Origin of the sequence: Geodermatophilus sp. CPCC 206100, assembly GCF_048569675.1 — a bacterium.
Taxonomy (GTDB): Bacteria; Actinomycetota; Actinomycetes; order Mycobacteriales; family Geodermatophilaceae; genus Geodermatophilus.
In genome coordinates this window covers 1-57671 of record NZ_JAQISV010000019.1, presented here as the reverse complement: position 1 = coordinate 57671, position 57671 = coordinate 1, and the positions used below count along the sequence as shown (strand labels likewise).

Below are 57671 nucleotides of genomic sequence, written 5' to 3'. Positions count from 1 at the left end.
CAACTACCCCGGTCTGTACGTGCTGGACGCGACGCTGGCCCACCTCGAGCAGGTCGGCTGGCCGCGGGTGTACCGGCGGGTCGACGCCCTCGCCCAGCGCGTCCTCGACGCGGTCACCGCGATGGGCCGCGCGCCGGCCACGCCCGCCACCGCCCGCGCGGGGATCGTCAGCTTCCGCACCGACGACGCGCCGGCGGTCGTCGGGCAGCTGCTGGAGCGCGGGGTGCACGTCGTCGAGAAGAAGGGGTACGTGCGGGTGTCGCCGCACTTCTACAACAGCACCGACGACGTCGACCGCTTCGCCGAGGAGCTGCGGGCTGTCCTGCAGGGTCGGTGAGCGCCGCCGGTCAGCCCGCGCCGCGGAAGTCCGGCTGCCGCTTCTCGACGAACGCCCGCACGCCCTCACGGCCCTCCGGGTCGGCGGCGGACTCGGCGATCATCCGCGCCTCGTCGTCCAGCTGCTGGTCCAGCGTGTGGACGGCGGCCTGCCGCACCAGGGCGCGGGTGCGCACCATCGCGCGCACCGGGCCGGCCGCCACCGCGTGCGCCAGGGAGATCGCCGCCTGGTGCACCTCCTCGTCCTCCACGAGGCGGGCGACCAGGCCGAACATGTGCGCCTCGGCGGCGGTGAGCGCGCCGTTGGTGAGCATCAGCTCCAGGGCCCGGGGAGCGCCGAGGGCGCGGGTGAGCGCCCACGAGCTGCCGCCGTCCGGCGAGTAGCCGATGGCCCCGTACGCGGGCCGGATCTTCGTGGACCGGGCGCACACGACGATGTCGCAGGCCCCCATGAGCCCGACGCCCGCGCCGGCGACCGCGCCCTGCACGCCGGCGACCACGGGCACGGGCGTGTACAGCAGCGTCCGGATCACCTGGTGCCAGTCCCGCGCGAGCTGCCCGACGTAGCCGCCGGGGTCCTCGACGGAGGCGAAGGCCCGCACGTCCCCGCCCACGCAGAACCGGTCGCCGTTGCCGAGCAGCAGGACGGTGCGGGTCGATGCGGGGCGATCACGCAACGCCGCGGCGAGCTCCTCGGCCATGAGCGGGTCGAGGGCGTTGCCCGTCTCCGGCCGGTCCAGGGTGATCCGCCAGACGTCGCCGTCCACCTCGGTCAGCACCCGCGGTCGCTCGTGTGTGCTGGTCATCGCCGTCCCTCCCGTACCGGTGCAGTCACCGTAGGGGGCGCGACGCCGTCAGGCGCGGGCGGACAGCAGGGTCGGGCACCCCCGCGCCGGGGGCGCCGGGAGGTCCGGCGTCAGAACCAGGAGGGGAACCACATCCGGTCCAGCCACTCGGCGTGCGACAGCGGCTGCCCGGTCAGCACGGGGAAGAAGTAGGCGAACGTCGCCGCGACCACCCCCACGTAGAGCGCGACGACCGCCAACCCCGTCTGGCGGCGCCACGGCTCCGCGCCGGGCCGGCCCAGCACGTCCTGCAGCACGAGCACCACGGCGAGCACGAGGAAGGGCACGAGCGGGGCGGTGTAGAACACGAACATCGTCCGCTCGGGGCTGAGGAACCACGTCCCCCAGCCCGCGGCGATCGCGGTGGCCGTCACCAGCGCGGCGGGGTCGCGACGGGCGACCAGCCGCCAGGCCAGCCAGACCAGCGCCGGCGCGAACGCGAACCAGAGGGTCGGCGTCCCCACCATGAGGATGTACCGGACCACCTGGTCACCGGCTGAGTCGGTGAGCCCCTGCGGGTTCCACAGCAGGATGGGCCGGCCGTTCACCAGCCACGTCCACGGCCCCGACTCCCACGGGTGCGGCGTCGACAGGCCGCTGTGGAACCGCAGCCACTCCGCGTGCTGGTGCCACAGCGAGCGCAGCGCGTCCGGGACCCACGGCACGGCGGTGTCCGGGTTCTGCTGCGCCCACGCCTTGCCCTGCGAGGTCTCGCCGAGGAACCAGCCGGTGAAGCTGGCCAGGTAGGTCAGCACCGGGACCGCGGCCAGCGCCCACAGCGCCCCCGGCAGCCCGCGCCGGGCGGCGGTCCACGTGGGACGGCGGGCACCGGCCTCGCGCCAGGCGGCGCGGTCCCAGAACAGCGACAGGACGGCGAACAGCGCGAGGAAGTACACGCCGCTCCACTTGACCGCGCAGGCGCAGCCGAAGAGGAACCCGGCCGCCAGCCGCCAGCCGCGGGGGCCCAGCGCGAACCCGGCGCCGGCCCGCTCGCCCGCTGCCCGGACCCGCGCCCGCACGTGGTCCCGGTCGACCACCAGGCAGGCGACCGCCGAGACGACGAACGCCTGCAGGAACACGTCGAGCAGGCCGATGCGCGACAGCGTGAAGGCGATCCCGTCGAGCGCGAGCAGGACCCCGGCGACCAGGCCGAGGAACGTCGACCCGGTGAGCCGGCGGGTCAGCCGGGTGAGGACGACGACCGTGACCGTGCCGGCGACCACCGACGGGATCCGCCAGCCCTGCGAGTCGTAGCCGAACAGGTGGATGCCGCTCGCGATGAGCCACTTGCCCAGCGGCGGGTGGACGATGAACGTGTAGCCGCGGTTGTACTCGTGGCCCCACTCGAGCAGCTCCCGCGCCTCGGGCGGGTAGTAGGCCTCGTCGAACAGCAGGTCGCCGGGATAGCTCAGGTGCCACAACCGGCTGAGCACCGTGGCCAGGGCGAGCACCGCGGTGAGCGCCCACGACAGCCACCGGTCCGGGGGCAGCGGCGGGGTCCCGTCGCGGCGCGGGCGGGGCAGCGGCCAGCGGCGCACCGTCGTCGGGCGGGCCCCGCCGTGTCCCGCGCCCGCGCGCTCGGGAGCCAGCACCGCCATGGGGTCAGGGTAGTGACAGGGCCTGCCCGCCCCCGGTCCTCGCGAGCTCGCGCCGGGCCCCTGCAGGCAGGCCCACGGCGATCGGCGTGACAGGCTCGGCCGCGTGACCGGACGTCTGGTGCTGGGTGGGGCGCCGCTGGGGCAGCCCGGGGACGTCGGCCCGCGGCTGCGGTCGGCGCTGGCGACGGCCGACGTCCTGGCCGTCGAGGACACCCGCCGCCTGCACCGGCTGGCCGCCGACCTCGAGGTGACGGTGACCGGGCGGGTGGTCACCTTCCACGAGTCGGTGGAGCGCGCCCGGCTCCCGGGGCTGCTGGACGCGCTGACCTCCGGTGCGACAGTGCTGCTGCTCACCGACGCCGGGATGCCGTCGGTCTCCGACCCCGGCTACACGCTGGTGCGGGCGGCGATCGACGCGGGGGTGCCGGTCACCTCGGTCCCCGGGCCCTCGGCGGTGACGACGGCGCTCGCGGTGTCGGGTCTGCCGGTCGACCGGTTCTGCTTCGAGGGGTTCCTCCCGCGCAAGGGCGGGGAGCGGCGGTCGCGTCTGACCGGGCTGGCCGACGAGCGCCGCACGATGGTCTTCTTCGAGTCCCCGCACCGGCTGGGCGACGCGCTGGCCGACGCGGTCGAGGCGCTGGGTCCCGATCGCCCGGCGGCCGTCTGCCGGGAGCTGACCAAGACCCACGAGGAGGTCCGCCGGGGCACCCTCGCGGAGCTCGCCGCCTGGGCCGTGGACGGCGTGCGCGGGGAGATCACCCTGGTCGTCGGTGGCGCGCCGGCCGGCCCGGTGGCGCTCTCGCCGGCCGAGCTGGCCGCCGAGGTCGCCGCGGAGGAGGCGGCGGGCGCCACGCGCAAGGACGCCATCCGCGCCGTCGTCGTCCGGACCGGGCTGCCCCGGCGCACCGTCTACGACGCCGTCGTCGCCGCCAAGTCCCCCTGACCCCCTGCCCGCCGCCCGCGCCCGCACCGTGTGCACACAGCGTGATCCGGCGGGCGCCCGAACCGCGAGATGTGCACACGACGCTCCCTGTGGACGGCCGGGAGAGGCTCGCCAGCCTGATCGGCGAGCCTGCGCGCATGCCGACGGCGACCCGCCTGCCCGACCCGCTGCGGAACCGGGTGTTCCGGGGGACCGACGTGGTCCGGCGGGGGCTGCTCACCCCTGCCCAGCTGCGCGGTCCCTGCTGCCGTCGGGTCTACCGGGACGTCTACGTCGACGCCCGGGTGCCGGACACGCACCGGCTGCGCGCGCGGGCAGCGGCACGGCTGCTCCTCCCGGGCGCCGTCGTCTCGGGGCTCAGCGCCGCGGTGCTGTGGGGTGTCGACCTCGCCGACGAGCGGGACGACGTCGAGGTGGTCCTCCCGCCGGGATCGCACCCGCGACGGATCCCCGGCGTCCGGGTGCGCCGCATGCCCCTCGACCCGGCCGACGTCCGGCTGCTGGACCGCGTGCGGGTGGTGTCCCCGGTGGCGGCGACGGTCCGCGCGGCGGCGCTCCTCGAGCCGGATGACGCGGTCGTGGCGATCGACCGGCTGGTCACCGCGGGCGTCGTCGACCTGGCGGCGGTCCGCTCCCGGGTCGCCGCGCCGGGAGCTGCGTCGGCGCGGGTGCGACGAGCCTGTCGTCGTGCGGACGGCCTCGCCGAGTCGCCCCAGGAGACGCGGCTGCGGCTGCTGATGGCGGACGGCGGGTTGCCGGTCCCCGTCGCGCAGTACCGCGTCCGGCACGAGGGCCGGGAGGTGGCCCGGGTGGACTTCGCCTGGCCCGACCTGCGGGTCGCCGTCGAGTACGACGGGGCGTGGCACGCTGAGCCGGGCCAGTTCGCGAGGGACCGGAGGCGCCTCAACCGCCTCCAGGCCGCCGGCTGGACCGTCGTCTTCGTCACGGCCGCCGACCTGCACCGGCCCGCGGAGGTGCTGGCCACCCTGCGGGCGGCGGTCCGGCGATGACGGGATGTGCACGCAGCGCGGTTCCGGTGCCCGCCCGTTCGCGGTGTGTGCACACGGCGCGCGGAGTCGCCGCCGGGGTCAGAGCCAGCCGTTGCGCTTGAAGCCCCGGTAGAGGGCGACGCACACCGACAGGATCACCAGCAGCACCATGAAGTAGCCGTAGCGCCACTTCAGTTCGGGCATGAACTCGAAGTTCATCCCGTAGATCCCGGCGATCGCCGTGGGGACGGCGATGATGCCGGCCCACGCCGAGATCTTCCGCATGTCCTCGTTGTCGGCCTGCGACGTCCGGGCCAGCGACGCCTGCAGGATGGACGTCAGCAGCTCGTCGAGCCCCGACACCTGGTCGCGCACGCGGATGGCGTGGTCCTCGACGTCGCGGAAGTAGGACCGCATGGCCTCGGGGACGACGTCGATCTGCCGCTCGGACAGCTTCTGCAGCGGCACCTCCAGCGGGGACACCGCCCGGCGCAGCGACATCAGCTCCCGCTTGAGCTGGTACAGCCGCCCGATGTCGTCGGAGCGCCGGTCGCTGAACACCGCCGCCTCCAGCTCGTCGACGTCCTCCTCCACCGCGCTGGCGACGTCGACGAAGGCGTCGACCACGTGGTCGGCGACCGCGTACAGCACCGCCGCGGGCCCGAGGCACAGCAGGTCGGGCTGGCTCTCCATGGTGTGCCGGAGGTCGGTCAGACCGCCGTGCTCCCCGTGCCGGACGGTGATCACGTAGTTCGAGCCGAGGAAGACCATGACCTCGCCGGTGTCGACCACCTCGCTGGTCGCGGTCAGCTGGTCGTGCTCCACGTAGGTCGCGGTCTTGAGCACCATGAACAGCCCGTCGTCGTAGCGCTCGAGCTTGGGTCGCTGGTGGGCGTAGACCGCGTCCTCGACGGCGAGGGGGTGCAGGCCGTACCGCTCGGCGATCGCGCCGAGCTCGACCTCGGTCGGCGCGTACAGCCCCAGCCACACGAAGCCGCCGCGGGCGGTGGCCTCGGCGAGGGCGTCGTGCGGGTGGCTCGCCTCCTCGCGCCGGCCGGCGACGTAGATGCCGCAGTCGACGACCGGGCCCACGCCCTCGGCCCGGGGCGGCGTCGTCCGTGGCGGACCGGCCGGGCGGGGGCCGGCGGGGCGCGGGCGCAGCGCCGGTGTGTCCGCCGACCACTCCTCCGCCGCGCCGCGCGGGGTCTCCGTGCCGGTCATCCGCGCTCCTCTCCCGGTCGGCCTGGGCTGCCAGCGTAGGCATGCGCCCCGGCCCGGACCGTGCGACGCTGCCCGCGTCGAGCCGTGCCGGCCTCCGCCGGCCCGCCGGGAGGGGACGTCGTGGCCGCCAACACGCGCCGGGTCAAGTCCGTCGAGGACTCCATCCGGGACACCGACGAACCGGAACACCGGCTCAAGAAGCACCTCTCCGGGCTGGACCTCACGGTCTTCGGCGTCGGCGTGATCATCGGGACGGGCATCTTCGTGCTCACCGGCCTGGTGGCGCGCGACCAGGCCGGCCCCGCGGTGGCGATCAGCTTCGTGATCGCCGGCGTGGTCTGCGGGCTGGCCGCCCTCTGCTACGCCGAGTTCGCCTCGACCGTCCCGGTGGCCGGGTCGGCGTACACGTTCTCCTACGCGACCTTCGGCGAGTTCGTCGCCTGGATCATCGGCTGGGACCTCGTCCTCGAGCTCGCCCTCGGCGCCGCGACGGTGTCGGTCGGCTGGTCGGGTTACCTCAACCAGCTGCTCGACGACATCGGGATCGCGCTGCCGTCGGCGATCGCGGGCGAGACGGCGACCTTCAACATCCCGGCCATCCTGATCGCCCTCGCGATGACCGGGGTGCTCGTCCTCGGGATCAAGCTCTCGTCGCGGGTCACCGCTGTGATCGTCGCGATCAAGCTGGCCGTCGTCCTGCTGGTCATCGTGGTCGGGCTCTTCTACCTGAACGCCGACAACTACTCGCCGTTCGTCCCGCCGTCCGAGCCCGCCGGCGAGGGGGAGGGCGGGCTGCACACGCCGCTCATCCAGCTGCTCGGCTTCACGCAGGCCAGCTTCGGGTGGAGCGGCGTCCTGGCCGGTGCCGCGATCGTCTTCTTCGCCTTCATCGGCTTCGACATCGTGGCGACGGCGGCCGAGGAGACCCGCAACCCCGCCAGGGACCTCCCGCGCGGGATCATCGGGTCGCTGGCGATCTGCACCCTGCTCTACGTGGCGGTGTCCCTGGTCGTCGTGGGCATGCAGAACTACACCGAGCTCAGCGCGAGCGCGCCGCTGGCCGGGGCGTTCGCGGCCAACGGCCTGACGTTCTTCTCCAGCGTCATCTCGCTGGGCGCGCTGGCGGGGCTGACGTCGGTGGTCATGATCCTGATGCTCGGCCAGTCGCGGGTGCTGTTCGCGATGAGCCGCGACCACCTGCTGCCGCCCGGCCTGGCCCGCGTGCACCCCCGCTACGGGACGCCGTACCGCATCACCATCGCGACCGGCGTGGTCGTGGCGGTCCTGGCGGGGCTGGTGCCGCTGTCGGCCCTGGCCGAGCTGGTCAACATCGGCACCCTGTTCGCCTTCCTGCTGGTCTCGATCGGGGTGTGGTGGCTGCGGCGCACCCGGCCCGACCTCGAGCGGTCGTTCCGCGTGCCGTTCATCCAGGTGCTGCCGTGGGTCTCCGCCGCCGCCTGCCTCTGGCTGATGGCCAACCTGCCGGTCGACACCTGGCTGCGGTTCCTCGTCTGGATGGCGATCGGCGTGGGCGTCTACTTCCTCTACGGCCGCCGGCGCAGCCGGATGGCCACGGGCGAGCGCCGTCCGGCCTCCACCGGCAGCGGCGGCGGCGGCGGCAAGGACGTCTCGCGCGCCTGAGCCCCCCTGAGGGGTGAGGCACCCCGCCGCGGCCGTACAGCGAGCGCCTCCGCAGGCCGACCCGACCGGTGACAGTCGTCCCCGGCCAGGGAGAGCAGCACCGTGGCGAGCACCGTCGTCGACCCCCGGACCACCGGCGTGCCGCCGTCCACCGCCCGGCGGCAACCGCCGGTGGCGGTGCTGGCGGCCGGCGGCATCGCGGGCCTGGAGGCGGTCGCCCTGGTCGCGGGCGCGCTGACCGGCCTGGACGGACTGCTGCTGTCGCCACTGCGGCCCTCGGGCGCGGTCGTCGCGCTCGTCCTCGTCGCGCTGGCCGCCTGGGTCGTGCTGTGCGCCGGATCCGGGGCGCTGCTGGTCGACGGGTCCGGACGGCGGCTCTACACCGGGGTCGCCACCGGCGAGCTGGTGCTCGTCGGCGGCCTGCTGCTCCTGGCCCTCGCCGGTGGACTCCCCGCCCCGACCGCGCTGCCGCTGCCGGCGCTGGTCCTGCTCCTGCTCGGCGTCCCGGTGGGGAAGCTGCTGCTCGCCGGCGCGCCGACGGTGCTGGCCTGGGTGGCCGCCGGTCCCCGGGCCCCGTCCACCCGCCCCGAGCCGGCCTGCGCGCGGCCGGCACTGCAGGCCGCCACGCTGGTCACGATCGGGCTGGTCCTGTGCGCCCTCGCGCTCACCACGCCCCTGGACGGCGGCGGGACCGACGTGCCGGCGACGGTGGGCAGCAGCCAGCCCTGAACCGCTGGACGGCGCTCCGTACGCTCGTGCCGTGACTGATCGGCACATCCTGACCGCCGTGGCCTGGCCCTATGCCAACGGCCCGCGGCACATCGGACACGTCTCCGGCTTCGGCGTCCCCTCGGACGTCTTCAGCCGCTACCACCGCATGGTGGGGGACAGGGTGCTGATGGTCAGCGGCACCGACGAGCACGGGACGCCGATCACCGTCGCCGCCGACGCCGAGGGCGTGTCCCCGCAGGAGATCGCCGACCGCAACAACCGGATCATCGTCGGCGACCTGCAGTCGCTGGGCCTCTCCTACGACCTGTTCACCCGGACGACGACGGTCAACCACGCGCAGATCAGCCAGGAGATCTTCCTGGGGCTGCTGAAGAACGGCTACGTCTTCCCGCAGACGACGCTGGGCGCGATCAGCCCGTCGACCGGGCGCACGCTGCCCGACCGCTACATCGAGGGCACCTGCCCGATCTGCGGCTACGACGGCGCCCGCGGCGACCAGTGCGACAACTGCGGCAACCAGCTGGACCCGGTCGACCTCATCAACCCGCGGAGCCGGATCAACGGCGAGACGCCGAAGTTCGTCGAGGAGGAGCACTACTTCCTCGACCTGCCGGCGTTCACCCGGGCGCTGGGCGACTGGCTGGACAGCCGCCGGGGCTGGCGGCCCAACGTGCTGAACTTCGCCAAGAACCTGCTGACCGACCTCAAGCCGCGCAGCTACACCCGCGACATCGACTGGGGCGTCGCCGTGCCGCTGGAGGGCTGGCGGGACCGGCCGGACAAGCGCATCTACGTGTGGTTCGACGCCGTCGTCGGCTACCTGTCGGCGTCGATCGAGTGGGCCCGCCGGTCGGGGGACGACGACGCGTGGCGCCAGTGGTGGCAGACGCCGGACGCCGACGCCTACTACTTCATGGGCAAGGACAACATCGTCTTCCACGCCGAGATCTGGCCCGCCCAGCTGCTCGGGTACGACGGCGAGGGCGACAAGGGGGGCACCCCGGGCTCGCTCGGCCGGCTCAACCTGCCCACCGAGGTGGTCTCCAGCGAGTTCCTGACGATGGAGGGGCGCAAGTTCTCCTCCTCGCGCCAGGTCGTGATCTACGTGCGCGACTTCCTGGCCCGCTACGACGCCGACGCGCTGCGCTACTTCATCGCCGCCGCCGGCCCGGAGTCCCAGGACACCGACTTCACCTGGTCGGAGTTCCGCCGGCGCAACAACGACGAGCTGGTCGCCGGCTGGGGCAACCTGGTCAACCGCTCGGTGTCGATGGCCGCGAAGAACGTCGGCGCCGTCCCCACCCCCGGCGAGCTCACCGAGGCCGACCAGGCCCTGCTGGCGACGACGAAGGCGGCCTTCGGCCCGATCGGCGACCTGCTGGCCCGCAACCGGCAGAAGGCGGCCGCGGCCGAGGCGATGCGGGTCGTCGGCGAGGCGAACAAGTACCTGTCCGACCAGGCGCCGTGGAAGCTCAAGGAGGACCCGCCCCGCCGGGACACCGTCCTGCACACCGCGCTGCAGGCGATCAGCGACTGCAACGCGCTGCTCACGCCGTTCCTCCCGCACTCCGCGCAGAAGATCCACGAGCTGCTCGGCGGCACCGGCGTGTGGTCGCCGGCGCCGCGGATCGACGAGGTCACCGACCTCGACGACGGGTCGCCCTATCCGGTCATCACCGGCGACTACGAGTCGGCGCAGGCGGTTTGGGCGTCCCGGCCGCTGCAGCCGGGCATCCCGCTGGCCCCGCCCACGCCGGTGTTCCAGAAGCTCGACGAGTCGATCGTCGAGGAGGAGCTGCGGCGCCTGGAGGGCGAGTGACGGCCTCCGTGGCCACGCAGGCCGCCGGGGGTGGCGCGTGAGCCGGTCGGCCGCGTCGCGGGCGAACCGGCGGGGTGAGCCGCCGCCCTCCCCGGAGCCCCTCCCGTCGCCGGCGGTCGACAGCCACACCCACCTCGACATCGCCCTGGACAGCGACCGGCTGCCCGACGAGGCGGCGGTGGACGCCGAGATCGCCGCCGCCGCGGCGGTCGGCGTTCCGCGGCTGGTGCAGGTCGGGGTGGACGTCGGCTCCTCGCGGTGGTCGGCCGAGCTGGCCGCGCGGCACCCGAACGTGCTCGCCGCCGTGGCCGTCCACCCGAACGAGGCCGGCGCCGGCGCCGCCACCGAGGAGGCCCTGGCCGAGATCGATCGCCTCGCCGCGCTGCCGCGGGTGCGCGCGGTGGGGGAGACCGGCCTGGACCGCTTCCGGACCGGGTCCGGGGGCTGGGCGGCGCAGGAGGCGTCGTTCCGGGCACACATCCGGATCGCCAAGGACCGGGGGGTCGCGCTGGTCATCCACGACCGCGACGCGCACGAGGAGATCCTGCGCGTGCTCGACGACGAGGGCGCGCCCGAGCACACGGTCTTCCACTGCTTCTCCGGCGACGCCGCGTTCGCCACGGCCTGCGTCGAGCGCGGCGCCGTGCTCTCCTTCGCCGGCACCCTGACGTTCGGCAACGCCGCGTACCTGCGCGAGGCCGCGGCGCGCACCCCGCTCGACCAGCTGCTGGTGGAGACCGACTCGCCGTTCCTCACGCCGATGCCGCACCGGGGCCGACCCAACGCCTCCCGCCTGGTGCCCCTGACGGTGCGGGCGCTGGCCGGGGTCACCGGGGTGGCGCTGGACGAGCTGTGCGCAGCGCTCACGGCCACCGCCGAGCGGGTGTTCGGCCGCTGGGACGAGGAGCTGCCCGCCGGGCGGTGACGGGTCTGCTCCCGCTCCCCGCCGAAGCGTGGACACTGTGGTCGTGGGTCGCCTCATCGCCGTCGTGCTGTTCATCGCCGTCCTGGTGCCGGGTGTCCTGCTGGCGCGGGCCTGGGCCCTCGCGGCCGGCCGCCGGGCCGTCGCCGCGGCCGCCGTCGAGTTCGCCGTCCCCACCCCGGAGGGGGCGGCCACGCTGCGGCGCCAGGCGCTGCACGGCCGCCGGGTGCGCCGGCTCGGGTTCCTGCTGGGCGTCGTCGGCATCGTCGTCAGCGTGGTGCTGTTCGCCGAGGCCTCGGTGTTCCTCTGGGCGCCCGCGCTGGCCATCGGGCTCCTGACCGGCGTCGTGCTGGCCGAGGCGACCCGGCCCCGCCCCCGGTGGCGCGCCGGAACCCCGCCCCGCCGGCCCCGGCGCTCCGAGCAGATCTCGCTGCTGCTCCTGTGGTCGATGCGGGTGGTCGTGCTCGCCGAGCTGCTGACCGCCGTCCTCATGTGGCAGCGGGGCAACCTGCCCGACTCCGTGGGCTGGGTGGCGCTGGTCGTGCCCGTCCTCGCCTGGCTGCTGGCCGAGGTGGCGCTGCTGCGCGCCGTGACCCGGCCGCTGCCGGCCGAGGGGGCCGACGTGCCGGTCGACGAGGCGCTGCGGACGTGGACGGCGCACCTGGTGGCCGCGGCCGTGAGCGTCCTGGCGCTGCTGCCGCTCGGCGCGCTGCTGCTGGCCGCCGGCATCGACCTCGGCGACCGGGTGACCGAGGGCGTCGACCTGGTGCCCGTGGCGCTCGTCGCGGGCGGGTTCGCCTCGCTCGCCGCCGGCCTGGCGGTGGCCGCCTTCCTGCTCACCTGGCTGCGCCCGGTGCGGTCGAACGACCGCGCGCTGGCCGGCTGAGCCGCCCGCCGCTGCCCCTGGGAGGCGGCCGCCACACTGTGGCCTTGCTCACCGCGCCGATCTCACGCTGCGCATCCGCCCCGCCCGTCCCACCCGGCACGTCGTTCACGCAGCGTGTCGGCGCGTCCACAAGTCGACACCTCGGCCCTCTGGTTCACTCGCTGCGCACCGTTGCCAGGTGCGTCGTGTTCGTTATCGTGTCGTGACCAGCCGGGGTGGGGACCGACCCGGACGGCACCGCGACCGGGAGCGCCAGCTCCCGGTCGACTGCCGTTCGGAGCGGGAACGCGCTCGGGACCCGCCCGCCGGTGGGTCCTCCGTGCGCGCTCACCTCTGCCCGGCTCCCGTGACCCCGTGGATGTGTCGTGCACCGATCGCTGAAGCTCGCCCTCTTCGCCCTCGTCCTGCTCGGACTGGTGGGCGGCTCCCTGGCCTACTTCGCCGCCCAGAAGTCGCTGACGCTGACCGTCGACGGGCAGGCGCGCGAGGTCAGCACCTACGCCGGCACCGTCGGTGAGGTGCTCGAGGAGGAGGGTCTCCAGACGCAGTCGCACGACGTCGTGCTCCCCGACTCCGGCGCGACCGTCGCCGACGGGGACACCGTCGTCGTCAACCGGGCGCGGCCGCTCCGGCTCACCGTGGACGGCGTGGAGAGCGAGGTCTACGTGACCGCCCTGTCCGTCGACGAGGCGCTCGAGCAGCTCGGCTACCGCGCCGAGGACCTCGTGGTCTCCGCCAGCCGCAGCGAGCGCCTCCCGCTCGACGGCATGACGCTGTCGATCAGCACGCCCAAGAGCGTCACCCTCGTCGTCGACGGCCGGCAGGACGTCGTGACCACCACCGCGGCCACCGCGGGCGACCTCCTCGCCGAGCACGGCGTCACCCTCGGCCAGACCGACCGGACGAGCATCTACCCGACGCAGGCCCTGATGAACGGCATGCGGCTGCAGGTCTTCCGGGTGCGGGTGGACGAGGTCACCGTCGCCACCCCGATCCCGCACGAGACCGTCGAGACCCAGGACCCGAACGCCTTCGAGGGTGAGGAGAAGGTGACCCGGCCCGGCGTCGAGGGCGAGCAGAGCACCACCTTCCGGGTCACCGTGGTGGACGGCGTGGAGACCGGCCGCGAGCAGCTGCGCACCGCCGTCACCCGCGAGCCGGTCGCCGAGCAGGTCACCGTCGGCACCAAGGAGCGCCCCGCGGCCTCCAGCGGCAACGCGCCGTCCGCGGACGGCCTCAACTGGGGCGCGCTGGCGCAGTGCGAGTCCGGCGGCCGCCCCAACGCGGTGAGCTCCACGGGCAAGTACCACGGCCTCTACCAGTTCTCGCAGCAGACGTGGAACGCCGTGGGCGGCACCGGCAGCCCCTCGGCGGCCTCGGCCGACGAGCAGACGTTCCGCGCGCAGCAGCTCTACCAGCGCTCCGGAGCCGGCCAGTGGCCGCACTGCGGTTCCCGGCTGTTCGGCTGATCGGCTCGCTCTGACTCCGCCGCCCGAGCACACCGACGGGCTGCTGGGCCCGGCCGCGATCCGCGAGCTGGCCCAGCAGCTCGACCTGCGTCCGACCAAGTCCCTCGGGCAGAACTTCCTGCACGACGCCAACACCATCCGGCGGATCGTCCGGACCGCCGAGCTCACCCCCGAGGACGTCGTCCTGGAGGTCGGTCCCGGGCTCGGCTCGCTCACCCTCGGGCTGCTGCCGGCCGCCGCGCGCGTGACCGCGGTCGAGATCGACCCCCGCCTCGCCGCCCTGCTGCCGCAGACGGTCGGCGAGCGGTCGCCGGCCCTGGCCGACCGGCTGACCGTCGTCGAGGCCGACGCGCTGCGGATCGCCGACCTCCCCGGGCCGCCGCCCACGGCGCTGGTGGCCAACCTGCCGTACAACGTGGCGGTGCCCGTCCTTCTGCACCTGCTGGAGCTGTTCCCGACGCTGCGCCGCGCCCTCGTCCTCGTGCAGGCCGAGGTCGCCGAGCGGCTGGCCGCCGCGCCGGGCGGCGCCGCCTACGGCATCCCGTCGGTGAAGGCCGCCTGGTACGGGGAGGTGCGCCGGGCGGGCAACGTCGGGCGCCGGGTCTTCTGGCCCGAGCCCAACGTCGACTCCGGGCTGGTGTCCCTGGTGCGCCGGCCCCCGCCGCCGGGGGACCGCGCGGCGACCTTCGCCGTCGTCGACGCCGCCTTCGCGACGCGCCGCAAGGGCCTGCGCGCCGCGCTGGCCCGCTGGGCGGGCAGCCCGGCGGCGGCCGAGCAGCGGCTGCGGGCCGCCGGGATCGACCCCGCGACCCGCGGCGAGCAGCTGTCGGTCACCGACTTCGCGCGGCTGGCCGCGACGGTGCCGTCGTGAGTTGGTCGTCCCCGGGCGGCCCCGGACGGCTGACGGGGGACGGCGCCGTCGTGGCCCGCGCGCCGGCCAAGGTCAACGTGCACCTCGCGGTGGGGCCGCTGCGCCCCGACGGCTTCCACGAGCTGCGCACCGTCTACCTGGCCGTCTCCCTGTTCGACACCGTCACCGTGCGCCGGGGCGAGGGGCTGGCGCTCACCGTCACCGGCGAGGGGACGACGGGTAGCGGCCCGGACGCCGTCCCCGCCGACCGCCGCAACCTCGTGTGGCGCGCCGCCGAGCTGCTCGCCGAGCGGGCCGGGGTGCCGGCCGAGGCGACGATCGGCATCGACAAGTCGATCCCGGCCGCCGCGGGCCTGGCCGGGGGCAGCGCCGACGCCGCCGCCGCGCTGGTCGCCCTCGACGCGCTGTGGGGCACACACGCCACCCGGGGGGAGCTCGTGGCGCTGGCCGCGGAGCTCGGCAGCGACGTCCCGTTCAGCCTCCAGGGCGGGATCGCGCTGGGCTCCGGGCGCGGCGAGCAGCTCTCGCCGGTGCTGGCCCGCCGCCGCTGGGACTGGGTCCTCGGGATCGCCGGCGAGGGGCTGTCCACCCCGGCGGTGTACGCGGAGCTGGACCGGCTCCGGGCGGAGGGGCGGGTCCCCGGCGGCGCGGAGCCGGCGCCGCCGGAGCCGGTCATCGCCGCGCTGCGCAGCGGGCCGGTGCCGGCCCTGGCCGCCGCGCTGGCCAACGACCTGCAGGCCCCGGCGATCTCCCTGCGGCCGGCCCTGCGCCGGGCGCTGCGCGCGGCCACCGGTGCCGGCGCCCCGGCGGCGATCGTCAGCGGCTCGGGGCCCACGGTGGCGGCCCTGGCCGAGGACGAGGAGGCCGCGGTGCGGCTGACCGCCCAGCTGGCCGGCGAGGGCGTCTTCCGCACGGTGCGGGCGGTGCACGGCCCGGTGCCCGGTGCGCGGCTGGTCGGCTGAGGCCACCGGGAGCCCGTCGGCCGACGCCGGCTACCGGCGGTCGTCGTCGGCGAGGACGGGGTCGCGCTGCAGGTGGGCCAGCCCGTTGTAGGCGAGGTCCACCAGGCGCGCGGCCACCTCCCGCTTCGCCGGTGCGCGGATCTCCAGCCACCACTGGCCGACCAGCCCCACCATGCCCACCAGCGCCTGGCTGTAGAGCCCGGCCAGCCCGGGGTCGTACCCGCGGACGGCGAACTGCGCGGCGAGGATGTGCTCCACCCGCGCGGCCAGCTCGCCGAGCAGCGAGGGGTGCGGGCCGTGCGCCGTCGTCCCGGGGGAGTCGCGGGACAGGACCCGGAAGCCGTCGGTGTCCTCCTCGACGTAGTCGAGGAGGACCAGCGCCGCCCGCTCCAGCAGCGCCCGCGGGGAGCCGCCGGCGGCGAGGGCCGAGGTGAACCGGTCGAGCAGCTGCTGCATCTCCCGGTCGACGACGACGGCGTAGAGCGCGTCCTTGCCGCCGAAGTGCTCGTAGACGACCGGCTTGCTGACCTCCGCCCGGGCGGCCAGCTCCTCGATCGACGCCGCCTCGTACCCGCGCTGGGCGAACAGCTCGCGGCCGACGTCGAGCAGCTGCCGGCGCCGCTGCGCGCCGGTCATCCGCACCCGGGGGCGGGGAGCGCCCCCGGGGCCGCCGGTCAGGAGGTGGCCGTCGCCGCGGCCTGGCGCTTGGCGGCCAGCCGCACCGGGTCCGGCCACTTGACGTCGCGTGCCCAGCCGAGCTTCTCGAACAGCCAGATGACGCGGGCGCTGATGTCGACCTGCCCGCGCAGCACGCCGTGCCGGGCGCAGGTCGGGTCGGCGTGGTGCAGGTTGTGCCAGGACTCCCCGGCGCTGAGGACGGCCAGCGGCCAGAAGTTGGTCGCCCGGTCGCGGGAGGCGAACGGCCGGCTGCCGACGACGTGGCACACCGAGTTGATCGACCAGGTCACGTGGTGCAGCAGCGCGACCCGGACCAGGCCGGCCCAGAAGAACGCCGACCAGGCCCCGGCCCAGGTGCCGGTGACCAGCCCGCCGACGACGGCCGGCAGGGCCAGGCTGAGGAACGCCCACACCACGAACAGCCGGCTCGCGCGGCGCAGCGCCGTGTCCTTGAGCAGGTCGGGCGCGTAGCGCTCGGGGTTGGTCTGCCGGCGGTCGAACAGCCAGCCCAGGTGCGCGTGCCACATGCCCTTGAGCAGCGCCCTCGTGTCGGTGCCGTAGCGCCACGGTGAGTGCGGGTCGCCCTCCCGGTCGGAGAAGGCGTGGTGCCGGCGGTGGTCGGCGACCCACTGGACGACCGGGCCCTGGATCGCCATGCACCCGACGACGGCCAGTGCGATGCGCAGCGGCCGGCGCGCCTTGAACGAGCCGTGGGTGAAGTGCCGGTGGTAGCCGACGGTCACGCCCAGCAGCGTCAGGAAGTAGAAGCCCACGGCCAGCCCGACGTCGAGCCACGACAGCCCCCAGCCCCACACGGCGGGGACGACGGCGGCCAGCGCCAGGAACGGCACGACGACGAACACGTAGAGCGTGATCTGCTCGACCGCGCCCTTCTCCTTGCCGAGCGCGTTCGCCGGCAGGCCGGCGTCCGGGTCGGCGGTGGGGCGCACCGGAGCGGTGGGCCGGGTGGGGGCAGGGGCGGACAAGCGGCCTCCAGGGCGGTGTCGAGCCGGTCCGGCGACGGTCTCGCGCATACGGAGCCGGGTGCGAGGCCGTAACCTACGGCACCGTAGGTCCGGCCGCCTGTCGGGCTCCTGGGTGACATCCGGGAGTGGTCGGTGCCCCCGTCCGGTCGGCGACCTAGTCTCCAGGGGGACGCCGCCCGGCGTCCGCGCCGCCGGCCGTCGGCGACGCCCGCCAGTGGGGGATGGGGTAATCGGCAGCCCGCCGGCCTTTGGAGCCGGGAAGTCTCGGTTCGAGTCCGAGTCCCCCAGCCACGCCGTCCCAGCCCCAGGCACCGCCGTCCCAGGCACGAGGAGACCCGTGACCGTTCCCACCCGCCCGACCGTCGCCGCCGTCGTCGTCCTCGCCGCCGGGCAGGGCACGCGGATGCGGTCGGCCCGGCCCAAGGTGCTGCACGACCTGTGCGGCCGCAGCATGCTCGGCCACGTACTGGCCGCGGCGGAGCCGCTCGGCGCGGAGCACACGCTGGTGGTGGTGGGGTCCGGCCGGGAGCTGGTCGAGGAGCACCTGGCCGCGATCGCGCCCGGCGCGCGGCCGGTGGTGCAGGAGGAGCAGCGCGGGTCGGGGCACGCTGCCGCCGTGGCGCTGGCCGCCGTCCCGGACCTGGAGGGGCCGGTCCTGGTCGTCAACGGCGACGCCCCGCTGCTGCGGCAGGAGACCCTCGCCGCGCTCGTCGAGGGCCACTCCGCGGCGGGCAGCGTGTTCAGCGTGCTCACCGCCGAGGTCGACGACCCCACCGGGCTGGGCCGGATCATCCGCGACGGGGACGGCGCCCCCCGGGCGATCGTCGAGGAGAGCGACGCCACCGACGCGCAGCGGGCCGTCCGCGAGGTGAACGCGGGCGTGTACGTGGCGAACGCCGCCACCCTGCGCCGGGTGCTCGCGGGCCTGGCCACCGACAACGCGCAGGGCGAGCAGTACCTGACCGACGCGCTCGCCCCGCTGGTCGAGGGCGGGGCGCCGGTCGCCGCCGTCCGCGCCGAGGACCCGGCCGACGTCCTCGGCTGCAACGACCGCCGCGAGCTCGCCGCCCGCCGCCGCACGCTCAACGACCGCGTGCTCGACGAGCTCATGCGCGCCGGGGTCACCGTCGTCGACCCGGCCACCACCTGGGTCGACGTCGACGTCACCGTGGCGGCCGACGCGCTGCTCGAGCCCGGCGTGCAGCTCCGGGGGACGACGTCGGTGGCGGCCGGCGCGGTCGTCGGCCCGGACACCACCCTGGTCGACAGCACCGTGGAGGAGGGTGCCACCGTGGTGCGCTCGCACGTCCTCGGGGCGGTCATCGGCCCGGACGCGACCGTCGGCCCGTTCAGCTACCTGCGGCCGGGCACCCGGCTGGCCGGGCGGTCCAAGGTCGGGGCGTTCGTCGAGACCAAGAACGTCTCGGTGGGCGAGGACTCCAAGGTGCCGCACCTGTCCTACGTCGGCGACGCGACCATCGGGCGCGGGGCCAACATCGGCGCCGCGACCGTCTTCGTCAACTACGACGGTGTGGCCAAGCACCACACGACCGTCGGCGACCACGTCCGCATCGGCTCCGACACCATGCTCGTCGCGCCGGTCACGGTCGGGGACGGCGCCTACACCGCGGCCGGGTCGGTGATCACCTCCGACGTCCCGCCGGGGGCCCTGGCCGTGGCGCGGGCCACTCAGCGCGATGTGGCAGGCTGGGTGCAGCGGCGACGTCCCGGGACGCCCGCGGCGAGGGCCGCCGAGGCGGCCGGGGATGCGCGGGCCGCGGCAGCGGCCGACACTCGGACGACGGCGTCGGAGTAACCGTCGAGACGGCCAACCGAAGAGCAGGGGTACCCGAGCCGATGAGCGCCATCCGGCAGACGACGAGCAAGAGCCTGATGCTGTTCTCCGGCCGGGCGTATCCCGAGCTGGCCGACGAGATCGCCGGCCACCTGGGCGTGACGCCCACTCCGACCGCGGCCTACGAGTTCGCCAACGGCGAGCTGTTCGTCCGGTTCGAGGAGTCGGTACGTGGCTGCGACGCCTTCGTGGTGCAGAGCCACACGGCGCCGCTGAACACCTGGCTCATGGAGCAGCTGATCATGGTCGACGCGCTCAAGCGCGCGTCGGCCAAGCGGATCACCGTCGTCGCACCGTTCTTCCCCTACGCCCGGCAGGACAAGAAGCACCGCGGCCGCGAGCCGATCTCCGCCCGCCTGGTCGCCGACCTGTTCAAGACCGCCGGCGCCGACCGGCTCATGACCGTCGACCTGCACACCGCCCAGATCCAGGGCTTCTTCGACGGCCCCGTCGACCACCTGTTCGCCCTCGACCTGCTGGTCAAGCAGGTGTGCGAGCGCTGGGGCGAGCGCGACATCACCGTCGTCTCGCCGGACTCGGGCCGGGTGCGGGTCGCCGAGCGCTGGACCGACAAGCTCGGCGGCGTCCCGCTGGCCTTCATCCACAAGACGCGCGACCCGATGAAGCCCAACGAGGTGAAGGCCAACCGCGTCGTCGGTGAGGTCGAGGGGCGGGTCTGCATCCTGGTCGACGACATGATCGACACCGGCGGCACGATCGTGAAGGCCGCCGAGACCCTCTTCGCGGCCGGGGCCGCCGACGTGATCGTCACCGCGACCCACGGAGTCCTCTCCGGCCCGGCCGTGGACCGGCTGAAGAACAGCCAGATCAGCGAGGTCATCGTGACCAACACGCTGCCGATCGAGCCGGCCCGCCAGTTCGACAAGCTCACCGTCCTCTCCATCGCCCCGCTGCTGGGCCGGGCGATCAAGGAGGTCTTCGAGGACGGCTCGGTCACGAGCCTCTTCGACGGCGCCAGCTGACCGGACAGAGCGGCGCGAGAGTCGCGGTGTGGTCGCCGGACACCGGCTGTACCGCGGCTCCGGCGACCACACGGTGCGGACGGCGCCCGCTCGCGTCAGTTACCGCGACAACCGACAGAAGGTGCGTCGGGTACCGTGAGGGGGTTGCCCGGCGAGGGAGACGGTCCGCCCGTACTCCGTGATCGACGTGCGTGTACCTCGCAGTGAGGTGTGCCGCGCCGTGTGCCGGCTCCAGACCCAGATCCACCTCCCGAGGAGCACACCACCGTGGCTGACTACCGCCTCGTCGCCGAGACCCGCACCGAGTTCGGCAAGGGCGGCGCCCGCCGCACCCGCCGGGCCGGCCGCATCCCCGCCGTCCTCTACGGGCACGGCCAGGACGTCGTCCACCTGTCCCTGCCGGCCCGCGAGTTCGCCGCGGCGCTGCGCAACGGCGGCACCAACGCGCTGCTGACCGTCGTGCTCGACGGCAACGAGCAGCTGGCCCTCACCAAGGCCGTCCAGCGCGACCCGCTGACCCGCCAGCACGAGCACGTCGACCTGCTGCTCGTGCGCCGCGGTGAGCGGACCACCGTCGACGTCCCGATCGTCGTCGTCGGCGAGCCGGGCGTGGACGCCATCCCGAACCACCAGCTGAACACCGTCTCCATCGAGGCGGACGCCACCAACCTGCCCGACACCATCGAGGTGGACGTCACCGGGCGGACCGCGGGTCAGAACATCACCGCCGGCGACCTGGTGCTGCCGCGCGGCGCGACGCTGGTCACCGACGCCGAGGCCCTCGTCATCGGCTTCCTGGGTGCCCCCACCGCCGAGGCCCTCGAGGCCGAGCTGGAGGCCGCCGAGGCCGAGGCCGGCATCGAGCGCGAGGAGTCCGCCGAGTCCGCCGAGGAGGCCACCTCCGACATCGAGGGTGCCGTTCCGGCCGACGCCGGCGAGAACACCGGCGTCCAGCCCTGACCGAGAGCACGACCCGCAGGGGCGCCGGCGACGCCGGCGCCCCTGCGGCCGTGTCCGAGGGCCCCTTCCTCGTCGTGGGCCTGGGCAACCCCGGCCCCTCCTACGCGGGCAACCGGCACAACGTCGGCGCGATGGTGCTCGACGAGCTCGCCGCCCGCGCCGGGGTGAAGCTGTCCCCGGGCAAGGGCAAGCGGGCCCGGACGCTCATCGGCGAGGGCCGGCTCGCCGGCCGCCGGGTCGTCCTCGCGCAGCCGACGAGCTACATGAACGAGTCGGGCGGGCCGGTGCGCGGGCTGCTCGACTACCACTCGATCCCGGTCACCGACCTGGTCGTGCTGCACGACGAGCTCGACATCCCCTTCGCCACCGTGCGGCTCAAGCGCGGCGGCGGCGAGGGCGGCCACAACGGCCTGCGGTCGATCTCCCGGTCCACCGGGACCAGGGAGTACCTGCGGGTGCGCGTCGGCATCGGCCGCCCGCCCGGCCGGCAGGACCCCGCCGACTTCGTGCTCAAGGACTTCTCGGCGACCGAGCGCAAGGAGCTCGACCTGCTGCTCGCCGAGGCGGCCGACGCCACCGAGGAACTCCTGGGCGTCGGGCTCGAGGCGGCGCAGAACCTCGTCCACCCCCGCACCTGACGGCGCGTCACCGGGCGTCCCCCAACAGGTGACCCGTCCTCCCGTAGGGGTGAACACGCCTCTGGCGCGTTGACCCCGATCGTCACAGCCTGTGATGGTGACTGCGGTGTCGGGCCGTTGTGCCCAGGGGGAACGGCCCGTCGAGGGCCGGACACCACCCCCTGAGCCGACGTCCCGGCTACGCACCGTCACGCGCGTCCGGGGGGAACCGTGCTACTCGACCACACCAGGGTCCGACTGGGATCGGCTGCGGCCGTCCAGGTCCGGACCGCGCCACCACGACCGCAGGCCGGCACGCCGGCCTGGGTCGGCCGCTACTCGCTGGCCCTCACCGCCGTCGAGGTCCTCGCCGCCGCCGGCGCCGGGCTGATCGTCCTGGCCGGCCGCCCGGAGACCTGGTCCACCAGCGTTCCGCTGCCCTGGGTCGTCGCGGCCCTGGTCCTGGCGTGGCCGGTCCTGCTGCACGCCGAGGGCGCCCACTCCGAACGGGTCTTCGGCACCGGCAGCGACGAGTACCGCGCGGTCGGCAAGGCCGGGTTCGCGCTCCTCGCCGTCCTCGGCTTCCTCACCTACGCCACCGGCGTCGACCTCGGCCGCGAGCTGGTGGTCGGGGCCGTGCCGGCGCTGACCGTCGTCACCCTGCTGAGCCGCGTCACGGCCCGGTGCGTGCTGCGCCGGCTGCGCACGCGCGGCTGGTGCACCAAGCGGGTGGTCGTCGTCGGCCGCGGGACCGCCGTCCTCGAGCTGGTCGACCGGGTCCGCCGGGAGCACTACGCCGGCATGGACGTCGTCGCGCTGTGCGTGACCCCCGACGACCGCAACCGCGTGCGGGGGGTGGCCGGCGTCCCCGTGGGCGGGCTGGACGACGTCCTCGCCGTCGCCGCCGAGCACGGCGCGGACACCATCGCGGTGACCTCGGCCAGCGAGACCGCCGCCGAGTACCTGCGCCGGCTGTCCTGGCAGCTGGAGGGCACGGGCATCGAGCTGCTGGTGGCGCCGGGCCTGGTGGAGGTCGCCGGCCCGCGCCTGCACATCCGCCCGCTGGAGGGGCTGCCGCTGCTCACCGTCGAGCAGCCGCGCTTCGCTGGGTGGCAGCGGGTGGTCAAGGGCACCCTCGACCGCGTCGCCGCGGCGCTGGCGATCGTCGTCCTGGCCCCGCTCCTGCTGGGCATCGCGGTGGCGGTCACGGCCACCAGCCCGGGTCCGGTGCTCTACCGCCAGGAGCGGGTGGGGGTGAACGGGCAGGCGTTCACGATGCTCAAGTTCCGCAGCATGGTCGTCGGCGCCGACCGGCAGGTCGACGCGCTGCGGGCGGACAACATCTCCGACGGGCTGCTGTTCAAGATGAAGGTCGACCCGCGGGTCACCGCGGTCGGCCGGCTGCTGCGCCGGCTGTCGCTGGACGAGCTGCCGCAGCTGTTCAACGTCCTCGGCGGCTCCATGTCGCTGGTCGGACCGCGGCCGCCGCTCCCGGGCGAGGTGGCCCGGTACGACACCTCGGTCAGCCGCCGGCTGCTGGTCAAGCCGGGGCTCACCGGGCTCTGGCAGATCTCCGGCCGCAGCGACCTGCCGTGGGAGGAGGCCGTCCGCCTGGACCTGCGCTACGTGGAGAACTGGTCCCTGGCGATGGACACGCTGATCCTCGCCAAGACGGCCCGCGCCGTGCTCAGCCGCTCCGGCGCCTACTGATGAGCACCCCCAGTCCTGGGTGACCCTTGCGGGTGAGGGCTCCCGCTCAGCGCTCCACGACCGGGTGACCAGCGCCGATGCTCCCTGCGAGCCGACGGCTCCCGTGCGTCCCGCGCGGGTCCCCGCCGTCTGCTCGGACGCAGGGACAGGAGGCCAGGGTGGACGCCCTCAGCATCGCCATGGTGGGCACCCGCGGTGTGCCCGCCCGGTACGGCGGCTTCGAGACCGCCGTCGAGGAGGTCGGACGGCGCCTCGCCGACCGCGGGCACCGCGTCGTCGTGTACTGCCGGACGACGCCCGGGCAGGAGGGGCCGCCGCCGGCCGAGCACCTCGGCATGGAGCTGGTGCACCTGCCCGCAGCCCGCAGGCGCGCGCTGGAGACCCTGAGCCACAGCGCGCTGTCGGTGCGCCACCTGCTCACCCACCGCACGGACGCGGCGTTCGTGTTCAACGCGGCCAACTCGCCGCTGCTGCCGGCGCTGCGTGCCGCACGCATCCCGGTCGCCACCCACGTGGACGGCCTGGAGTGGAAGCGGGCCAAGTGGGGCCCGACGGGACGGCGGTACTACCGGGTCGCCGAGGCGCTCGCCGTCCGCTGGTCCGACGCCCTCATCGCCGACGCCCAGGGCATCGCCGACTACTACCGCGACGCCTTCGCCGCCCCGACGACCCTGCTCACCTACGGGGCGCCGCGCATCGAGCCGGGCGCCGACCGCCTCGCCGAGCTGGGCCTCGAGCCGGGCGGATACCACCTGGTCGTCGCCCGCTTCGAGCCGGAGAACCACGTCGACCTGATCGTCGAGGGCTACGCGGCCAGCACCGCCACCAAGCCCCTGGTGGTCGTGGGCTCCGCCCCCTACGCCGACGCCTACACCCGCCGGGTGCACGGGCTCGCCGACGGGCGGGTCCGCTTCCTGGGCGGCGTGTGGGACCAGCTGCTGCTCGACCAGCTCTACGCCAACTGCTGCACCTACCTGCACGGGCACTCGGTCGGGGGCACCAACCCCTCGCTGCTGCGGGCCATCGGCGCCGGTGCGGCGGTCACCGCCTTCGACGTCGACTTCAACCGGGAGGTCGTGGCCGACGCCGGCCGCTACTTCCGGACGCCGGCCGACGTCGCGCGGCACGTGGTCGAGGTCGAGGCCGACCCCGCGGGCGTGGCCCGCGCCGGGGTGCGGGCCCGCGAGCTCGCCGGCGGCTACGACTGGGACCAGGTGGCCGCCGGGTACGAGGAGCTGGCCCGGGCCCTGGCCGAGCGCCGCTTCCCGCGCCGCCGGCCCTCCGGGCGCCGGAGGCCGACCGCCGCAGACGCGCCGCCGGCGTGGGCCGGGCCGCTGGACGGGCCGGCGGCGGGGGAGGGTGCGCTCGCGCCCGTGCCCGCTCCGGCCGCCGCGCCCGAGGCGGAGCGCACGCTGGCAGGGCAGCAGTGACCGCCACCGTGCGGCCGGCCCCGGCACCCGTCACCGGGGTGGCCGATGCCCTCCGCCGCCTGGGGAGCGCGCAGAAGGGCGCCCAGGGCGCGCCGGCCTACTCCCGCTTCGTCAACCGGCGGCTGGGTCGGCTGGTGGCCGCCCTGGCCGCTCCCACGCGGCTCACGCCGAACGCCGTCACCGGGATCAGCGCCGCCTTCACGGCCACCGGCATCGCCGTCCTGGCACTCGCCCGCCCGGGTTGGCTCACCGGGATCGCGGTGTCGGCGTGCCTGGCGGTCGGCTACGCGTTCGACTCCGCCGACGGTCAGCTGGCCCGGCTGCGCGGCGGCGGCTCGCCGGCCGGCGAGTGGCTGGACCACATGGTGGACGCCGCGAAGACCTCGAGCCTGCACCTCGCCGTCCTCGTCTCCCTCTACCGGGCCGGGACGGTGGACGGCCCGCTGCTGCTCGTGCCGCTGGGCTTCTGCGTCGTGGCCGCCGTGCTGTTCTTCGGCACCATGCTCAACGAGGCCCTCCGGGAGCGGCACGGCGCGGTGACCCGTGCCCAGCGCACCGCCGAGCGGCCCAGCGTGCTGCGCTCCCTGCTGGTCGTGCCCACCGACTACGGCCTGCTGTGCTGGGTGTTCGTCCTGCTGGGCGCCCCGGCCGTCTTCTTCCCCGCCTACTCGCTGCTCTTCGTGGCCACGGCCGGCTATCTCGCCCTGGCCTGCGTCAAGTGGTTCGGCGAGATCGGCCGGCTGTCCCGATGAGCACCTCCGACACGAAGGACGACCCGATGACCACGATGTCCCCTGAGGCGCCGCCCGCGCCGTCCACGCGCCGCCGGCTGCTGGTCGCCGCCGCGGTCGTCGTCCTGGTCGCCGCCGTGGTGGGCGTCCTGCTCGCCCTCTCCGGTGGGGAGGGCGACGGCACGGCAGCCGCCGCCACCCCGACCGCGCCGTCGGCCGGTGCGACCGCACCCGCGCCGCTGCCCACCCCCGAGCCGACCGGCCCGACCGAGGACGTCGACGAGCCCCCGGCGGCCCTGCCGGAGGTGGCCCTCGACGAGCCGGCCGCCGTGGGCAACGGGGTGGTCGCGCGCATCGCCGACCTCGAGGCGATCGACGGGACCGCGGTCGGCCCGGGCAACATCGCCGGCCCGGCGCTGCGGGTGACCGTCCGGATCGAGAACGGCACCGAGGAGGCGGTCTCCCTGGGCGGCGTGGCCGTCAACGTGTCGCACGGCCCCGACCGCACGCCCGCCTCCCCGCTGGACGACGAGTCCCAGCGGGCCTTCGACGCCATGGTGCAGCCGGGGGAGTCCGCCGACGGGGTGTACGTGTTCAGCGTCCCGTCCGACGCCCGCGACCAGGTGACCGTCGAGGTCGGCTACCAGGCCGGCGCACCGCTGCTGCTGTTCACCGGCACCGCTCCCTGACCGCTGCACCTCGCCTCCCGGCCCCCGTCCCCGCCACCCGGCGCGGGACGGGGGCCGGTGTGCGTCCGGGCCCGGATCTCACCCGGAGGGGGTGCTGGCGGTCCTCACGGTGCGTGAGCACGATCCGCCTCTGACCTGCACGAACGTCCTGGTCGTCACCGGATCGGGCGGGGTGATCACCCTGGTCCGGCCTCCTTCGTCACGCTTAGTGTTCGGCGCTCGCCCCCATCGGGGCGGCGGACACGGGCAAGACACACGGGGAGCACCTCATGGGGGAACGGTCTTCGGCTGCGCCGAAGCGGGTGGTGGCGGGTGCGCTCAGTGCGCTGCTGATGGCCGGGGGTCTGGCCTTCCTGGCCCCGGGGACGGCGGCGGCGGACTCCGCGCCCGCGGTCCCGTCGCCGACCAACCCGGCCACGGTCGCGGCCGACCCGCTGCCCACCGTGCAGGTGGACGGCGTCGTCTGGTCGCAGGTGGTCGTCGGCAACACCGTCTACGCCGCTGGCAAGTTCGGGCGCGCCCGCCCGGCGGGAGCGGCGCTCGGGACGCAGGAGACGGTGCGCAACAACCTGCTGGCCTACGACATCCGCACCGGCGCGCTGGTGACGTCGTTCGCGCCGGACCTCAACGCCCAGGCGATGGTGGTCGCCGCCTCGCCCGACGGCACACGGCTCTACGTCGGCGGTGACTTCACCCGGGCCAACGGCCAGGTGCGCAACCGGATCGCCGCCTACGACACCCGCACCGGCGCGCTCGTGGGCAACTGGGCGCCCAGCGCCAACGGCCAGGTGCGGGCGCTGGCCGCCACGAACGACACCGTCTACTTCGGCGGCAGCCTCACCGCGGTGGGCCCGGTGAGCCGGACCCGGCTGGCCGCGGTCCGTGCCTCCGACGGCGGCCTGCTCCCGTGGGCCCCGGTGCCCGGGGTGGGCCCCTCCGAGTTCAACCGGGACGGGAACCGGGCCACGAGCAACACCGCCATGGCCCTGGTCGTCACCGGGGGTGGGTCGCAGGTCGTCGCTGCCGGCCGCTGGGACACCATGGGCGGCGTCCGGGCCACCGGCGTCACCGCGCTGGACCCGGTCACCGGCGCGAACCGCGGCTACGCCGTCAACACGGTGCTCACCAACCAGGGCATCAACTCCGCCGTCTACAGCCTCTCCACCGACGGCGCGAACGTGTTCGGCACCGCCTACGACTACTGGGGCCCGGGCAACCTCGAGGGCTCCTTCTCGGTGCGCGCCTCGGACGGCGCCATCAACTGGGTGAGCAACTGCTACGGCGACACCTACGCCAGCTTCCCGATGAACGGCGCGCTCTACCACGCCGGCCACCCGCACCAGTGCGGCGAGATCGGCGGGTTCCCCGAGCAGTCCCCGAGGGTCAACAAGTTCGCCATGGCGCTGTCGGTGGCGCCCGCCGGCTCGGGCACCAGCTCGCGCCTGTACGGCGGTTCGTGGCAGGGCAAGCCCGCCCCGGCCCCGCTCGCCTGGTTCCCGAGCTTCGCCGCCGGGACGTTCACCCAGCAGAACCAGGCCACGTGGAGCGTCTCGGGCAACGGCACCTACGCCGTCTACGGCGGGGAGTTCCCGCGGGTCGGCGGCGTGGCGCAGCAGGGCCTGGTGCGCTTCGCCGTCCCGTCGTCGGCCCCGAACAAGGTGGGACCGGACTTCGGGCCCGTGCTGACGCCGTCGGTCACCTCGCCCACGGCCGGTGCCGTCCGGGTGGTCTGGCGGGCCACCTCGGACCCCGACAACGTCAGGCTGACCTACCGCGTCACGCGGGCCGACCGGCCGGGCCAGACGATCTACTCGACCACGGCCGACTCGACGTGGTGGGACCGCCCGGCGCTCGGCTTCACCGACCGCGACGTCGTCCCCGGTCAGACCTACAACTACAAGGTCACCGCGGTCGACCCGTTCGGCAACACCGCATCCGGCAACTCCGTCCCGGTCACCGTCGCTGCCGCGGCTCCGGCCGGCTCCGCCTACGCCGCCACCGTGCTCGCCGACTCGCCGCAGCACTACTGGCGCCTCGACGACGCGGCCGGCACCGGTCGCTCGGTCGACCAGGTCGGCGTCGACGACCTGCTGTTCGGGTCGGGCGTGACCCAGGGCGGCACCGGGGCGACCGCCGGGACCCCGGGCGCGTCGGCCGCCTTCAACGGCACGGTGAAGGGCACCGGCGCCATGTCCACCCGCGGTCCGGCGCCGAACACGATGAGCGTGGAGACCTGGTTCAGCACCCGCTCCGTGGACGGCGGGGTGCTGCTCGACTTCAGCGACGTCGAGACCGGCCTCAACGGCGGCGCCCACGACCGGATGCTCCACCTGGACACCGCCGGTCACGTGCTCTTCTCGGTCTGGCCGGGCTGGGTGGCGACCGTCGCGAGCCCCGGCTCGTACAACGACGGTGCGTGGCACCACGTCGTCGCGACCCTGGGCCCGGCGGGCATGGCTCTCTACGTCGACGGCCGGCTGGTCGGGTCGCGCACCGACGCGACCGGCGGGCAGGACTTCCGCGGGGCGTGGCGGTTCGGTGGCGACGGCCGGTGGACCGGCAACACCGACTGGTTCACCGGCCGGCTCGACGAGGTGGCGGTCTACGGCACGCCGCTGAGCGCCGCCCAGGTCCGCACCCACCACGACGTGGGCCGGTCCGGCGTCGCCGCGAACCGGGCTCCGGCCGCGGTGTTCGGCTCGTCGGTCACCGACCTGACGGCGTCCTTCGACGGGCGGGCCTCGTCCGACGTGGACGGGACGATCCGCAGCCACAGCTGGTCGTTCGGTGACGGCACCACCGGCACCGGCGCCACGGTGCAGCACGCCTACAGCCGCCCGGGCACGTACTCGGTGCGCCTGACGGTGACCGACTCCGCCGGTGCCACCGGGACGGTGACCCAACCGGTGACCGTCACCGCCCCCGTGCCCAACCAGCCGCCGACCGCCGCGTTCACGGCGGCCGCGACCGGCCTGGTCGCCCGCGTGGACGGCACGGCCTCGGCCGACGCCGACGGCACGGTCGCGTCCCACGCGTGGGACTTCGGCGACGGCTCGTCCGGCACGGGCGGAACGGCGTCGCACGCCTACCCGAAGGCCGGCACGTACACCGTGCAGCTGACCGTCACCGACGACGACGGCGCCCGGACGACCACCACCCGCCAGGTGACCGTGGCGCCGACGGCCGGCCCGCAGGTGCTGGCGCAGGACGCCTTCGGGCGCACCGCGACCAACGGGCTGGGTTCGGCCGAGGTCGGTGGGGCGTGGACGGCGTCGGTGGGCGCCACCCGCCTGTCGGTGACCCCGGGTGCCGCGGAGTTCGGGCTGCCGGGTGCGGGCAACAACACCGCGGCGTTCCTGGGTGAGGTGGCGCAGACGGCGGCCGACGTGCGGACGTCGTTCACGCTGAGCGCGGCGCCGACCGGGACGGGCACGTACGTGTACGTGACCGGCCGGCGGGTGGGTGCCAACCAGGAGTACCGGGTGCGGGTGCGGGTGATGGCCGACGGCAAGGTCGGGCTGGCGCTGTCCCGGCTGTCCGGTGGCGAGTCCTTCCCGGGTGGGGAGGTCGTGGTGACCGGGGTGACCTGGTCGCCGGGCGCGGTCCTCAACGTCCGGGTGCAGGTCACCGGCACGGGCACCACGCAGGTCACCGGCGCGGTGTGGGCCGAGGGGTCGGCCGAGCCGGCGCCGCAGCTGGTCCGCACCGACACCACCGCCGCCCTGCAGGCGCCCGGGAGCGTCGGCCTGGCCGTGCACCGGCCCGGCGGCACCACCGCCGCCACCACGGTCCGCGTCCCCCGGTTCGCGGTGACCGAGGTGCGGTGACCCCAGGGCGCTGATCGCGGGGAGCGACGGCCGGCATCTCGCCGACCGTCGCTCCCCGCTCACGTTCCGTCATCTACACCCCCCTCGGTGGGGGGATCAACACGGCCCGTCACCGGATCGGGTGTACCTGCAGGTCAGAGCCTCGTGTCATGGTCACTCTCGGTACACGCCCATCGCATGCCGTGGTGGGCGGTCGAGACCTGGGGGAACGGCATGAGCACATCGACGGCGCCTGCGCCGAAGCGGGTCCTGTCCGGACTGGTCACCGTGGCACTGGGAGCGGGCGTCTTCAGCCTGCTCCCGCCGGCCGCGGCATCGGCCGACACGGCCCCGGCGGGGCAGGTCTCCGCCGCGTCACCGACGACGGTCAGCGCCGACGCGCTGCCCACCGTCCAGATCAACGGCGTCGCCTGGTCGCAGGCCGTCGTCGGCAACACCGTCTACGTCGGCGGGGCCTTCAGCACCGCCCGCCCGGCCGGCGCCGCCGCGGGCACGCGGGAGACGCCGCGGGCGAACCTGCTCGCCTACGACATCCGCACCGGCGAGCTGATCACCTCGTTCGCGCCGAAGCTCAACGGCCAGGTGCTCACGGTCACGGCCTCGCCGGACGGCGAGCGGATCTACGTCGGCGGTGACTTCACCGAGGTCGACGGCCAGGTCCGGCGCCGGGTGGCCGCGTTCGACACGGCCAGCGGCAGCCTGGTGACCACCTGGAAGCCGAGCATCAACAGCCAGGTCCGGGCCATCGCCGCCACCGACGACACCGTCTACCTCGGCGGCAGCATCACCGCCGTGGGCGGCGTCAGCCGGTCCCGGCTGGCCGCCGTGCGCGCCTCCGACGGCGGGCTGCTGCCCTGGGCCCCGGTGCCCGGCGTGGGCTCCACCGCGGGCAACAGCAACGGCGCCAAGGGGACCAGCGACGCCGTCCTCTCCCTCGTGGTCACCGGCGGGGGCGACCAGGTCGTCGCCGCCGGCCGGTTCGACTCCATGAACGGCCGCAAGGCCACCGGCGTCGCCGCGCTCGACCCGGTCACCGGCGAGAACCGGGCGTTCGCGATCAACCAGCTGATCACCAACCAGGGCGTCAACTCCGCCGTCTACAGCCTCTCCACCGACGGCGACGTCGTGTACGGCACCGCCTACGACTACTACGGGCCCGGCAACCTCGAGGGCTCGTTCGCGGTGGCGGCCGACGGCGGCACGGTCATCGAGGTCAACGAGTGCCGCGGTGACACCTACTCGAGCTACGCCATGAACGGCGCGCTCTACGTCGCCAGCCACACCCACGACTGCGGCAACATCGGCGGCTTCCCCGAGCAGAACCCGCGGGTGCACAAGTTCGCCAGTGCCTACAGCACCGCGGCCACCGGCAAGGTCGGGAACAGCACGCTCGCCAACGGCAACTTCCGCGGCAAGCCGGCCGGCACCCAACTGGCCTGGTTCCCGACGATGACGCCGGGCACCACCACCGGCCAGGGCCAGGCCGGCTGGCACGTCACCGGCAACGGTGAGTACCTCGTCTACGCCGGCGAGTTCCCGCGGGTCAACGGCGTCGGGCAGCAGGGCCTGGTCCGCTACGCGGTGCCGGGCAGCGCCCCCAACCGGGTCGGCCCGAGCGCCGAGGGCTTCACCGCCACCGCCACCTCGCCGGCCCCCGGCCAGGTCGCCGTCTCCTGGAAGGCGACCAGCGACCAGGACAACGCCACCCTCACCTACCGCGTCGAGCGGGAGGGCGCCGAGCTCCCCGTCGCCGAGCGGGTGCAGGCCTCGACCTGGTGGAACCGCCCGGCCATGTCGGCCACCGAGGCCGGCGTCAGCGGCTCGCTGCGCTACCGCGTGGTCGCCACCGACCCGTTCGGCAACACGGTCGCCACCGGCTGGGCGGCCGTGGAGGTCGCCGCGCCCACGGCTGCGCAGGGCCCGCGCTACGCCGACGCCGTCCGCGCCGACAACCCGCAGTCGTACTGGCGGCTGGGGGAGACCGGCACCGGGACGACGGCCGCCGACGCGCAGGGCCGCGCCGCCCTGACCGTCGGCTCCGGCGTCAAGCGCGGCGTCGAGGGCGCCACCGCCGACCGGGACACCGCCTACGAGTTCAACGGCACCGCCGCGGCGACCCTGTCGACGGGCACCGCGACCGCCGCGCCGAACACCTTCACGCAGGAGGCGTGGTTCCAGACCGGCTCCACCACCGGCGGGCGGATCATGGGCTTCGGCTCCGCCAAGACCGGCGCGAGCTCGACCTACGACCGCCAGGTCTACCTCGACGCGCGCGGCCGGGTCGTCTTCGGCGTCAACGTGCGGTTCCTGTTCTGGAACCTGCCGACGACGGTCACCAGCACCGCGTCCTTCAACGACGGCAAGTGGCACCACGTCGCGGCGAGCATGAGCAGCAAGGGCATGGCGCTCTACGTCGACGGCACGCTGGTCGGCTCGCGGACCGACGTCACCTCCGGGCAGGCCTACAACGGCTACCTGCGGGTCGGCAGCGACAAGGGCATGGGCGGGGTGGACACCTTCACCGGCCGGATCGACGAGGTCGCGGTGTACGGCACCGCGCTCACGGCGGCCCAGGTCGCCGGGCACGCCGCCGCGGCCGGCCCGGGCCAGCCGGTCAACGCCGCCCCCTCGGCCCGGTTCGCCAGCAGCACCGACGAGCTGACCGCCGCCCTCGACGCGGGCGCCTCGTCCGACGCCGACGGCACCGTCGCCTCCTACGCCTGGGACCTCGGCGACGGCCGGAAGGCGACCGGGCGCACGGTGACCCACGCCTACGCGGGCGCCGGCACCTACGTCGTCACGCTGACCGTCACCGACGACCGCGGCGCGACCGCCGTGGCCAGCCGGCTGGTGACCGTGGCCCCCGCGCCGCCGAACCAGGCGCCGACGGCGGCCTTCACCACCGCGGCCAACGGCCTGACGCTCGCCGTCGACGGCACCGGCTCGGCCGACGCCGACGGCACCGTCGCCGCCTCCTCCTGGGACTTCGGGGACGGCGCCACCGCCACGGGGACGACCGCCGAGCACACCTACGCGGCGGCCGGCACCTACGCGGTGCGCCTCACGGTGACCGACGACGACGGCGCTCCCGCCACCACGGAGCAGCAGGTCGTGGTGACCGCCCCGGTGAGCGGCGACATCGTCGCCAAGGACACCTTCAACCGCACCGTGCAGAACGGCCTGGGCTCGGCCGACGTCGGCGGCGCGTGGACGGCGTCGGTGGGGGCTCCCCGCCTGTCGGTGACCCCCGGTGCCGCCGAGCTGGCGCTGCCGGGCGCGGGCAACAACACCGCCGCGTACCTCGGCGGGGTCGCCCAGACCAGCGCCGACGTCCTGACCTCGTTCTCGCTGTCGTCGATGCCGACCGGCAACGGCACGTACGTGTACGTGACCGGCCGGCGGGTCGGCAGCGGTGAGGAGTACCGGGTCCGGGTCCGCGTGATGGCCGACGGCAGGGTCGGGCTGGGGCTGTCCCGCCTCACCGGCGGCGCGGAGTCCTTCCCCGGCGGAGAGGTCGTCGTCCCCGGCCTGACCTACACCGCGGGCAGCACGCTGGACGTCCGGGTGCAGGTCTCGGGCACCGGCACCACCGAGGTGGCGGCCTGGGCGTGGACGCAGGGCACCGCGGAGCCGACGGCGCCGCAACTGGTGCGCACCGACACGACCGCGGCCCTGCAGGCCGAGGGCGGGCTCGGCCTGGCCGCGCACCGGCCGGGCGGCTCGACGGCGGCGACCACGGTCCGGGTCACCGGTTTCCGCGTGCTGGCCGTGGGTGCCGAGGCGGTCGAGAACGCGGTCCCGGTGGCGGCCTTCACGGCCACGGCCGACGGGCTCACCGTCGCGGTGGACGGCGCCGCCTCGACCGACGCCGACGGCTCCGTCACCGCCCACGCGTGGGACTTCGGCGACGGCGTCCCCGCCACCGGTCGCACCGCGTCGCACACCTATGCCGCGGCGGGCACCTACCCGGTGACCCTCACCGTGACCGACGACAGCGGCGCCACCAGCAGCACCACCCAGCAGGTGGAGGTGACCGCGCCGCCGGCTGCCACGGTCCTCGCCGGTGACGCCTTCGGGCGCACCGTCTCCGGCGGCCTGGGCACGGCCGACGCCGGCGGCGCCTGGGTCGCGTCGGCCGGCGCTCCCCGCCTGTCGGTGACGCCGGGCGTGGCCGAGCTGGCACTGCCGGGTGCCGGCAACAACACCGCCGCGTACCTGGACGGGGTCGCCCAGACGGCGACCGACGTGCGCACCTCGTTCTCCCTGTCGGCGATGCCGACCGGCAACGGCACGTACGTGTACGTGACCGGCCGGCGGGTCGGCAGCGGTGAGGAGTACCGGGTCCGGGTGCGGGTGATGGCCGACGGCAGGGTCGGGCTCGCGCTGTCCCGCCTCACCGGCGGCACGGAGTCCTTCCCCGGCGGAGAGCTGGTCGTGCCCGGCCTGACCTACACCGAGGGCGGCACGCTGAGCGTCCGGGTGCAGACGGCGGGCAGCGGCAGCACCGAGGTGCGGGCGACCGTCTGGTCGGCCGACGCCCCGGAGCCCGGCGCTGCGCAGCTGGTCCGCACCGACACGACCGCGGCCCTGCAGGCGCCCGGCTCGGTGGGCCTGGGGGCGCACCGCCCCGGCAGCACCACCGCCGCCACCGCCGTCCGGGTCACCTCGTTCGGCGTCACCGCGATCGGCTGATCGCACCCCCGTGCCGGGGCCGGCTCCCCTCGCGGGGTGCCGGCCCCGGTGCGTCTCACCCGTCCGGGGTGGCGGCTCTCCCGCCCGCCCCGTCTGCGTTGGGAGGATCGTCCGATGACCCGACTGCTCCGGCTGGCCCGGCGGCCGGCCGCCGGCGCGGTCGCCGGTCAGGTCACCCAGGCCGTTGCCGGCCTGGTCCTCTCGGTGGCCGCCGCCCGGGAGCTCGGCGCCGCGGGGCTGGCCACCTTCGCCCTCCTCCACGGCGCCGTCGTGCTGGTCACCGCCCTGGTCAGCGGCCTGGTCGGCGACTCGCTCACCGTCCTCGACCGGCACGACCCCGGCGTCCGCGCCGGCCTGCACGTGTGGGCCGTGGCGGTCGCCGGGACCGCCGGCGTCGCCGGCGCCGTCCTGGGCGCCGCGACGGGCGTCGTCCCCCTCGGCGGGGCCGTGGTCCTGGGGCTGGCCGGGACCGCCTTCGTCCTCGAGGACACGCTGCGCCGGTTGCTCATGGCCACCGGGCGGTTCTGGGACCTGCCCGCCGTCGACGGGACGAGCCTGGTGCTCGCCGTCGGCACCCTGGCCGCCTGTGCCGCCACGGGCCCGCTGACCCTGACGTCGTTCGTCCTCGCCCTCCTCGTCGGCCAGGCCGGCGCGGGAGCCGTCGCCTGGGCGCGGCTGCCGGCGGACGAGCGGCCGCACGGCCCCTGGCGGGCGCCGGACCTGGCGGCCGTCTGGGACTTCGGGGTGTGGCGGGCGGCCGCCCAGGCCGTCCGTCCGACCCTGCTGACCGGGCTGCGGCTGGCCGTCGTCGCCCTCGCCGGTGCCGCGGCCTACGGGCCCCTGGAGGCCGCGCGGGTGTACACCGCACCCACGCTCGTCCTCGTCACCGGCCTCGGCTCCTTCCTGCTGCCGCACTCGGTCGCGACCCGCGACCGGCCGGCCGCCGAGCAGCTGCGCGCCGCGGACCGCGCGGTGTGCGCGCTGGCCGGCGCCGTCGCGGCGCTGGGCCTGCTCACGCTGGCGCTGCGGCCGCTGGTCGAGCCGCTGCTCACCGGCGGCGCCTACGCGGTCCCCGCGGCCGCCGTCGCCGGGTGGGGGGCCTACGCGGTTGCCAGCGCCGTGCTGCTGCCGTACTCCGCGATGGCGACGGTGCACCGCCGGCAGCGCCTGGTCCTGGCCCTGCGCCTGCTGGAGGGCGTCGGGCTCGCGGCCGTCGTCGTGCTGGTCGCCGTCGCGGCGGACGGCGTCGTCTGGGCGCCCCTGGTGCTGGCGGTCGGCCCGCTGCTGGTCGCGGTCGCCGTTCGGCAGGCCGTGCTGCGCCCGATGGCCGGTGCGGTCGTCGTCGTCCGCCCGGAGCCGGTCCCGGCCTGACGGGACGGCGGAGGGCCGGACCCCCGCGGGAGCCCGGCCCTCCGCCCCCGTTCAGCCGGCGGCCGGCGCCGGGCCGTAGGTCAGGTGCGCCACCCCGTTGCTCAGGCTCTCCGCCCCGAGGAGGGCCATCGGCGTGCGGGGCGCGCCGTCGGGGAACAGCCGGATGCCGGTCCCGACCGCCAGCGGGTACACGAACAGGTGCAGCTCGTCGACCAGGCCGTCGGCCAGCAGGGCCCGCACCAGCGTGGCGCTGCCGCTGACGTAGAGGTCCCCGGACTCCTCCTGCTTGAGCGTCCGCAGGCGGTCGGCGTCGTAGCCGCCGACGACGGTGGAGTTGCGCCACACCGACTCGGCGTCGGTCAGGCTGGAGGAGACGACGTACTTGCGGGTGTCGTTGAAGAACGGCGCGCCCTCGTCCTCCTCCACGGTCCGGGTCGACCAGGCCGGCGCGAACATCTCGAAGGTGGTGCGGCCGAGCAGGATGCCCGACGCCGAGCCGGTCAGCGCCCCGATGGTCGCGGCCAGGTCGTCGGGAAAGCCGTAGTCGACCGTCCACATGGGGGCGTCGACCACCCCGTCGACGGTGGTGAACTCGTGCACCTTGATGGCGCCCATGGCGTGCTCCTCAGCTGGTCGGCCCGGCAGCGTGTCCCCGCGCCGGCGTCGTGGTGTCGGAGGGGAGACGATGGCGCACGCCGGTTCTCATCGGTGTCGCCGGGGCGTCTGCTCAGCGGAGGGCTAGTCGCTCCTCGACGGCGGCGCGGATGCGGCCCACCACCTCGCTCCACGTCGGCACCTCGACCGCCGGGCTGGCGCTCGGCGGCCCGGCCAGCTCGGCCCGCACCACCGCGGCGATCGCGGCGGGATCCCGCGGGTCGAAGAACGCCGCGCCCGGGGCCAGCTCCCGGAAGGCGGGGATGTCGCTGAGCGCCATCGGGGCGCCCGACAGCGCGGCCTCGACGACGGGCAGCCCGAAGCCCTCGTCGAGCGACGGGAAGACGAACAGCCGGCAGTTCTCGTAGAGCCAGGTGAGCGCGCCGTCGTCCACCCCGCCGACGAAGCGCACCCGCGGGTCGGCCGGGTCGTGCCCGGCGGCGGCGAGCCCGTCGGGTTCGCCGACGACGACGAGCGGCCGCTCCGCGGTCACCAGGCCCTCGGCGAGGACCGCGGCGAGCAGCCGGCCGGTGTTCTTGCGCGCGTTGAGCCGGCCGACGCAGAGCAGGAAGCCGCCGGGTGCCAGCCCCAGCCCGGGGTCGGTGGCCCGGCGCCCGCGGAAGGACTCCGGGACGCTCAGCCCGACCGGCACCACCCGGTCGGCCAGGCCCGGGCGCACGCGGGCGATGCGGTCGGCCTCGGCGCGGGTGGAGGTGAGCACCAGGTCGGCCCGCCGCGCCGACCACGGCATGCCGGCGAAGTACAGCCGCTCCGGGCGGGTGAAGAACTCGGGGTGCTCGTCGAACATCAGGTCGTGGACGAACGTGGCCCGCAGCGCCCGCGTCCGCAGCGGCGTGAAGTTCTGGGCGAGGACGACGTCGGCGTCGGCCGCCGTCCCGAGCTCGGTCAGCACGCTGACCCCGTGCGGGGACAGCCGCACCGGCGCGATCCGGACCGGCAGGTCGCCCACCAGCTCGCGCACCTGGGGGAGCTGCCGGCGCGGCACCGCCACGGTCAGCTCGTCGTCGGGCCGGTCGGCGGCCCAGGTGCGCACGAAGGAGTCGACGACCCGCCGTCCCGACGGCTGGCCGTCCACCCACCAGTACGCGTCCAGGAGCACCCTCATCGGACCGGTTCCCCCTCCCGCGCCGCCGCAGCCGGGGCGAGCTCCTCCCGCAGCCGCTCGCGGGACCCGCCCTCGGCCAGCAGCGAGACGGCGACCAGGCACAGGAACGCCGGCGTCGCGTCGAACAGGCCGCTCTCCACGCTGCTGCGGCCCAGCAGGAACACCAGCAGGCCGAGGAACAGCGCCCGGTGGGTGCGGGGCGCCCGGAGCGCCCCGCGCACCGCCCAGGCCGCCCAGCCCGCCGCGACCAGCAGCCCGAGGACGCCGGCCTGCACGAGGGCGGAGACCCAGCTGCTGTCCAGCGGCTGCTCGTCCCACCACTGCCCGCGGACCGCGATGACCTTGACCGACAGGCCGCCGCCGAAGACCAGCTGCCAGCCGCTCTGCGCCCACGTGGTGGCCGCGTCCCAGGCGATGAAGCGGGACTCCAGCGTGCTGGTCCCCGCCCCGTCGCGGGCCAGGAAGCCGGTGAGGACGCCGGTGGTCAGCGCAGCCACCGTCGCGACCGCCGCCAGGACCAGGCCACCGACGACCAGGCCGACCGGCGGGCGCCGCAGGTGGGCCACCACCACGGCGAGCCCGAGCAGGAGCATGAGCAGGCCGGTGCGCGACCCGGTCGCCCACACGACGGCGAGCGCGGCGACGACGACCGGCGCGCTCCACCACCGCGGCTGCTCCAGCACGGCCAGCCAGGCGACGACGAGCACGACGATCCCGGCCAGCAGGGCCAGCTCGTTGGGGCTGAGCGGGGGGAGCCCGCCCGCCAGCCGGCCGGTCGCGGCGCCGGGCAGCCCGGTGAGGGCGGCGACCAGCCCGACGGTGCCGCAAGCGGCGGCCAGCGCGGTCGCGGTCTCGCGCACCGTCGCCGTCCTCAGCAGGCAGGTGACGGCGACGACGAGGACGGCCACCCGTGCCGCGACCACGACCCCGGGGAGCAGGGTGCCCGCGGTCAGCGCGCCGAAGACGGAGCTGCCGAGCAGCAGCGCGACCGCCCACCACGTCCCGGTCCCCAGCCGCCGCCGCGGTCCGGCCGCGGCCGCGAGCAGCGCCAGGACGACGGCGAGCAGCGTGAGTGCGGCCTTGGCGAGCACCACCGGGTCCAGCGAGCCGGAGAAGTACTGGCCGCGCCGCCAGCCGACGGTGCCGGCGACCAAGAGCAGCGCGATCAGGTACCGCGTCCCGGTCCCGCGCAGCGGAGACGGCCGCGCCGGGATCACCGGCGGGAGCGGGCCCCGGCGGCCACCGGCGGCTCCGCCGGTGCCACGACGGGCGCGGGGTCGGCCGGCGCCGGCGCGTCCGGCTGCGCCGGGGACCCGCCGTGGCGGGGGACGAGGGCGATCGCCAGCGGGTCGATGCCGGCGGCGGAGAGGATGGTGCGCATCTCGCGGAGCTCGGCCGCGGCCACCCGGCCGGCGGGCAGGACGAGGACCACGGTGTCGCCGCGGTCGGCCCGCTCCCGCCACCCGCGCGCGGGGGCCAGCGGGTCGGCGACCTCGAGGTGCACGCGGGCGCCCCCGGACGGCCCGGCGTCCACCCCGCGGTGCTCCAGCTCGGCGGCGAGCTCCTCGGCGAGCGAGCGGATCGCCGGGACCTCCTCGGCGGCGGGACACAGCAGGGCGGCGCGCACCGGCGCTTCCTCGGCCCGCAGCTCCAGCCGCCGGGCCAGGACGGTCACCGGGGAGCCGGCGAGCTCGCTGCGGCCGGCCCGCCCGGGCTGCCGGGTGAGGACCTCGACGTCGGCGCCCCAGGCGGCGCGCACGTCCTCCGAGGTGTGGACGCCGGGATCCGTGCGGCTGCGGACCACCGCGGCGGCCAGGCCCAGGAACAGGCCCAGGAGCAGGCCGAGGCCGATGACGAACAGCGGCACCGGAGCCACCGCCGTCGTGGGCGTCGCGGCGGGGTCGGTGACGGTGAGCCGCACCGGGGCGTTGCCCGACGCGGGCGTCTCCAGCTCCTCGACCACGACGGTGAGGTGCTCGGCGACGGCGTCGGCGATGTCTGCGGACTCCTGCGGGTCGCGGCCGCTGACGGTGATCTCGACCTGCGAGGTGTCCGCCGGGTTGGTCGCCCGGACGCGGTCGCGCAGCTGGCCGAGGGACTCCTCGAGGTCCAGGTCGTCGATGACCGGGGCGAGGACCGACTCGCTCGCGACGACGTCCGGGTAGCTCTTGATCCGCTGCTGGACGAAGCCGGCGCTGTTCGGGATGGACGGCGAGACGGAGACGAAGACCCGCGCGGTGGCCTCGTAGGTCGAGGGGGTGGCCGTGACCACCACCGCGCCGAGGACCGCGCCGAGCACGGTCGCGCCGACCCACACCGCCCACTGACGGCGGAGCGCGGCCACGTAGTCGCGCAGTTCCATGTCGCTTCCCCCTGCTCGTCGCCCGAGCACCCCCGTGCGGGCGTGGCCGCGCCGGGGGACCGGGCGGGATCCCGCCGGTTCCCGGAGCCTCGTCGAGGGCGATGCTAGGGGCGCCGGAGCCGGATCCGGCCGCCCTGCGCGGAGGCCCTCACCCGTCCGGGGCACGCCGGCGCGCCGTGCGGAGGAGCCGGGCCCCACGGTGGCGCGGGGAGCCCGCCCGAAGGGGTGAAGCTGCCGCCAGAGGTCACCGTGCGTCACCTCGGTCGGCTAACTTTCGTGCTGCCGCCGCTGCTGGACGCCGGGAAGAGGGGTTCAGCGCTCACGCTGGGTGATCTGGCTCTTCCCTCCCGGGAGGGGTCGGAGCGGCGTCGATCGGGGGATCGCAATGACGGTGGTCGGCTACGCGCCTGGTGCCTACGACCTGTTCCACATCGGGCACCTCAACATCCTCAAGCACGCCGCGGAGCACTGTGACCGCCTCGTCGCCGGGGTCGTCTCCGACGAGGTGCTGCTGCAGACGAAGGGCCGGCTGCCGGTCGTCCCGCTGGCCGAGCGCCTGGAGATCGTGCGCAACCTGCGCTTCGTCGACGCCGTCCACGCCGAGACGGTGCCGGACAAGCTCGACACCTGGCAGGAGGTCGGCTTCGACGTCCTCTTCAAGGGCGACGACTGGCGGGGGACCCCCAAGGGCGAACGGCTGGAGCGCGACTTCGCCGCGGTCGGCGTCGAGGTGCGCTACTTCCCGTACACGATGCACACCTCGAGCACGGCGCTGCGCAAGGCGCTGGCCGCGCTGACCGCCGGCGAGCCGGTGCACCGGGGAGCCCGCGTCCTCACGTCCTGACCCGGGACCGCCCGCGTCAGGGCGCCGGGGTGTAGGCCCAGGCGCGCACGTAGTCCACGTACACCGTCCCCGACACGTCGGGCGACGGCGGCGTGGGCTGGGTCTCGGTCTGCATCGACCAGTACATCGGGACCTGCGGCACGGCCACCGGGTCGGTGGTGCGGTACGGGACCCCGTCCAGGGAGAACGTCACGGAGTCCGGCCGCCACTCGATGACGGCGGTGTGCCACTCGCGCAGCGTCTGCCCCGTGTCCGCGGTGAAGGCGTTGACGTGCGGGTCGGGCCCGATCTCGTGGGCGAAGCCGTAGATCGTCTCGCCCGCGTCCAGCCAGGCCTCGGGGAAGTTGAGCTCCCCGTCGTGCCAGTTGTCGTCGTCGGGCCAGAGCAGCCAGGCGATCTTGTACCCGGGGAGCTCGTCGGCGCGGAAGCGGATCTCGTACCGGCCTTAGGTCTGCACGTGCGGCACGGGCGTGACCGTGGCCACCAGCGCCTGGCCGTCCTCGGTGTGCAGCGTCTTCTGCAGCACGCCGTTCGACACCGACACGACCCGGTCGCTGTCGTACAGGCCGTGCCCGGTCGTGTCGCGGGTGCCGTCGTACTCGGCCCACCCCGGGTAGACCCGGTCGAACTCACCGAGCGCGGCGGGGGTGGTGAAGGACTCGTCGACGGTGAGCGTCCACTCGGGGCCCGGGGTGTCCGCCGGCGGCACGGGAGCCGCGGTGGAGGACGCCGCCGCCTCGGGCGGTGGCGGCGGAGCGGGCGGCGCGTCCGGCGGGTCCTCCGGCGAGCCGCCCCACCGGGCCGCGGTGAGGGTCATCCCCAGCAGCAGCACCACCGCCGCGAGGGGGAGCCGGGGCAGGCGCGCGGCGGAACCCCGCCCCCGTGACCGCATGAACCGCCCCTCCGACACCCGATGACGAACCCGATGTTGCCGGACGGTCACCCAGGGTCCGACCGGCGCGGGCAGGACCACCCGATCGGAGGACAGCTCCCGGAGCCCTGCGCCGGCGGCTCCTCCGCTGCGCCGCTGCCGCGGTCGGATCCCGGGACTAACCTGGGGGACCGGCCCCCCGCGCACCCGGCGCGACGTGTGTGGCTCCCGGCCCCAGGAGTGAGTCTCCGTGACCGAGCTGGCGAGGTCACGCATGGACGGGGCACCTGAGGGCGCGCGTACGACGAGCGCCAGCGAGGAGGAAGCGTGACCTTGCGCGGCGTGCTCGACGTCGTCCTCACCGATCCCGGCATGGCCCGTGTCGTGGCCGCGGCGGGCGAGGCCGAGCTGACGGTGACCGCTCCGCCGTCGGTGCAGCCGCTGGTCGCCGCCGCACTGGCCGGCAGCGGCGGCGAGGGCGGCGTCCCGGTGCTGGTCGTGACGACGGGGGAGCGCGACGCCGACGTCGTCGCCGACCAGTTGCGCTGTTTCCTCCCCGGCCGGCGGGTGGAGACCTTCCCCGCCTGGGAGACGCTGCCGCACGAGCGGCTGTCCCCGCGTGCGGACACGGTCGGCCGCCGGCTGGCCGTCCTGCGCGACCTCACGCACCCCGGCGACAACGGCCGGGTCGACGTCCTCGTCGCGCCGGTGCGCAGCGTGCTGCAGCCGCTGGCGCCCGGGCTGGGTGACCTGGTCCCGGTCGAGCTGGCGCCGGGGGACACCGCCGAGCTCGACGACGTCGCCCGCGCGCTCGCCGACGCCGCGTACACCCGCGTGGAGCTGGTCGAGAAGCGCGGCGAGTTCGCCGTCCGCGGCGGGCTGCTGGACGTCTTCCCGCCCACCGAGCCGCACCCGGTCCGGGTGGAGTTCTGGGGCGACGAGGTCGACGAGCTGCGCTACTTCTCCGCCGCCGACCAGCGCTCTCTCGACGAGCGCCCCGACCGGCTGTGGGCCCCGCCGTGCCGCGAGCTGCTGCTGACCGACCAGGTGCGCGCCCGGGCCGCCGCCCTGGCCGTCGAACACCCGGGGCTGCTCGAGATCCTCGGCAAGCTCGCCGAGGGCATCGCCGTCGAGGGCATGGAGTCGCTGACGCCCGCGCTGGTCGAGGGCGACCTGCAGCTCCTCACCGACCTGGTGCCGGCCGGCACGCACGTCCTGGTCTGCGACCCCGAGCGGGTGCGCAGCCGGGCCGCGGACCTGGTGCGCACCGCCGAGGAGTTCCTCGCCGCCTCGTGGGCCACCGCCGCGGAGGCCGGCGAGGCGCCGCTGGACCTCGGTGGGACCTCCTATCGCGACCTGGCCGACGTCGAGACCGCCGCCCGCGGCCGCGGGCTGCCGTGGTGGACGACGGGCGCCTTCACCCTCGCCGTCGAGGACGACGACACGCACGTCACCCTCGACGCCACCACGGTCGACCGGTTCGCCGGTGACGTGCCCCGCGCCATCGACCAGCTGCGCACCTGGTCCCGGGAGGGCTGGCGGCTGGTCGTCACGTTCGCCGGCCCGGGCCCGGCCCAGCGCGCCGCCGACCAGTTCGCCGAGGCCGACCTCGGTGCCCGCCTGGTGCCCGACATCGCCACCGCCCCCGAGCCGCGGCTGACCCACGTCACCCAGGGCAACCTCGAGGCCGGGTTCGCCTTCCCCGGCGTGGGCCTCGCCCTGCTCACCGAGCACGACCTGACGGGGCAGCGCGGCACCTCGATGCGGGACGCGGTCAAGATGCCGGCCCGCCGCCGCAACGCCGTCGACCTGGTCCAGCTCCAGCCCGGCGACCTCGTCGTCCACGAGCACCACGGCATCGGCCGCTACATCGAGATGGTCAGCCGCACCGTCAACGGCGGGCAGCGCGACTACCTGATCGTCGAGTACGCCCCGGGCAAGCGGAACCAGCCGCCGGACCGGCTGTTCGTCCCCACCGACGCCCTCGACCAGCTCACCCGCTACGTCGGCGGCGAGGCCCCGGCGCTGTCCAAGCTCGGCGGCGCCGACTGGCAGAAGACCAAGGGGCAGGCCCGCAAGGCGGTCAAGCAGATCGCCGCGGAGCTGATCCGGCTGTACTCGGCGCGGATGGCCACCCAGGGGCACGCGTTCGGCCCCGACACCGTCTGGCAGCGCGAGCTGGAGGACGCCTTCCCGTTCCACGAGACGCCCGACCAGCTCGCCGCGATCGACGAGGTCAAGAGCGACATGCAGAACCCGGTCCCGATGGACCGGATCATCTGCGGCGACGTGGGCTACGGGAAGACCGAGATCGCCGTCCGGGCCGCGTTCAAGGCGGTGCAGGACGGCAAGCAGGTCGCCGTCCTGGTGCCGACGACGCTGCTGGCCAACCAGCACGTCAAGACCTTCTCCGAGCGCTTCGCGCAGTTCCCGGTGAAGGTGCAGGTGCTCTCCCGCTTCCAGTCCGACGCCGAGACGCGACAGATCCTCGAGGAGCTGGCCCGCGGCGAGGTGGACGTGCTCGTGGGCACCCACCGGCTGCTGCAGCCGACGACCCGGTGGAAGGACCTCGGGCTGGTCATCGTCGACGAGGAGCAGCGCTTCGGCGTCGAGCACAAGGAGTACCTGAAGACGATGCGGACGGCGGTCGACGTCCTGTCGATGTCGGCGACCCCGATCCCGCGCACCCTGGAGATGTCGCTGACCGGCATCCGGGAGATGTCGACGATCCTCACCCCGCCCGAGGAGCGGCACCCGGTGCTGACCTACGTCGGGGCGTGGGACGACAAGCAGATGGCGGCCGCGGTCCGCCGTGAGCTGCTGCGCGACGGCCAGGTCTTCGTCATCCACAACCGGGTGCAGTCCATCGACAAGGCCGCGGCGAAGATCCGCAACCTGGTCCCCGAGGCGCGGGTCGCCGTCGGCCACGGACAGATGAAGGAGCACGAGCTCGAGCGGATCATGGTCGGCTTCTGGGAGAAGGAGTACGACGTCCTGGTGGCGACGACGATCGTCGAGTCCGGCCTGGACATCCCCAACGCCAACACCCTGATCGTCGACCGGGCCGACACCTTCGGCCTGTCCCAGCTGCACCAGATCCGCGGCCGGGTCGGCCGGGGGCGCGAGCGGGCCTACGCCTACTTCACCTACGACCCCTCCCGCCCGCTCACCGAGACCTCGGTCGACCGGCTGACCACGATCGCCCACAACACCGACCTCGGCGCCGGCATGGCCGTGGCGATGAAGGACCTCGAGATCCGCGGCTCGGGCAACCTGCTCGGCGGCGAGCAGTCCGGGCACATCGCCGGGGTCGGGTTCGACCTCTACGTGCGGCTGGTCGGCGAGGCGGTCACCGACTACCGGGCGCAGCTGTCCGGCGAGGAGGTCCCCGCCGAGCCGGCCGACGTCCGGGTGGACCTGCCGGTCGACGCGCACCTGCCGCACGACTACGTGCCCGGTGAGCGGCTGCGGATGGAGGCCTACCGCAAGGTCGCCTCGGTGCAGTCCGACGAGCAGGCGCAGGCGGTGCTCGACGAGCTGACCGACCGCTACGGCGCCCCGCCGGCGCCGGTGCTCAACCTGCTCGCGGTGGCCCGCTTCCGGGCGGCGGTGCGGCGCTTCGGGGTCACCGAGGTGTCGCTGCAGGGCCGGGCGATCCGGATCTCGCCGGTCCCGCTGCGCGAGTCGCAGCAGATGCGGCTGGCGCGGCTGGCCGACGGCGCCACGTACAAGTCCGCCGCCGACACCATCTCGCTCAAGGTGCCGGTCGGGCCGGACCGGCGGACGCCGCTGCGCGACGTGGCCCTGCTGGAGAACGTGCACGCGCTGCTGACCGCCGTCCTCGAGCAGCCGCAGGCCGCCGCCTCCTGACGTGTCGAGCGGGGCAGGGGCCGTCGTGTGGCACCCTCGCTGACTGTGCAGACGCGTCGCCTGACCGCATCCCTGGTCGTGGGCCTGGCCGCGCTGGCCGGGGTCGCCGGCTGTCGGACCTCCCCGAACGTCGCCGCCTACGTCGGGGACCAGCAGGTGACCGTGACCGAGCTGGAGGACGCGGTCGAGCAGCGGCTGGAGAACACCGACCTCGCCGCGGCGGTCGCCGGTCGCGAGGACGAGTACACCCGCCTCGTCCTGACCCGCATGGTGCAGGCCGAGGTCTACGCGGAGGCGGCCGCCCAGTACGGCGTCACGCCCGACGAGGGCGCGGTGCGGGCGCGCCTCGACCAGCTCATCGGCGACCAGGACCCCGCCGCCCTGTACGCGCAGGCCGCCGCCCAGGGGGTCGCGCAGGCCGACGTGCTCGAGACCGTCCGCCAGCAGCTGATCCGCCAGCGCATCGCCGAGGAGGAGGGCCTGGCGCAGGGCGCCACCGAGGAGGAGCTGCGCGCCGCCTACGAGGAGCAGGTGCCCTCGCTGTCGCAGGTGCAGCTGGGCTACGTCACCGTCCCCGACCAGGCGACCGCCGACGCCGCGGTGGGGACCCTCCAGGCCGACCCGAACTCCTACGCCGCCCTGGCGGCCCAGTACCCCGGCGACACGACCCTCCCGCAGGTGACGGCGCGGGCGCCCGCGCAGGTCCCGAGCCTGATCGCCGACCAGGTGGGGGCGGCCCAGCCGAACACCGCCTTCACCGTGACCGTCCCCGACATCCCCGGCGTCCTCGTGGTGTTCGTGGGCCAGCCCGTGGTGCCGACCTTCGAGGAGGTCCGGCCCGACCTGGAGCAGGCGGCGCAGGCGGGGAGCGACGACGCCGCGCAGGAGTTGGTCGCCGACGTCCGGAACGGCCTGGACATCACGGTCAACCCCCGGTACGGCGTCATCGAGGAGGGCGAGATCGTGCCGGCCGACGGCGGCGTGGTCGACCTGCTGGACGACGCCGAGGAGACCGGCACCGGCGGCGGGGCGGCGGCTACCGGAGACTGACCGGGTGCCCGTCGTCGTCGCCGTCACCGTCAGCCCCACCCTGCCCGGACTCCTCGGCCCGGCCGGCTGGCGCGCGCTGACCGAGGAGCGTCCGGTCGTCGCGCTGCCCGGCGCCGCGGCGACGGCCGAGGCGCTGCGGGCGGCGGGCTGGCGCGTCGAGGACCTCCCGGACGTCGCCGCGGCGACCGCCCACCCGGACCCGGTCGTGGCGCTGGTCGCGGGTGAGACCGTGCCGGACTGCGAGGTGGTGGACGGCGCCCCGCTGCCGGCCGGCGCCCGGCTGCTCGACGTCGTGGCGGTCATGGACCGGCTGCGCTCACCCGGAGGCTGCCCCTGGGACGCCGAGCAGACGCACGCCTCGCTGCGCGGCTACCTGCTGGAGGAGGCGCACGAGGCCTACGACGCCATCGTCGACGACGACGCCGCGGCCATGCGCGAGGAGCTCGGCGACGTGCTGCTCCAGGTCGTCTTCCACGCGCGGGTGGCCGCCGAGGCCGCCCCCGACCGCCGGTTCACCATCGACGAGGTCGCCGGGGACCTGGTGGACAAGCTGGTCCGCCGGCACCCGCACGTGTTCGGGGACGCCGGTCCGCGCGACGTGGCCCAGGTGGAGGCCGGCTGGGACGAGATCAAGCAGGCGGAGAAGCAGCGCCGCTCGCCGACCGAGGGCGTCTCCCGCTCGCAGCCGGCGGCCTCGTGGGGTGCGGCGCTGGTCCGGCGGGCCGGACGGGCCGGGTTGCCCGTCCCCGAGCCGGCGGAGCTGTCGGCGCGCAGCCCGGAGGAGCTGGGCGAGCGGCTGCTGGCCGCGGTGAGCGGCGCCGCCCAGCGCGGCTGGGACGTCGAGGACGCCCTGCGGGAGGCGGTCCGGCGGTACGCCGGGGACCTGGACGCGGCGGCGGAGGCCCGCGCCGCCGACTGACCCGGCGCGCGGCGGATGAGCGCTCCCGAGCGGGCTGGCTAGGCTGCCCCCGTGCCCAGCATCGACGCCGTAGGCGCGCGGGAGATCCTCGACTCGCGCGGAAACCCCACCGTGGAGGTCGAGGTCGCCCTCGACGACGGGACGATCGCCCGCGCGGCGGTCCCCAGCGGCGCCTCGACCGGCGCCTTCGAGGCGGTCGAGCTGCGCGACGGCGGCGAGCGCTACGGCGGGAAGGGCGTGACCAAGGCGGTCGACGGCGTCCTCGACGTCATCGGCCCCGAGCTGGTCGGCTACGACGCCAGCGAGCAGCGCCTGGTCGACCAGCGGCTCATCGACCTCGACGGGACGCCGGACAAGTCCCGCCTCGGCGCCAACGCCCTCCTCGGGGTGAGCCTCGCGGTGGCCCGGGCCGCCGCCGACTCCTCCGGACTGCCGCTGTTCCGCTACGTCGGCGGCCCCTCGGCGCACGTGCTGCCGGTGCCGATGATGAACATCCTCAACGGCGGCGCCCACGCCGACAGCAACGTCGACGTCCAGGAGTTCATGGTCGCCCCGATCGGCGCGGCGACCTTCGCCGAGGCGCTGGCCATGGGCACCGAGACCTACCACGCGCTCAAGTCGGTGCTGAAGGGCCGCGGCCTGGCCACCGGCCTGGGCGACGAGGGCGGCTTCGCCCCCGACCTGCCGAGCAACCGCGACGCGCTCGACCTCATCGCGGAGGCCGTGGAGAAGGCCGGCTACGAGCTCGGGACCGACGTCGCCCTCGCCCTCGACGTGGCGGCCACCGAGTTCCACACCGAGGGCGGCTACGACTTCGAGGGCCAGACCCGCTCGGCGGAGTACCTGATCGACTACTACCGCGAGCTGGTCGACGGCTACCCGATCGTCTCGATCGAGGACCCGCTGTCCGAGGAGGACTGGGACGGCTGGATCGCGCTCACGGCCGCCCTCGGCGACCGCGTCCAGCTGGTCGGCGACGACCTGTTCGTCACCAACCCGACCCGGCTGGCCGACGGCATCGCGCGCAAGGCGGCCAACGCCCTGCTGGTGAAGGTGAACCAGATCGGCACGCTCACCGAGACGCTGGACGCGGTCAACCTGGCCCACCGCAGCGCCTACCGCTGCATGATGAGCCACCGCTCCGGCGAGACCGAGGACACCACCATCGCCGACCTCGCCGTGGCCACCGACTGCGGGCAGATCAAGACCGGCGCCCCGGCGCGCAGCGAGCGGGTGGCGAAGTACAACCAGCTGCTGCGCATCGAGGAGGAGCTGGACGACGCCGCCCGCTACGCCGGTGCGGCGGCCTTCCCGCGGCTGACCGACCGATGAGGTCCGCCCGCCGATGAGCGCCGCGCGTGCCCGCCGGGGCGGGTCCGCGCCGGGGGGACGCCGCTCGACCGGCCGGCCGCTGACCCACGCGGCGTCCCGCCCGGTCCCGGCCGGCTCCCGCTCGGGTGCGGGCAGCCGGCCGGAGCCGCGGCCGTCCCGACGGCGCTCCGCGCGCTCGGCGACGTCCGGCGGCACCCCGCGCCGTCCGCTGTTCACCGGCCGGGCGGTGGTCCTCGCCGGTCTGGTGCTGCTGCTCGCGCTGACACTCGCCGGGCCGATCCGGCAGTTCCTCGCCGGCCGCGCCGAGCTCGCCGCCCTCGCCGCCGAGGGCACCGCGCTCGACCAGCGCGTCGAGGACCTCCAGGTGGAGCTCGAGCGCCAGGACGACCCCGCCTTCACGGCCCGTGAGGCGCGGGAGCGGCTGGCGTACGTGCTGCCCGGCGACCGGCTGGTCGTGGTGGTCGACGGGGAGACGGTCGAGGGGGACGCCGGCACGGTGCCCACCACCGAGGACGGCGCGCTGCCCTGGTACGACGCGCTGCTGCAGTCGGTCGCGGCGGCCGACGGCGACGAGGAGACGGGCGAGTGACCGAACCGGTGACCCCGGCCGAGCAGGAGATCGTCGCCCGCCAGCTGGGCCGGCCGCCGCGCGCCGTCCGCGCCGTGGCGCACCGCTGCCCCTGTGGGCAGCCCGACGTCGTGCAGACCTCGCCCCGGCTCGAGGACGGCACGCCGTTCCCCACGCTCTACTACCTGACCTGCCCGCGGGCCAACGCCGCGGCCAGCCGGCTGGAGTCGGCCGGGCGGATGCGGGAGTGGCAGGACGAGCTCGGCACCGACCCGGAGCTGGCCGCCCGCTACCGGGCCGCGCACGAGGCCTACCTCGCCGAGCGCGACGCCCTCGGCGTCCTGCCGACCCGCGCCACCGCGGGCGGCATGCCCGACCGGGTCAAGTGCCTGCACGCGCTGGCCGGCCACGCGCTGGCCGCCGGCCCGGGCGTCAACCCGATCGGTGACCGCGCGGTGGCCGGGATGGGGGAGTGGTGGTCCTCGGGCCCCTGCGTGCCGGACCGCGAGGGCGACGGCCGAGCGAGCATCGCAGGGAGCGCCAGCGACCGAGGAGCGGAACGAGGCCGGAGCCGAGCCGTGCCGGAGAACCCGTCGTGACCCGCGTCGCCGCCATCGACTGCGGCACCAACTCCATCCGCCTGCTGGTCGCCGACGTGCCGCCCGAGGGTGCGCACACCGACCTGCTGCGCCGCATGGAGGTGGTCCGCCTCGGCCAAGGGGTCGACGCGACCGGCCGGCTCGCGCCGGAGGCGATCGAGCGCACCCGGCGGGTGCTCGCCGAGTACGCGGGCCAGGCCCGCGAGCTCGGCGCGACCGCGGTGCGGATGGTCGCCACCAGCGCCAGCCGGGACGCCGCCAACCGCGCCGACTTCGAGGACATGGTCGTCGCCACCCTCGGCCAGCTGCCCGACGTCGTCCCCGGCGACGAGGAGGCGCGGCTGTCCTTCCTCGGGGCGACCGCCTCCCTCGACGCCGCGGCGGCCGCGCACGGTCAGCTCGCGCCCCGCCCGCCGTACCTGGTCGTCGACATCGGCGGCGGCTCCACGGAGTTCGTCCTCGGTGACGCCGGGGGCGTGCGCGCGGCCTGCTCGGTCGACGTCGGCTGTGTCCGGCTCACCGAGCGCCACCTGCACGGGGACCCGCCGACCGCCGACGAGATCCAGCGCGCCGAGGCCGACATCCGGGCCGCGCTCGCCGACGTCGTCGCCACCGTGCCGGTGCACGAGGCCGCCACGCTCGTCGGGCTGGCCGGGTCGGTGACCACCGTGGCCGCGCTCGCCCTCGACCTGCCCGCCTACGACGCGGACGCGATCCACGGCTCCCGGATCCCGGTGGCCGGCGTCCGGTCGGTGACCGCCGGGCTGCTGACGGCGACCCGGGAGCGACGCGCCGCGGAGGCGGTCATGCACCCCGGGCGGGTCGACGTCATCGGCGCCGGCTCGCTGGTCCTGCGGGTGATCATGGACGCCTTCGCCCTCGACGACGTCGTCGTGAGCGAGCACGACATCCTCGACGGCATCGCCCTCCGGCTGGCCGGCCGCTGATCAGGGGCTCTCGGCGTTGACGCCAGGCGGCAGCTTGCCGGTCAGCTGCTGGTAGACCGAGGCGGCGCCGCGGGCGGCCACCAGCCGGCCGGCGGCCACGGCCACCCCGGACACCGCGGCCCACGCCAGCGCCTCGCCCCACCCCACGCCGGGCGCGGCCGGGTTCTTGGGCGGAGCGCTGCCGCGCGCCGCGTACCAGCCGGCGTCGGCGAGCTTCCGGACGGCGATGCCCGTCCCGGTCGCCATGCCGGTGCCCAGCAGCTTCCAGGTCAGGGATGCCGTCTGCTTCTTCGTCCTGGCCACGGTGGGGATGATGCCGTCCCGGCCGGGATCCGCGCGCTCCGGGGCCGGGTGGTCCACTGGAGGCGTGGCGACCGACGCGGCCGGCTTCCCGGTGACCCGCACCCCCGCGGGGGTCCTCCGCTCCGCGCGGTCCACCCGCGACCTCGCCGTCCTCGACGCCCGGGTCTCCGGCTGCCGCGCCTGCCCCCGGCTGGTCGCCTGGCGGGAGGAGGTGGCCCGGGTGAGGCGGGCCTCCTTCCGCGAGCAGGAGTACTGGGGCCGGCCGGTGCCGGGCATGGGGCCGGCCGACGCGCGGATCGCCGTCGTCGGGCTGGCCCCGGCCGCGCACGGCGGGAACCGCACCGGCCGGGTCTTCACCGGCGACCGCAGCGGCGACTGGATCTTCGCCGCGCTGTGGCGGGCGGGGCTGGCCAACCAGCCGACGTCCACCCACATCGGGGACGGGCTGCAACTGACCGACGTCCGGGTCGCCGCGGCGGTGCGCTGCGCCCCGCCGGCGAACGCGCCGACGCCGGAGGAGCGGGACACGTGCTCCCCGTGGCTGGCGCGGGAGCTGGGGCTGCTGCCGCGGCTGCGGGTGGTCGTCGTCCTCGGCGGGTTCGGCTGGACGGCGCTGTGGCCGGTGCTGGCCGAGGCCGGGTACCGGCTGCCCCGCCCGCGGCCGGCGTTCGGGCACGGGGTGGAGGTGACCCTCGAGGGGTCGCGCGGGCCGCTCACCCTGCTCGGCAGCTACCACGTCAGCCAGCAGAACACCTTCACCGGCAAGCTCACCGAGCCGATGCTCGACGCCGTCCTCTCCCGCGCCAACGAGCTCGCCGCGACGGTGCCGGGAACGGGGGTCCACCCCTAGGCTCGGCCCATGGCGCAGCGACCCGTGGTCCTGGTCGTCGGCGGTGGCTACGTCGGCCTCTACACCGCCCTCCGGCTGCAGAAGAAGCTGTCGCGCGGCAGGGCGGAGATCGTGGTGGTCGACCCGCAACCGCACATGACCTACCAGCCGTTCCTCCCGGAGGCGGCGGCCGGCTCGGTCGAACCCCGGCACGTGGTCGTGCCGCTGCGGCGCACGCTGCCCCGCTGCCGGGTGGTCACCGGCGCGGTCACCGCGCTCAGCCACGCCGAGCGGCGGGCCCGCGTCGCGCCCATCGTGGGTCAGCCGTTCGACCTGTCCTACGACGTGCTGGTGATGGCGGCCGGCTCGGTGGCCCGCACGCTGCCGATCCCCGGGCTGGCCGAGCACGGCATCGGGTTCAAGAACGTCGGCGAGGCCATCTACCTGCGCAACCACGTGCTCGCCCGGCTGGACGCGGCCAGCTCCACCGACGACCCGGCGGTGCGCCGGCGGGCGCTGACGTTCACCTTCGTCGGCGGCGGCTACGCGGGCGTGGAGGCGTTCGCCGAGCTGGAGGACATGGCCCGGTACGCGGTCACCCACTACTACCCGCGGCTGTCGCCCGCCGACATGCGCTGGGTGCTGGTCGAGGCGATGGGGCGGATCCTGCCCGAGGTCGACCTGGACATGGCGGCGTGGACGGTCAAGCAGCTCACCGCGCGCGGGATGGACGTGCGGCTCAACACCCGCCTGGAGTCGATCTCCGACGCGGGCCTGGTGCGGCTCTCCGACGGCGAGGAGTTCGCCAGCGACACCCTGGTGTGGACGGCGGGCACCAAGCCGAACCCGGTGCTGGCCGAGACCGACCTGCCGCTGGACGAGCGCGGGCGGATCGTCTGCGAGCCGACGCTGCAGGTGAGGGGGCTGCCCGACGCCTGGTCGGCCGGCGACCTCGCCGCCGTCCCCGACCTCACCAAGGACGAGCCGGGCGCGACGACGGCCCCCAACGCCCAGCACGCCGTCCGCCAGGCCCGGCGGCTGGCCGACAACATCGTGCTGAGCCTCAACGGCGAGGAGCCGGTGCCCTACCGGCACCAGTACGCCGGGTCGGTGGCCAGCCTCGGCCTGCACAAGGGTGTCGCCCAGGTCTACGGCGTGAAGCTCAAGGGCTGGCCGGCCTGGTTCATGCACCGCACGTACCACGTCAGCCGCGTGCCCACCTTCAACCGCAAGGCGCGGGTGGTTGCCGACTGGACCCTCGCCGCCGTGTTCCGCCGCGAGGTCATCTCGCTGGGGCAGCTGCAGGACCCGCGCCGGGAGTTCGTCGCCGCGGCCAACACCGGGCGGGCCGGGCAGCTGCCGCCGCCGTCACCGGCCGACCGTGCCCAGTCGGGCACCGCGCAGGCCAGCTGACCGGGCTCAGCGGGGGCGCAGCGCGGCGGGCGCCAGCAGCCAGGCGGCGCCGGCCGCGACGACGACCAGTCCCAGCGCCGGGGCCAGGCTCCTCCGCTCGGCGAGCACCCCGATCAGCGGCGGGCCGGTGAACGAGCCGAGGTAGCCGATCGTCGTCACCACGGCGATCGCCGCCGGAGCCGGTGCCAGGCCGGCGCCCGGTGCCGCGCCCAGCACGGTCGGCGCGAGCGGGGCGAGGGCCAGCCCCGCCAGCGGGTTGACCGGGCGCCACGGCGCTAGCGTCTCCGGTGCGCCCCCGTAGCCCAACGGCAGAGGCAGGCCCCTTAAAAGGGTCCGAGTGTCGGTTCGAGTCCGACCGGGGGCACGCCGATTAGGCTGCCGAGCCGTCGTACGCGCGCAGCGGCCCCGTCCGGATCGGGGGGGTCGGCGGCGTCCCCTGGTCCTCCACGACCCAGACCTCCACGACGTACTCGGCGGGGTTCTCGAACACGTCGCGGAAGCGCTCGTCCCGCATGACCTCGCAGCCGGACGACGAGCCGTCGACCCACTGGTCGCCGATGCCCAGGGACACGACCTCGGCCCCGCCGCGGGTCAGGATCCGGCTCTCGATGCCGTCCCCGTCCTGCGGGGCGTCGTTGTCCCAGATGAAGCAGACCGAGGGCAGCACGTTGCGGTCCTCGAGCTCCAGCCAGGCGTGCCCGCCGTTCGTGAAGTCGGCCTCGAGGTGGCGGCCGTCGTCCTCCAGGGCGGCCAGCGTCGTCGTCACGGTGGCCGCCAGCGCCAGCCCGGTGGCCGCGCCGATGACCGTCGTCCTCTTCCAGGTGCGCATGACGTCGGCTCCGTCCGGTCAGGTGACGATCACGTGGGCGGTGGCCGTGCCGGCGAGGGCGCCGGTCAGCCAGTGGCGGAACTCGTAGGTGAGGGTGTGCGTCCCCACCGCGGACGGGGTGAGGATCAGGTCGTAGCGCTCGGCCGTGGTCGTCTCGAGCCGGTTGTCCGGCAGCGGGGTCGGTGCCGGGAGCAGCTCGCCGTCGGACATGTGCACGACCGGGTTCAGGGCGGCCGGGAACCGGACCACGTTGACGAAGTACGCGCCGGTCAGGTGCCGCAGCAGCACCCGCTGGCCGACCCGTGCCCGCACCGTCGTCTTGGCGCTGTTCCGCGACCGCCGGGCGTCGACGCCGTTGATCGTGAAGTAGCGCGGACGGAACCGGTTGAGCCGGGTGCGGTCGCCGATCGCGTCCTCCTCACCGGAGGCGTGGTTGTAGTCGCGCCACGACGGGTCGATGTCGTAGGTGGCCCACATCGCCTCGACGTCGTACTGCGGCCCGCCGACGTACAAGGTGCCCGGGCCGGACGGCGGGTCGATGACCAGGTAGCCGAACATGCCCATCTGCACGTGCAGCGGGGCGTTGCGGTGGCAGTGGTAGAAGAACGTGCCGGCCCGCGAGGCCCGCCACTGGTAGGTGTAGTCGCTGCTGACGTTGAACGACGTGTCCGGCACCCCGTCGTTGAAGGTGGACGGTTCGATCCCGTGGTGGTGGATCGTGTGCACGTTGATCGCCGCCTCGATCGTCGTGTGCACGATCTGGCCCTGGCGTACCCGGATCGGCGTTGCGGGGAAGGGCTTGTCGGCGTCCGGGTCCTTGAACGTCCAGTACTCGACGTCCTCGCCGTCGGAGAACTCGAGCTTGTCGTTGAAGACCTTGCGCTCGAAGGCGGCGTCCGGCCGGACCCGCCCGGGCGTCTCGGGGCTCTCCTCCGGGTAGTTGTGCCCGAAGTGCACGGACTGGGTGAGGTCCGCCGGGCGGTTCTGGTCGATGGGGACGAGGCTTCCGGCCATGCTGAACAGCTCCTCTCAGTCGAAGACGGCCTCGGAGACCATGCCGCCGGCGTAGTGGCCACCGCTGGCGGTCTCGGCCATCTCGATGTGGTCGTGCACCACGTACTTCTGCGCGTGGGCGACGACGGGGTAGGAGTCCGGTGGGGTGCTGAACGGGAACAGCACGTCCACGACCGTGCCGGGGGGAATCCGCACGGTGTCCTTGTTCGTGCCGACGATCCACGGCGTGTCGGGGTGGCTCAGGACCCAGATGTGGTTGCCGTGGAAGTGCACCGACCGCGGCGCCCGCCCCGTGTTGATCATGCGGACGAGGGTGGCGTCGCCGGGCGTGAGCAGGTCACCCGCCCGGCCCTCGAGGAACGTGGCGGGGTCCTCGACCGCCAACATCCCGCTGATCCCGTTGATGAGGAAGTACTCCGGCTCGGGGTCGCTGGGCAGGGCGATCCGGCCGCCGGCCAGGTCCCGCGCGGTCGTGGGGTTCAGCTCCGAGAACAACCAGGTGCGCTCCTGGACGATGACCTGCGGGATCTGGGGCGCATCCGTGCCGAAGAGCGGCTGCCGGCGCGCTCGGGGCGTGCCGTCCGCGTTCCTGAGTGCTCCTGGGAAGAGGGCCTCGATGGGGACGGGGTCCCGGAATGTCGCCGGGTACTCCCGGGGCCGGACGACGAGGGCTCCGGTCGTCCCCAGGGCGCGCCCGGTGTCGGCGCTGCCGTCGATCGTGCCGACGTAGTAGAACGTCCCCGGCCTGGCCGGCGCGGTGAACGAGATGGTCCCGGTCCCACCCGGCGGCACGAGGGTCCCCGGGACCCCGGGGACCCCGGGGACGGCGAGCCCGATCTGGCGCGTGGTGCCGTTCGTGATCCGCACGTTCACCGTGTCACCGGTCTGCACCTCGAGCCGGCCGCCGGGGATCTCGGCGCGCTGTGCGGTGCTGCCGAAGCCGAGGACCGGCACGATCAGGCCGTCGATCATGATCCGCTCGCCGTTCAGCGGGTGGAGCTCGGCGTTGACGACGTCGGCGGCGGCGCGTTCGGCCGACGCGAGCAGGCCGGCGCTCGCGAGGAGCGTGGTGGCCGCGGCTCCGAGGCCGTATCGGAGCACCGTCCGGCGGGGGAGCGGGGTGACGGGGAGGTCCATGAGGGGCTCCGGGGCTGGAGTCGGCGGTCGGGGCGAGGAGGCGCTGGACTGCTGTCACCAGACGATCCGCGCTCGGCTGTTCCGGAACCAATCCGAACCTGGGGGTCGGGTCGTCCCCCATTCGGGGGACACGAGGCGCGGGCCGGCCCGCCCCCGAGGGGTGAGGTCCGGCGGGCCAGGAACGCGCGGGGCCCCGTGGGCGTTGACCCAGACAAGTGGGGTGCAGGACCGTAGGCCCCACGACCGCCTGTCACTCTCGAGGAGATGACGATGCCCAGCCACAACCCGGTCTTCGGCCGGGGCTTCGCCAACGCGGGCGCCGGCAACGGCCAGCAGCCCGCCCAGTGGGGCGCCGCCCCGCAGTACGGGGCGCCCCAGTACGGCGCTCCGCAGTACGGCGCCCCCACGCAGGACCCCCACGCCGCGCCGTCGCCGTACGCCCGCTCGCCGTACGCGCCGCCGACGACGCGCTACATGACCATGGACGACGTCGTCCAGAAGACGGGCCTGTCCTTCCTGGTCACCGTCCTGGCCGCCGCCGTCGTCTGGGCGCTGCCCGGGCAGGCCGCCTGGGGTCTCGCGCTCCCGGCCGTCCTGGTCGCGTTCGTGCTCGGCCTGGTCATCGCGTTCAAGCAGATCGCGAACCCGGCCGCCACGCTCGCCTACGGCGCCCTCTACGGCGTCGCGCTCGGCGCGATCAGCGAGGCGTTCAACACCGTCTACCCGGGCATCGTCGTCCAGGCGCTGATCGGCACGTTCGGTGTCTTCTTCGGCATGCTGGTCGTCTACAAGACCGGCGCCATCCGGGTCACCCCCAAGCTGACCCGCTGGATCGTCGGCGCGATGTTCGGTGTCCTGGCGCTGGTCCTGGTCAACCTGATCGCCGGCATCTTCACCCCGGGTGGCCTCGGCCTGCGGGACGGCGGCCCGCTGGCCATCGTCTTCAGCATCGTCGTCATCGGCATCGCGGCGTTCTCGCTGCTGCTGGACTTCGACATGGCCGACGAGGCGATCCGCCGCGGCGCCCCCGCGAAGTTCGCCTGGTACGTCGCCTTCGGTCTGCTCGTGACCGTCGTCTGGCTGTACCTGGAGATCCTGCGCCTGCTGTCCTACCTCCAGGACAACTGAGCACGGGTCCCGCTGCTCCCCACGCTCCGGCGCGGGGGCAGCGGGGCCGGGACGAACCGGTGGTCCGGCCCCCCCGGGGGAGGCCGGCCCCCGGCCGCTCCCGGGGCCGGCGT

The 57671-nt window shown here is 75.1% G+C and carries 49 protein-coding genes and 2 tRNA genes (1 of these 51 running past the window's edge); 35 read left to right on the top strand and 16 right to left on the bottom strand.

Annotation, left to right across the window (positions count from 1 at the left end; translation table 11 throughout):
• Window positions 1–337, top strand: partial view of an aminotransferase class V-fold PLP-dependent enzyme gene (locus PGN05_RS11100; protein ID WP_419752597.1) — the final stretch only. The gene continues 755 nt to the left of window position 1, outside the view; only the last 337 of its 1092 coding nucleotides appear in the window; its start codon lies off the left edge, out of view; its stop codon occupies window positions 335–337.
• Window positions 338–347: 10 nt separating this feature from the next.
• Here the strand turns inward: PGN05_RS11100 and PGN05_RS11095 are convergent, their stop codons facing one another.
• Window positions 348–1142 carry an enoyl-CoA hydratase/isomerase family protein gene (locus tag PGN05_RS11095; RefSeq protein WP_419752596.1) on the bottom strand — a complete coding sequence of 265 codons (795 nt, stop codon included), beginning with the start codon at window positions 1140–1142 and terminating at the stop codon, window positions 348–350.
• A gap of 110 nt (window positions 1143–1252) precedes the next feature.
• Window positions 1253–2779 carry a dolichyl-phosphate-mannose--protein mannosyltransferase gene (locus PGN05_RS11090; protein ID WP_419752595.1) on the bottom strand — a complete coding sequence of 509 codons (1527 nt, stop codon included), beginning with the start codon at window positions 2777–2779 and terminating at the stop codon, window positions 1253–1255.
• Window positions 2780–2882: 103 nt separating this feature from the next.
• On the opposite strand from PGN05_RS11090, the gene rsmI reads away from it, so the two are divergent.
• Window positions 2883–3722, top strand: a complete 840-nt coding sequence (gene rsmI / locus PGN05_RS11085; protein ID WP_419752594.1) for a 16S rRNA (cytidine(1402)-2'-O)-methyltransferase — start codon at window positions 2883–2885, stop codon at window positions 3720–3722.
• Window positions 3723–3859: 137 nt separating this feature from the next.
• Window positions 3860–4732, top strand: coding sequence for a DUF559 domain-containing protein (locus tag PGN05_RS11080; RefSeq protein ID WP_419752593.1), 873 nt, complete (start codon window positions 3860–3862; stop codon window positions 4730–4732).
• Between the two features lie 78 nt (window positions 4733–4810).
• Here PGN05_RS11080 and corA read toward each other — a convergent pair whose 3' ends face one another.
• On the bottom strand, window positions 4811–5932 hold the full coding sequence (gene corA / locus PGN05_RS11075; protein WP_419752592.1) for a magnesium/cobalt transporter CorA: 1122 nt from the start codon (window positions 5930–5932) through the stop codon (window positions 4811–4813).
• A 120-nt stretch (window positions 5933–6052) separates the two neighbouring features.
• Between corA and PGN05_RS11070 the strand changes: the two genes are divergently transcribed.
• The 8 genes from PGN05_RS11070 to PGN05_RS11035 all read left to right on the top strand — a co-directional run bounded on the left by PGN05_RS11070 (window position 6053) and on the right by PGN05_RS11035 (window position 15234).
• Complete coding sequence (locus PGN05_RS11070; RefSeq protein ID WP_419752591.1) at window positions 6053–7573, top strand: amino acid permease; 1521 nt, start codon at window positions 6053–6055, stop codon at window positions 7571–7573.
• A gap of 102 nt (window positions 7574–7675) precedes the next feature.
• Window positions 7676–8302: a hypothetical protein gene (locus tag PGN05_RS11065; RefSeq protein ID WP_419752590.1), complete on the top strand. Its 627-nt coding sequence runs from the start codon at window positions 7676–7678 to the stop codon at window positions 8300–8302.
• 31 nt (window positions 8303–8333) lie between these two features.
• Window positions 8334–10124, top strand: a complete 1791-nt coding sequence (gene metG, locus PGN05_RS11060; RefSeq protein WP_419752589.1) for a methionine--tRNA ligase — start codon at window positions 8334–8336, stop codon at window positions 10122–10124.
• A 37-nt stretch (window positions 10125–10161) separates the two neighbouring features.
• Window positions 10162–11049 carry a TatD family hydrolase gene (locus tag PGN05_RS11055; protein WP_419752588.1) on the top strand — a complete coding sequence of 296 codons (888 nt, stop codon included), beginning with the start codon at window positions 10162–10164 and terminating at the stop codon, window positions 11047–11049.
• A 43-nt stretch (window positions 11050–11092) separates the two neighbouring features.
• Window positions 11093–11932: a hypothetical protein gene (locus tag PGN05_RS11050; protein WP_419752587.1), complete on the top strand. Its 840-nt coding sequence runs from the start codon at window positions 11093–11095 to the stop codon at window positions 11930–11932.
• Window positions 11933–12297: 365 nt separating this feature from the next.
• Window positions 12298–13401, top strand: a complete 1104-nt coding sequence (locus PGN05_RS11045) for a ubiquitin-like domain-containing protein (protein WP_419752586.1) — start codon at window positions 12298–12300, stop codon at window positions 13399–13401.
• Between the two features lie 10 nt (window positions 13402–13411).
• Window positions 13412–14272 carry a 16S rRNA (adenine(1518)-N(6)/adenine(1519)-N(6))-dimethyltransferase RsmA gene (gene rsmA, locus PGN05_RS11040; RefSeq protein WP_419752603.1) on the top strand — a complete coding sequence of 287 codons (861 nt, stop codon included), beginning with the start codon at window positions 13412–13414 and terminating at the stop codon, window positions 14270–14272.
• Window positions 14269–15234, top strand: coding sequence for a 4-(cytidine 5'-diphospho)-2-C-methyl-D-erythritol kinase (locus PGN05_RS11035; RefSeq protein ID WP_419752585.1), 966 nt, complete (start codon window positions 14269–14271; stop codon window positions 15232–15234). Before rsmA ends, PGN05_RS11035 begins: the two co-directional genes overlap by 4 nt.
• Before the next feature lie 30 nt (window positions 15235–15264).
• Here the strand turns inward: PGN05_RS11035 and PGN05_RS11030 are convergent, their stop codons facing one another.
• Window positions 15265–15870 (bottom strand): TetR/AcrR family transcriptional regulator, encoded by a 606-nt coding sequence (locus tag PGN05_RS11030; protein WP_419752584.1) that lies wholly within the window; start codon window positions 15868–15870, stop codon window positions 15265–15267.
• Between the two features lie 38 nt (window positions 15871–15908).
• Window positions 15909–16898, bottom strand: coding sequence for an acyl-CoA desaturase (locus PGN05_RS11025; RefSeq protein ID WP_419752583.1), 990 nt, complete (start codon window positions 16896–16898; stop codon window positions 15909–15911).
• A 215-nt stretch (window positions 16899–17113) separates the two neighbouring features.
• Here PGN05_RS11025 and PGN05_RS11020 point away from each other — a divergent pair.
• The 12 genes from PGN05_RS11020 to PGN05_RS10965 all read left to right on the top strand — a co-directional run bounded on the left by PGN05_RS11020 (window position 17114) and on the right by PGN05_RS10965 (window position 35763).
• Window positions 17114–17189: transfer RNA gene (locus tag PGN05_RS11020), tRNA-Gln, on the top strand.
• Between the two features lie 46 nt (window positions 17190–17235).
• Complete coding sequence (gene glmU, locus PGN05_RS11015) at window positions 17236–18714, top strand: bifunctional UDP-N-acetylglucosamine diphosphorylase/glucosamine-1-phosphate N-acetyltransferase GlmU (protein WP_419752582.1); 1479 nt, start codon at window positions 17236–17238, stop codon at window positions 18712–18714.
• Between the two features lie 41 nt (window positions 18715–18755).
• Window positions 18756–19736 (top strand): ribose-phosphate diphosphokinase, encoded by a 981-nt coding sequence (locus PGN05_RS11010; protein WP_419752581.1) that lies wholly within the window; start codon window positions 18756–18758, stop codon window positions 19734–19736.
• 267 nt (window positions 19737–20003) lie between these two features.
• Complete coding sequence (locus tag PGN05_RS11005) at window positions 20004–20696, top strand: 50S ribosomal protein L25/general stress protein Ctc (RefSeq protein WP_419752580.1); 693 nt, start codon at window positions 20004–20006, stop codon at window positions 20694–20696.
• Between the two features lie 50 nt (window positions 20697–20746).
• Window positions 20747–21334 carry an aminoacyl-tRNA hydrolase gene (gene pth / locus PGN05_RS11000; protein ID WP_419752579.1) on the top strand — a complete coding sequence of 196 codons (588 nt, stop codon included), beginning with the start codon at window positions 20747–20749 and terminating at the stop codon, window positions 21332–21334.
• Window positions 21335–21544: 210 nt separating this feature from the next.
• A complete protein-coding gene (locus PGN05_RS10995; protein ID WP_419752578.1) occupies window positions 21545–23023 on the top strand; it encodes a sugar transferase in 1479 nt (492 codons plus the stop codon).
• 158 nt (window positions 23024–23181) lie between these two features.
• Window positions 23182–24453 carry a DUF1972 domain-containing protein gene (locus tag PGN05_RS10990; RefSeq protein WP_419752577.1) on the top strand — a complete coding sequence of 424 codons (1272 nt, stop codon included), beginning with the start codon at window positions 23182–23184 and terminating at the stop codon, window positions 24451–24453.
• Entirely contained in the window at window positions 24450–25205 is a 756-nt protein-coding gene (locus PGN05_RS10985; RefSeq protein WP_419752576.1) for a CDP-alcohol phosphatidyltransferase family protein, read from the top strand. The genes PGN05_RS10990 and PGN05_RS10985 overlap by 4 nt, the downstream gene beginning before the upstream one ends.
• Complete coding sequence (locus PGN05_RS10980) at window positions 25202–25873, top strand: hypothetical protein (protein WP_419752575.1); 672 nt, start codon at window positions 25202–25204, stop codon at window positions 25871–25873. Before PGN05_RS10985 ends, PGN05_RS10980 begins: the two co-directional genes overlap by 4 nt.
• A 269-nt stretch (window positions 25874–26142) precedes the next feature.
• A complete protein-coding gene (locus PGN05_RS10975) occupies window positions 26143–29700 on the top strand; it encodes a PKD domain-containing protein (RefSeq protein ID WP_419752574.1) in 3558 nt (1185 codons plus the stop codon).
• Between the two features lie 213 nt (window positions 29701–29913).
• On the top strand, window positions 29914–34392 hold the full coding sequence (locus tag PGN05_RS10970) for a PKD domain-containing protein (protein WP_419752573.1): 4479 nt from the start codon (window positions 29914–29916) through the stop codon (window positions 34390–34392).
• Between the two features lie 114 nt (window positions 34393–34506).
• A complete protein-coding gene (locus PGN05_RS10965) occupies window positions 34507–35763 on the top strand; it encodes a hypothetical protein (RefSeq protein WP_419752572.1) in 1257 nt (418 codons plus the stop codon).
• 51 nt (window positions 35764–35814) lie between these two features.
• Here the strand turns inward: PGN05_RS10965 and PGN05_RS10960 are convergent, their stop codons facing one another.
• The 4 genes from PGN05_RS10960 to PGN05_RS10945 all read right to left on the bottom strand — a co-directional run bounded on the left by PGN05_RS10960 (window position 35815) and on the right by PGN05_RS10945 (window position 39905).
• Window positions 35815–36378, bottom strand: a complete 564-nt coding sequence (locus tag PGN05_RS10960) for a dihydrofolate reductase family protein (RefSeq protein WP_419752571.1) — start codon at window positions 36376–36378, stop codon at window positions 35815–35817.
• A 112-nt stretch (window positions 36379–36490) separates the two neighbouring features.
• Window positions 36491–37543, bottom strand: a complete 1053-nt coding sequence (locus tag PGN05_RS10955; RefSeq protein ID WP_419752570.1) for a glycosyltransferase family 4 protein — start codon at window positions 37541–37543, stop codon at window positions 36491–36493.
• Window positions 37540–38760, bottom strand: a complete 1221-nt coding sequence (locus tag PGN05_RS10950) for a hypothetical protein (RefSeq protein ID WP_419752569.1) — start codon at window positions 38758–38760, stop codon at window positions 37540–37542. The genes PGN05_RS10955 and PGN05_RS10950 overlap by 4 nt, the downstream gene beginning before the upstream one ends.
• Window positions 38757–39905, bottom strand: coding sequence for a YveK family protein (locus PGN05_RS10945; RefSeq protein ID WP_419752568.1), 1149 nt, complete (start codon window positions 39903–39905; stop codon window positions 38757–38759). Before PGN05_RS10945 ends, PGN05_RS10950 begins: the two co-directional genes overlap by 4 nt.
• A gap of 385 nt (window positions 39906–40290) precedes the next feature.
• Here PGN05_RS10945 and PGN05_RS10940 point away from each other — a divergent pair, with 385 nt between their 5' ends.
• Window positions 40291–40749: an adenylyltransferase/cytidyltransferase family protein gene (locus tag PGN05_RS10940; RefSeq protein ID WP_419752567.1), complete on the top strand. Its 459-nt coding sequence runs from the start codon at window positions 40291–40293 to the stop codon at window positions 40747–40749.
• A gap of 16 nt (window positions 40750–40765) precedes the next feature.
• Here PGN05_RS10940 and PGN05_RS10935 read toward each other — a convergent pair whose 3' ends face one another.
• The gene (locus PGN05_RS10935; RefSeq protein WP_419752602.1) at window positions 40766–41182 is read right to left on the bottom strand and encodes a glycoside hydrolase family 16 protein; all 417 of its coding nucleotides are present in this window, start codon (window positions 41180–41182) and stop codon (window positions 40766–40768) included.
• Between the two features lie 12 nt (window positions 41183–41194).
• The gene (locus PGN05_RS10930; RefSeq protein ID WP_419752566.1) at window positions 41195–41584 is read right to left on the bottom strand and encodes a hypothetical protein; all 390 of its coding nucleotides are present in this window, start codon (window positions 41582–41584) and stop codon (window positions 41195–41197) included.
• Between the two features lie 363 nt (window positions 41585–41947).
• On the opposite strand from PGN05_RS10930, the gene mfd reads away from it, so the two are divergent.
• The 7 genes from mfd to PGN05_RS10895 are packed head-to-tail and all read left to right on the top strand — an operon-like array spanning window position 41948 to window position 50905.
• Window positions 41948–45490 (top strand): transcription-repair coupling factor, encoded by a 3543-nt coding sequence (gene mfd / locus PGN05_RS10925; protein WP_419752565.1) that lies wholly within the window; start codon window positions 41948–41950, stop codon window positions 45488–45490.
• Window positions 45491–45535: 45 nt separating this feature from the next.
• Window positions 45536–46540 carry a SurA N-terminal domain-containing protein gene (locus PGN05_RS10920; protein ID WP_419752564.1) on the top strand — a complete coding sequence of 335 codons (1005 nt, stop codon included), beginning with the start codon at window positions 45536–45538 and terminating at the stop codon, window positions 46538–46540.
• A gap of 4 nt (window positions 46541–46544) precedes the next feature.
• Window positions 46545–47459, top strand: a complete 915-nt coding sequence (locus tag PGN05_RS10915) for a MazG family protein (protein ID WP_419752563.1) — start codon at window positions 46545–46547, stop codon at window positions 47457–47459.
• Between the two features lie 51 nt (window positions 47460–47510).
• Window positions 47511–48791, top strand: a complete 1281-nt coding sequence (gene eno, locus PGN05_RS10910) for a phosphopyruvate hydratase (protein WP_419752562.1) — start codon at window positions 47511–47513, stop codon at window positions 48789–48791.
• Window positions 48792–48804: 13 nt separating this feature from the next.
• Entirely contained in the window at window positions 48805–49380 is a 576-nt protein-coding gene (locus PGN05_RS10905; RefSeq protein ID WP_419752561.1) for a septum formation initiator family protein, read from the top strand.
• Complete coding sequence (locus PGN05_RS10900; RefSeq protein ID WP_419752560.1) at window positions 49377–49958, top strand: DUF501 domain-containing protein; 582 nt, start codon at window positions 49377–49379, stop codon at window positions 49956–49958. Before PGN05_RS10905 ends, PGN05_RS10900 begins: the two co-directional genes overlap by 4 nt.
• The gene (locus tag PGN05_RS10895; RefSeq protein WP_419752559.1) at window positions 49955–50905 is read left to right on the top strand and encodes an exopolyphosphatase; all 951 of its coding nucleotides are present in this window, start codon (window positions 49955–49957) and stop codon (window positions 50903–50905) included. The genes PGN05_RS10900 and PGN05_RS10895 overlap by 4 nt, the downstream gene beginning before the upstream one ends.
• On the opposite strand, the gene PGN05_RS10890 is transcribed toward PGN05_RS10895, so the two are convergent.
• Window positions 50906–51208 carry a DUF4235 domain-containing protein gene (locus PGN05_RS10890; protein WP_419752558.1) on the bottom strand — a complete coding sequence of 101 codons (303 nt, stop codon included), beginning with the start codon at window positions 51206–51208 and terminating at the stop codon, window positions 50906–50908.
• 64 nt (window positions 51209–51272) lie between these two features.
• Here PGN05_RS10890 and PGN05_RS10885 point away from each other — a divergent pair, with 64 nt between their 5' ends.
• Together PGN05_RS10885 and PGN05_RS10880 are read left to right on the top strand one after the other, a co-directional pair.
• Window positions 51273–52058 carry a uracil-DNA glycosylase gene (locus tag PGN05_RS10885; RefSeq protein WP_419752557.1) on the top strand — a complete coding sequence of 262 codons (786 nt, stop codon included), beginning with the start codon at window positions 51273–51275 and terminating at the stop codon, window positions 52056–52058.
• 9 nt (window positions 52059–52067) lie between these two features.
• The gene (locus PGN05_RS10880; RefSeq protein ID WP_419752556.1) at window positions 52068–53450 is read left to right on the top strand and encodes an NAD(P)/FAD-dependent oxidoreductase; all 1383 of its coding nucleotides are present in this window, start codon (window positions 52068–52070) and stop codon (window positions 53448–53450) included.
• 6 nt (window positions 53451–53456) lie between these two features.
• Here PGN05_RS10880 and PGN05_RS10875 read toward each other — a convergent pair whose 3' ends face one another.
• Window positions 53457–53756 carry a hypothetical protein gene (locus tag PGN05_RS10875; RefSeq protein WP_419752555.1) on the bottom strand — a complete coding sequence of 100 codons (300 nt, stop codon included), beginning with the start codon at window positions 53754–53756 and terminating at the stop codon, window positions 53457–53459.
• Between PGN05_RS10875 and PGN05_RS10870 the strand changes: the two genes are divergently transcribed.
• Window positions 53742–53814, top strand: a tRNA-Leu gene (locus tag PGN05_RS10870). The genes PGN05_RS10875 and PGN05_RS10870 overlap by 15 nt on opposite strands.
• Window positions 53815–53820: 6 nt before the next feature.
• On the opposite strand, the gene PGN05_RS10865 is transcribed toward PGN05_RS10870, so the two are convergent.
• The 3 genes from PGN05_RS10865 to PGN05_RS10855 are packed head-to-tail and all read right to left on the bottom strand — an operon-like array spanning window position 53821 to window position 56430.
• Window positions 53821–54279 (bottom strand): hypothetical protein, encoded by a 459-nt coding sequence (locus tag PGN05_RS10865; RefSeq protein WP_419752554.1) that lies wholly within the window; start codon window positions 54277–54279, stop codon window positions 53821–53823.
• 18 nt (window positions 54280–54297) lie between these two features.
• Window positions 54298–55293, bottom strand: a complete 996-nt coding sequence (locus PGN05_RS10860) for a multicopper oxidase domain-containing protein (protein WP_419752553.1) — start codon at window positions 55291–55293, stop codon at window positions 54298–54300.
• Window positions 55294–55308: 15 nt separating this feature from the next.
• Window positions 55309–56430 (bottom strand): multicopper oxidase domain-containing protein, encoded by a 1122-nt coding sequence (locus tag PGN05_RS10855; RefSeq protein WP_419752552.1) that lies wholly within the window; start codon window positions 56428–56430, stop codon window positions 55309–55311.
• A gap of 270 nt (window positions 56431–56700) precedes the next feature.
• Here PGN05_RS10855 and PGN05_RS10850 point away from each other — a divergent pair, with 270 nt between their 5' ends.
• Window positions 56701–57558 (top strand): Bax inhibitor-1/YccA family membrane protein, encoded by an 858-nt coding sequence (locus tag PGN05_RS10850; RefSeq protein WP_419752601.1) that lies wholly within the window; start codon window positions 56701–56703, stop codon window positions 57556–57558.
• Window positions 57559–57671: the final 113 nt, after the last annotated feature.

Bases quoted from the DNA above. Each gene is read 5' to 3' on its own strand.
- PGN05_RS10865 (WP_419752554.1), bottom strand. From the start codon at position 54,279: ATGCGCACCTGGAAGAGGACGACGGTCATCGGCGCGGCCACCGGGCTG.
- PGN05_RS10850 (WP_419752601.1), top strand. From the start codon at position 56,701: ATGCCCAGCCACAACCCGGTCTTCGGCCGGGGCTTCGCCAACGCGGGC.
- PGN05_RS10960 (WP_419752571.1), bottom strand. From the start codon at position 36,378: ATGGGCGCCATCAAGGTGCACGAGTTCACCACCGTCGACGGGGTGGTC.
- PGN05_RS10880 (WP_419752556.1), top strand. From the start codon at position 52,068: ATGGCGCAGCGACCCGTGGTCCTGGTCGTCGGCGGTGGCTACGTCGGC.
- PGN05_RS10860 (WP_419752553.1), bottom strand. From the start codon at position 55,293: ATGGCCGGAAGCCTCGTCCCCATCGACCAGAACCGCCCGGCGGACCTC.
- PGN05_RS11095 (WP_419752596.1), bottom strand. From the start codon at position 1,142: ATGACCAGCACACACGAGCGACCGCGGGTGCTGACCGAGGTGGACGGC.
- PGN05_RS11030 (WP_419752584.1), bottom strand. From the start codon at position 15,870: ATGACCGGCGCGCAGCGGCGCCGGCAGCTGCTCGACGTCGGCCGCGAG.
- PGN05_RS10965 (WP_419752572.1), top strand. From the start codon at position 34,507: ATGACCCGACTGCTCCGGCTGGCCCGGCGGCCGGCCGCCGGCGCGGTC.
- PGN05_RS10905 (WP_419752561.1), top strand. From the start codon at position 48,805: ATGAGCGCCGCGCGTGCCCGCCGGGGCGGGTCCGCGCCGGGGGGACGC.
- PGN05_RS10955 (WP_419752570.1), bottom strand. From the start codon at position 37,543: ATGAGGGTGCTCCTGGACGCGTACTGGTGGGTGGACGGCCAGCCGTCG.
- PGN05_RS10945 (WP_419752568.1), bottom strand. From the start codon at position 39,905: ATGGAACTGCGCGACTACGTGGCCGCGCTCCGCCGTCAGTGGGCGGTG.
- PGN05_RS10940 (WP_419752567.1), top strand. From the start codon at position 40,291: ATGACGGTGGTCGGCTACGCGCCTGGTGCCTACGACCTGTTCCACATC.
- PGN05_RS11090 (WP_419752595.1), bottom strand. From the start codon at position 2,779: ATGGCGGTGCTGGCTCCCGAGCGCGCGGGCGCGGGACACGGCGGGGCC.
- PGN05_RS10980 (WP_419752575.1), top strand. From the start codon at position 25,202: ATGAGCACCTCCGACACGAAGGACGACCCGATGACCACGATGTCCCCT.
- corA (WP_419752592.1), bottom strand. From the start codon at position 5,932: ATGACCGGCACGGAGACCCCGCGCGGCGCGGCGGAGGAGTGGTCGGCG.
- PGN05_RS11080 (WP_419752593.1), top strand. From the start codon at position 3,860: ATGCCGACGGCGACCCGCCTGCCCGACCCGCTGCGGAACCGGGTGTTC.
- PGN05_RS10855 (WP_419752552.1), bottom strand. From the start codon at position 56,430: ATGGACCTCCCCGTCACCCCGCTCCCCCGCCGGACGGTGCTCCGATAC.
- PGN05_RS10970 (WP_419752573.1), top strand. From the start codon at position 29,914: ATGAGCACATCGACGGCGCCTGCGCCGAAGCGGGTCCTGTCCGGACTG.
- PGN05_RS11010 (WP_419752581.1), top strand. From the start codon at position 18,756: ATGAGCGCCATCCGGCAGACGACGAGCAAGAGCCTGATGCTGTTCTCC.
- PGN05_RS10975 (WP_419752574.1), top strand. From the start codon at position 26,143: ATGGGGGAACGGTCTTCGGCTGCGCCGAAGCGGGTGGTGGCGGGTGCG.